Consider the following 49,368-nt stretch of genomic DNA (forward strand, 5'->3'; position numbering starts at 1 on the left):
GCCATGCAGACCGTCAGTTCTTCCGTCGCGAGGTTGGATTTCGTCACGCCGATCGCCGACAGGCAGCCCTTCGGGGTGCGCATCACCCGGGCGGGCGCCGCGGGACGGGTCTCGGAGGCGCTTTCGATCACCGGCGCCTTCGCGGTCGGCGGGGTGGAAGGGCTCTGGGTGGAAGGGCTCTGGGCGGAAGTGCCCGGAGTGGACGTGCCCGGAGTGGACGTGCCCGCGGGGGCGATGTCGAGGCGCGGGCCCTTGGCGGCGCGGTTGACCACGGGGGCGGCCGCGAAATTGCGCTGGAGGCTGCCTTCGATCGCCACCGGCTGGGGCGAGAGGCGGGAGACCGCGCCGGCCCCGAGCGCGCCGGCGGTGAGCGGCACCATCAGGGCGATGCCCGTCGCCGCGCCGAGAATATAGGCCGAGCCCTTGAAGGCGGCATTGCCGAAACCAGCCATGACGTTCCCCTTTCGTCGTTCCCTTTCGCCGTGTCCTGCCCATCGATGCCCGCGAAAGGCCAATAGATGCGGGAAAAAGGCCTTGGCCCGCCGGAGAGACAGCGCATGCCGCCTCCGCCGCCGGACATCTTCCGCGCGCGCATGTTCCTTCGAAAAAGGACGGTCCGGCACGGCGTGCCGGCGTCTTATGGTTAACGCTTCGGGAGGTTACGGGTTCCCGTCCGGGTTTTTCCGCGCGCGATCACGTTTTCGCGCGCGGCAGGATGCCGGATGAGCCCGGGAGCGGACCTGCGCGCCTATCGCTCGGCGGTCAGGTGGTGCTCGGGAACGCTGACATTGCAGATCAGGCCGCCGGGGGCGAATTCCAGCTGCACCTCGCCGTCGAGGGCGCGCGCGAGGTTGCGCTCGATCACCAGCGAGCCGAAGCCGCGTCCCGTCGGCGTGGTGACGGGCGGGCCGCCCCTCTCGCGCCAGGAGAGCTCGAAGCCGCCGCCGGCCTCCGCCATGCGCCGCGCCCAGATGATGTCGACATGCCCCGTCGGCACCGACAGCGCGCCGTATTTGGCGGCGTTGGTGGAGAGCTCGTGCAGGGCGAGGCCGATGTTCTGCGCCGCCTCGGGCTTGAGGAAGATGTTCGGCCCCTTGATGGTGACCTGGCTGTTCTCGCGGTCGATGTGATGGCCGAGCTGCGAGCGCACCATGTCGTTCAGCGAGGCGCCGTGCCAGCTCTCCTGCACCAGCAGGTCGTGCGAGCGCGAGAGCGCCTGCAGGCGGGCGCTGAAGATCTCGACGAACTCGTCGATCGAGCCGGCATGGCGCGCGGTCTGGCGGGCCATGGCCTGGATGACGGCGAGCAGGTTCTTCGAGCGGTGCGTCAGCTCCCGCATCAGCAGGCGCAGATGCTGCTCGTTCTCCTTGCGCTCGGTCACGTCCACCGCCGCGCCGGTCAGCCCGACGATGGTGCCGGCGAGGTCGCGCAGCGGCTCCACATGGATGTCGTACCAGCGCTTGCTGCCGTTCTCCTCCATCTCCGTCTCGCCCTTGCGGGCGGCGGCGGCGGCGAAGCAGTCGCGCTTGAGCAGGTTCAGCGGGCGGGCGCGGGCCTCGCCCAGCAGCTCGGTATCGGTCGAGCCCAGCACCTGGTCGACCGGCGCGCCGAACAGCGGCTTGCTGACCGAGGTGTAGCGCAGCGCCCGGTCCTGGGTGAAGATCGCCACGTTGGAGCCGCGCAGCGCCATCTCGTAGCGTTGCAGCGCGGTGGCCAGTTCGAGCGTCAGGCGGCGCTGCTCGCTGGCGACATGGCCGGGCGAGGGCAGGCTCGCCAGCGCCCTGAAATTGGTCCACAGCGCGACGGCGCCGATGGCGTTGAGGGTGGCGATGCCGATACGCACGGCGCTTCGCAGCCACGGCATCCCGCTGCCGTCGAACATGACGAGCAGCGACAGCAGGCCGAACATCAGCACCTGCGCGATGAGCAGCGAGGCCAGCAGCCGCGAGCGGCCGGAGAGATTCTGGCGCACGTGCAGCAGGCGCAGCAGTCCCACCGCGATGGCGAAGGAGGAGAGGACCGTTACCCAGCGCGCGGCGTTGTCGAGGTTGTCGAAGGGAAGGAACGGCATCGCGGACGCCATCACACGGGGCTCAGGCGGTGGCGCGCTGCTCCCGTGGGCGCGCCCGTCGCTCGAAGAACAGCGCCTGGCTGATCACGGCGGCGACGGTGGAGGGTTGGAAGGGCTTCGCGATGAGGAAGGCCGGCTCCGGCCGCACGCCGGTGAGGAAGCGCTCGGGATAGGCGGTGATGAAGATCACCGGCACCTCGACCTGCGCGATCAGGTCGTTCACCGCGTCGAGGCCGGAGGAGCCGTCGGCGAGCTGGATGTCGGCGAGGATCAGGCCGGGTGCCTTGCGCCGCGCCAGCTCCACCGCCTCGGTGCGGGTGCGCGCGATGCCGGTCACGCGGTGGCCGAGGCTTTCCACCAGCCCCTCGAGGTCGAGGGCGATGAAGGGCTCGTCCTCGATGATGAGGACGTCGGTGGCGATCTCTTCCGCCAGTTCGCGGCCGGCATCCTCGACCAGATTGCGCAGGGTCGGCACATCGATATCGAGCACGGCGGCGGCATCCTCCTCGTTGAAGCCTTCGAGCGAGACGAGCAGGAAGGCCTGCCGCACGACGGGGGTGATATGGCTCAGGCGCCGCTCGCCCTGCACCGGGGCGGGCGCCTGTTCGGTCTCCGCGTTGAGCGTCACCGAATCCCACAGCCGGGTGAGAAGGCGGTAGAGCGCGACGCGCGGATCGATGTCGGGAGCGAGGGTGCCGGGGTCGGCGATGAGGGTTTCGAGAAGGGCCGTGACATAGGCGTCGCCCGCGGCTTGGCTGCCGCTGAGCGCGCGCGCATAGCGGCGCAGGAACGGCAGGTGCTGCGCGACCAGTTGAGAAGTGCTCACTCGCGTCTCCCCGATGCTGCAAAGGTGAAGCGCTCATTAACGCGCCATGAAGCTTCGGGTTCCACTATGGAATGAAAACCGGGGAATTGCGCTCCGGTTCTGGAACCGTCCTGCCGCTGGCCCGTTATGGATGGGCATGAAGCGACGGAGCCGTCCTCCCTCTTGACGTATTCGGGGGCTCAATGTCGGGAAAGAAGACTATGAACGACGATCAGTCCGAGGGCCAGCCCGCGAACATGGATACCCTCATGCCCGAAGCGGGGCGGGGTTCCGGCGGCGCTCTCGGGGGCGATATCCAGGCGAAGATCGGCCAGCATCTGCGCGCCATGTATGACGACGTGGTGCGCCAGGGCGTGCCGGACCGGTTCATGGATCTGCTGGCGCAGCTGGACCGGCCCAAGGCGGGCACTTCCGACGAGAGCGGAGGCGCGCGGTGAGCCAGGTCGACCCGGCGCTGCGCGACGAGATCATCGCCGCGATACCCAATCTGCGGGCCTTCGCCATCTCGCTCAGCGGCAGCGTCGATCGCGCCGACGATCTGGTGCAGGAGACGCTGCTGCGGGCCTTTGCCAATATTGCGAGCTTCCGGCCCGGCACCAACCTGCCGGCCTGGCTGTTCACCATCCTGCGCAACCTGTTCCGCTCGGAATACCGCAAGCGGCGGCGGGAGGTGCCGGATTCGGACGGCGCCTTCGCCGCCACGCTGACCAGCAATCCCGACCAGACTACGCATCTGGATTTCGAGGATTTCCGCGCCGCGCTCGAAAAGCTGCCGCCCGACCAGCGCGAGGCGCTGGTTCTGGTGGGGGCGTCCGGCTTCTCCTATGAGGAGGCCGCCGACATCTGCCAGTGCGCCGTCGGCACCATCAAGAGCCGCGTCAACCGCGCCCGCAAGCGCCTGGGCGAATTGCTGGCCATCGAGGATGGCGAGGATTTCGGTCCCGACCGGACCACCCGCGCCGCGCTCGCCGCCGAGCGCGCCTGAGGCCGGCGCGCCTTCCCCCGCCATCCCTCCCGAAACCGGTGTCTGAAAGCGGGGACGCCCCCGGGCGTGCCCGGGGGCGTCCCTTTGATCGCCGCCATGCGGCGAGGTCCGGGTTCAGGGAACCCGGCCGGAGCGGCCGCGCAGCAAGCCGACGACGGCCGATACGACAAACAGGATGATGGCGACCACGAAGATGATCTTGGCGATCTCGATGGCGGTGCCGGCAATGCCGCCGAAACCCAGCACCGCGGCGATCAGCGCGATCACGAGGAAGGTGAGCGCCCAGCCGAGCATGAATGCCTCCACTGCTACGGTGCGGCGCGCCGGAGCGCGCCCGCGTCGCCGGAACAACCGCCGAGCCGGCAGAGGGTTCCCGCCCGGCGCGTGGAGACGCCGGCGCGCGGCTACATCCGCTCCGACAGCGCCGGCGCGATCGCCCGGGCCTCGGCCAGCAGCGCGGTGACGATGGGCGTCATCGGCTCGCGGTCGAGCACCACGAGGCCCATCTGGTGCTCCACCTCCGGCCCCTCGATCGGGATCGAGCGGATGCTGGCGGGGAAGGCGAACACGTCGGCCAGCGTGTTGGCGACGACGCTCGCCCATTTGCCGGTGCGCACATGCGAGAGCAGCGCGATGGTGGAGTTGGCCTCCAGCATCGGCGTGATGCTGTGGCCGGCCTCGGCGAGCTGCTTGTCGACGATGCGGCGGTTCTGCATGTCGGGGGTGAGCAGGCACAACGGCACCCGCCCGACCTCCTGCCACGTCACCTTGGCGCGGTTGCCCAGCGGCGCGTCGGCGGAGGTGAGGAAGCGGTAGCCCTCCTTGTAGAGCGGCACCGTCTTCACCCGGCCGAGCGGGTCGTTGTCGAGATAGGTGACGCCGGCGTCGGCCTCGAGGTTCTCGATGAGCCGCAGCACCTCGTTGGAGCTCGCCGAGATCAGCGTGAAGCGCACGTCGCCGTGCTTCTCGTGGAAGGGCGTCGTCAGCTCGGAGAGCATCGGCATGGCGGTGGGGATGGCGGCGATGCGCAGATGGCCGCTGAGGCCCTTGCGCATGCCGGCGATCTCCTGGCGCATGGCGCGCACGTCGCCGATCACCCGGCGCGCCCATTGCAGCGCCCGCTCGCCCTCCGGCGTGAAGCCGATGAAGCGCGAGCCGCGCTCGACCAGGCGCACGCCGAGCTGCTCCTCGAGCTGCTTCAGGCCGGCGGAAAGGGTGGGCTGGGTGACGCCGCAGGCTTCCGCCGCGCGGCCGAAATGACGCTCCTTGGCGAGCGCGAGCAGAAGTTCGAAACGGTCGATCACGCGGGACGCTTCCTGATGCGAGCACGATAGAAAGATTCTATCAGACTATCAGAGCGCGCCGCGCCTGCGAATTGGAGCGATGAAAATCAGCCGGCGCTATTCCGCCGCGCCGCGCAGGCCGAGCAGGGGCAGCGTGTCCGGCAGATCCGGCTCGCCGGCCGGTATCGCCTCGCCCTCGAATTCGAGCTGCTCGATGCGCGCCCCGCGCTTGGCGATCTTGTCGGCGGAGGTCAGCGCCTGCGCCACGTCCTCGTTCACCTGCCCGAAGTGCTTCTGCAGGTTGCCGACCCGGTCGCGCAGCCGCACGACATCGGCGACCAGCCTGCCGCATTCGGCGCGGATGAGGTCCGCCTGCTCGCGCATGCGCGCATCCTTGCAGATCGCCTGCACCACCTGCACGGCGAGCATCAGCAGCGAAGGCGAGACGATCACCACGCGGGCGCGGAACGCCTGCTGGATCACCTCGTCGAAATGCTCGTGCAGCTCGGCATAGACCGATTCCGAGGGCACGAACATCAACGCGATGTCCTGCGTCTCGCCGCTGACGAGGTAGCGCTCGGCGATGTCCTTCACATGCTTGCCGACATCGCCCTTCAGCCGGGTCTGGGCCTGCCGGCGGCTCTCCTCGGTCTGCGCCTCGCGGAAGGCGGTCACCGCTTCCAGCGGGAACTTCGAATCGACGAGCAGCGGGCGCTTGTCGCCGGGCAGGAAGATCGCGCAGTCGGCGCGCCGCCCGTTGGCCAGCGTGTGCTGGAAGGCGAAGCTGTCGCGCGGCAGGCCGTCGGCGATGATCGCCTGCAGCCGTCCCTCGCCGAAGGCGCCGCGCGCCTGCTTGTTGGAGAGCGTCTCGCGCAGGCTCATCACCTGCCCGGACAGTTCCCCGAGCGAGAGCCGCGCCTGATCGACCAGCGCGAGGCGCTCGTTCAGCTTGGCGAGGTTCTCATGCGTCGCCTCGGCCGAGCGCGCCAGGCTCTCGCCCATGCGGTGGGTGGTGGCGTCCAGCCGTTCGGCGACGGCGCGGGCCAGCTCGCCCTGCCGCTGGGCCAGCACCTCGGCCATGGACTGCACGCGGCCGATGGTTTCCGCCTGCGTCCGGGAGAGCGCGGCGAGCTGTTCCTCCAGCTCGTCGGCGCGGCGGGCCTGCTCGTCGGCCTCGGCGGCGTTCTGCCGGGCGCTGCGCGAGATCGCCCGCAGCACGGCGACGAGCAGCAGGAAGCCGAGCGCCCCCGCGCCGGCGAGCACCTGCGCCAGCGTCACCGGGTGCGTGCCGAGGACGAACAGAACCTGATCCATCGCGTCCTTCTAGCAGATTCGGCCGGGTGAGCGAACGGAAAGTGAACATCGGCGCGGCGCGCCGCCGCGCCTCCGTTGACCGCGGGCGGGCCAGCGCTTATCTGAACGGCATGTCGATACGCCCTCTCGTTATCCTTCCCGATTCCCGCCTGCGGCTGATTTCCGATCCCGTGGTGCGGGTCGATGCGCGCGTGCGCGCCATCGTCGAGGACATGTTCGAGACCATGTATGACGCGCCGGGCATCGGCCTGGCCGCGATCCAGGTCGGCGTGCCCGAGCGCATCGTCACCATCGATGTCGGCCCGCGCGAGGCCGAGGACCGGGAGGAGGGCGACGAGCGCGAGGTCGAGAAGCGTCCGCTGGCGCTGATCAACCCGGAGGTCGTCTCCGCCTCGGAGGAGCTTTCGGTCTACGCGGAAGGCTGCCTGTCGATCCCGGAATATTATGCGGACGTGGAGCGTCCCGCCCGCGTGCGGGTGCGCTACATGGACCTCAACGGCGAGACGCGGGAGATCGACGCCGACGGGCTGCTCGCCACCTGCGTGCAGCACGAGATCGACCATCTCAACGGCGTGCTGTTCATCGACCACATCTCCAAGCTCAAGCGCGACCGGGTGATGACCAAGTTCACCAAGCTCGCCAAGAAGGAGCGCGACGGGGTCTGATCCCGCCGCCGGCCGCCCCCTTCCGCACCGACCGGGAGTCCTCATGCGCATCGTCTTCATGGGCACGCCCGATTTCGCGGTGCCGACGCTGGTCGAGATCGTCGGCAGCGGCCACGAGGTGGTCGCCGCCTATACGCGCGCTCCCGCGCAGGCGGGCCGGCGCGGGCTGGAGCTGGTGCCCTCGCCGGTGCACCGCGCGGCCGAACGGCTCGGCATTCCCGTTTTCACCCCCGCGACGCTGAAGGGCGAGGAGGCGGTCGACGCCTTCGCCGCGCTTGAGGCGGACGCCGCCGTGGTGGTGGCCTATGGGCGCATCCTGCCGCAGGCCATCCTCGATCTGCCGAAGCTCGGCTGCCTCAATTTGCACGCCTCGCTGCTGCCGCGCTGGCGCGGCGCCGCGCCGATCCAGCGCGCCATCATGGCCGGCGACGCGGAGACCGGCGTCGCGGTGATGAAGATGGAGGCCGGGCTCGACACCGGCCCGGTCGGCCTCGTCGAGCGCGTGCCCATCGGCGCGGACATGACCGCCGGCGAGCTGCACGACCGGCTGATGGTGGTGGGCGGGGATCTGATGGCGCGGGCGCTCGCGGCGCTGGAGCGCGGCGGCCTGTCCTTCACCCCGCAGCCGCAGGCGGGCGTCACCTACGCCGCCAAGATCGAGAAGGGCGAGACCCGCATCGACTGGGCGCAGCCGGCGAAGGCGGTGCACGACCATATTCGCGGCCTCTCGCCGTTCCCCGGCGCGTGGTTCGAACTCGCCGGCACCCGCGTGAAGGTGCTGCGCTCGACGCGGGCGGAGGGCGCCGGCCGGCCGGGCGAGTTGCTGGACGACCGGCTCACCGTCGCCTGCGCGTCGGGCGCGGTGCGGCTGGTGGAGGTGCAGAAGGCGGGCAGCCGGGCGATGGCGGCGCCGGATTTCCTGCGCGGCAGCGATCTGGAAAAGGGCACGGTGCTGGAATGAACGCGACGCCGACGAGCACCATCCGCGCCCTGGCGCCGGCGGACCACGCGCTCTGGCTGCCGCTCTGGCAGGCCTATCTCACCTTCTACGAGGCGGAACTGCCCGACGCGGTGAGCGAGACCACCTGGCGGCGCCTGATCGACCCCGCCGAGCCGGTGCACGGCGCCCTCGCCCTCGACGCGCAGGGGCGGGCGGTGGGGCTGGCCCACTGGCTCTTCCACCGCTCGACCTGGGCGGTCGGCGACGTGTGCGACCTCAACGACCTGTTCGTCGATGCCGGCCAGCGCGGCCAGGGCCTCGGCCGCCGGCTGATCGAGCACGTCCACGCGGCCGCCGCCGCGCAGGGGGCGCCCAAGGTCTACTGGCTGACCCACGAGACCAACGCCACCGCGCAGCGCCTCTACAACGCCGTCGCCGAGCGCACCGGCTTCATCCAGTACCGCAAGCCGACCGGCCGCTGAGGCGCTGGAAGCGAGGGCCTCGCGAAGGAAGCGGGGCCTCGGGGCGAAGCCGTGTCAGAGACGAAGCCCGGGGAGAGGCGAAGGCCCTGTCCCCCCTCGCGCCGTCATGGCCGGGCTTGACCCGGCCATCCACGTCTTTCCCGCCACCGACGTCATGGATCCCCGGGCCAAGCCCGGGGATGACGGTGTTCTTGAGCCAGCCGTCATCCCGGACGGCCTTTGACAGAGAACATCGTCATGGCCGGACTTGATCCGGCCATCCACGCCTTTGGCTGTCGAAGAAGTCGTGGATCCCCGGGGGCGACCCCGGGGATGACGCTGTCATGCGGGAGTGCGCCGCCGGGCTTCTGGAGCCAGCCGCTCACTTCCCCGGCTGGGCGACGATGCGCAGATAGGGCTTCAGCGTCTTCCATCCCTGCGGGAACTTCTCCTTCGCCGCCTCGTCGCTGACCGAGGGGACGATGATCACGTCGTCGCCGTCCTTCCAGTTCGCCGGGGTGGCGACGGCGTGCGTGGCGGTGAGCTGGAGCGAGTCGATCACCCGCAGGATCTCGTCGAAATTGCGCCCGGCGCTCGCGGGATAGGTGAGGGAGAGCTTCAGCTTCTTGTCCGGCCCGACGACGAACACCGAGCGCACCGTCAGCGTGTCGGAGGCGTTGGGGTGGATCATGTCGTAGAGGTCAGAGACCTTGCGCTCGGGGTCGGCGATGAGCGGGAAGTTCGGCGCGTAGCCCTGCGTCTCGGCGATGTCGTCCGACCATTTGGCATGCGCGTCGAGCGGGTCGACGGACAGGCCGATCACCTTCACGTTGCGGCGGTCGAATTCCGGCTTCAGCCGCGCGACCTGCCCCAGCTCGGTGGTGCAGACCGGCGTGAAGTTCTTCGGGTGGGAGAACAGCACGCCCCACGAATCCCCGAGCCACTCATGGAAGCGGATGGGGCCTTCGGTGGTCTCGGCGTCGAAATCAGGGACGACATCCCCAAGGCGGATGGTCATGGCAGTCTCCAGACGGAATAAAATTCTACTGTTTTTGTATTATACTTCGCGCTAGCGCGATAGGAAGCGCAATTCCACGCATGTGCGGTAATATCGGAACCGGAGGCGGCCGGCGACGTTTACGCTGTCGGACGCTATTGCGCCGGTCGGGCCCCTCCCGCCGGCGTGCCCACGGGTCGCGGGGGCGGGTGCCGCGACAGATCTGGAGAGGAAGTCATGCGTAAGATCGTTGCCATTTCCGTCGTCGCGCTCAGCCTCGCGGCCTGCACCACCACGCAGCAGCGTACGGCCGGCGGCGCGCTCATCGGCGGCGGCACGGGCGCGGTCATCGGCGGCATCGCCGGCGGCGGCCGGGGAGCGGCGATCGGTGCGGCGGTCGGCGCCGGCACGGGCGCGGTGATCGGCGCGGCGACCTCGCCGGGCGACTGCTACGCCCGTGACTATTACGGCCGCATGGTGCCGGTGCGCTGCTGACGCGCCGGAGAACGGGAACGGGCGGCCCCGTCGTGGGCCGTCCGCGCATCCGGGGCCGGCGGCTCCGCAGGCGTCACTGGCTCGCCCACAGCACGCGGGCGATCCAGGCGATCTCGCCCTCCTGCAGCAGCCGGTCGGGATGTTCGGGGTTGAGCGAGCGCAGCTCCACCGTCCGGGCGGTGCGGCGCTTCAGCTCCTTGGCCAGCACCTCCCCCTCGCGGGTCTTCACCACCACGCGGTCGCCGCGCCGCACCGGCGCGGCCGGTGAGACCACCACCACGTCGCCGTCGCGGTAGAGCGGCAGCATGGAATCGCCGGCGATCTCCAGCGCATAGGCGTGCTCGTCGCCGACATTGGGGAAGACGATCTCGTCCCACGAGCCGCCGACCGGAAAGCCCGCATCGTCGAAATAGCCGCCGCCGCCCGCCTGCGCGAAGCCGATCAGCGGGATGGAGCGCCGCGCCGTGCCGGTGCCGTCGATCAGCGCCATGAAATCGTCGAGGCCGGTGCCGGTGGCGGCGAGGATCTTGGCGATGCTCTCGGTGGAGGGCCAGCGCGCCCGCCCGTCCGGCGCCTCGCGCTTGGAGCGGTTGAAGGTGGTGGCGTCGAGACCGGCGCGCTTGGCGAGCGCGGAGACGCTCAGGCCGTGCTGCTCGGCCAGCCGGTCGACGGCCCGCCAGATCTGGGCATGGGTCAGCATGGGGCGCCTGAAAAGCGGATTTTTGTCGGAAACATAGGAATTATACCCTAATCCGATCGAAGTCCAGCCGCGATCGGGGCCCCGGCCCGCGCCGGCCGCCCGCCATCTCCACAGCTCTTCCGCCGCCCTTGCGCACACCCCCTTGTGGTCATCTGGACAGCGCGGCGGCGGTGCCTAGGATGGCCGCCCATCGAACAGGGGGCGCGAATGCCGGAGCACGAGGAGAGGCAGGACGAGGTCGAGGCGCTGCTGATGCGCGCCGCGCGGCACGCCGCCGCCTACCGCACCGCGCCGCCCGCGCCGCAGTCCGCCTCAACCTATGCCGAGGCGGTCCGCGCCTTCGACGGCGTGCTGCCGGAGGAGGGCGAGGGCGGCCCCGGCGTGATCGAGGATCTGGTGCGCTGCGCCGGCCCCGGCCTTCACGCCACCACCGGCCCGCGCTTCTTCGGCTGGGTCATCGGCGGCTCGCACCCGGTCGGCCTCGCCGCCGACTGGCTCACCGCCGCCTGGGGGCAGAACACCGCGAACCATGTGGCGGCCCCCGCCGCCGCGGCGTCGGAGACGGTCGCCGCCCGCTGGCTGCTCGACGTGCTGCGCCTGCCGCCGGAATCCTCCGTCGGCTTCGTCACCGGCGCGACCATGGCGAGCTTCGTCGGCCTGGCGGCGGCGCGCGGCGCGGTGCTGCGCCGGGTCGGCTGGGACGTCGAGGCGAAGGGCCTGTTCGGCGCCCCGCCGGTGCGCGTGGTCATCGGCGACGAGGCCCATGCCAGCGTGTTCTCCGCCCTGCAATATCTCGGCTTCGGCGCGGCGAGCCTGCTGCGCGTGGCGACCGATGCGCAGGGCGTCATGCGCCCCGAGGCCTTCGACGCGGCCCTGTCCTCCGACGCCGCCGGCGACGGCCCGCTGATCGTCGTCACCCAGGCCGGGCAGATCAACACCGGCGCCTTCGATCCGCACGCCCACATCGTCGGGCGCGCCCATGCGCGCGGCGCCTGGGTGCATGTGGACGGCGCCTTCGGCCTGTGGGCGCGCGCCTGTCCCTCCCGCGCGGGGCTGGCGGACGGCGTGGAACGCGCCGATTCCTGGGCGACGGACGGCCACAAATGGCTGCAGACGCCCTTCGACTGCGGCTACGCCATCGTGCGCGACGCCGAGGCGCACCGCCGGGCCATGACCATCGCGGCGAGCTACCTGCCGCCGGCGGGCGGCACCGAGCGCGACCCCTCCCATTACGTGCCGGAGCTGTCGCGCCGCGCGCGCGGCTTCGCCACCTGGGCCTTGCTGCGCCATTTCGGCCGCGCCGGCATCGCCGCGATGGTCGAGCGCCATTGCGTGCAGGCGCGGCTGCTGGCGGAGCTGCTCGAGGGCGAGCCCGGCATCGCCGTGATCAACGAGGTGGTGCTCAACCAGGTGCTGGTGCGCTTCGGCGCGGACAGGCCGGAGGAGGAGGGCGACGCGCTCACCCTCGCCGCCATCGCCGCCGTCCAGGCGGACGGCACCTGCTTCGCCGGCGGGGCGAAATGGCGGGGCCGCTGGGCGATGCGGGTCTCCATCATCGGCTATGCGACGGGAGAGGACGACATCCGTGCCTCGGCGGAAGCGATCCGGCGCTGCTGGCGCTCCGTCGCCTGCGCCGCTGTGGGCCGCTAGCGCCTTGTCCCTTCGGACGGTTTCCTCCGGACGGAAAGGGCTCTAAGACACGCCGGCTGTCGGGGGATACGGGCGCGTGCGGGCGCGGCCGGGCGCAGAGGGGGCGACATGACGACGGGAGAGACGGGCCTCATCTACAAGATCGCGCCGCGCGCGCTCTGGCAGGCGGCGGAAGCCGCCGGCCGCTTCGCGGGCGCGCCGGTCGACGTGCGGGACGGCTTCATCCACTTCTCCACGAGCGCCCAGGTCGCCGAGACCGCCGCGAAGCATTTCGCCGGGCAGGACGACCTGCTGCTGGTCGCCATCCGCACCGCGCGCCTCGATCCCGCGCGGCTGCGCTGGGAGCCCTCGCGCGGCGGCGCGCTGTTCCCCCATCTCTACGGCCCGCTCGCCCTCGATGCGGTGGCGTGGGTACGCCCGCTGCCGCTGGCGCCGGATGGGCGGCATCTCTTCCCGGCGCTGGAGGACTGAAGGCGATGAGCACGCTTCTCGATCTCGCCTTGCCGGTCGCCCGCCTGCTCGACCCGGAGACCGCCCACGGCCTCGCCATCCGCGCGCTGTCCGCGCTGCCCGCGCGCCCCGTGCCGGTGGACGACCCGCGCCTCGCGGTGGAGGCGTTCGGCATGCGCTTTCCCAATCCGGTGGGGCTGGCGGCGGGCTTCGACAAGGAGGCCGAGGTGCCCGACGCCATGCTCGGCGCCGGCTTCGGCTTCGTCGAGGTCGGCACCATCACCCCGCGCCCGCAGCCGGGCAATGCGCGCCCGCGCAATTTCCGCCTCGCCGAGGATCGGGGGGTGATCAACCGCTACGGCTTCAACAGCGGCGGCCATGCGCCGGCCGCCGCGCGCCTCGCCGGCCGCAAGGGCCATGGCCGTCCGTGCGCCGGCATCGTCGGCGTCAATGTCGGGGCCAACAAGGATTCGGTCGATCGCGCGGCGGATTATGTCGCCGGCATCTCCGCCTTCGCCGGCCTCGCCTGCTACTTCACCGCCAACGTCTCCTCGCCCAATACGCCAGGGCTGCGCGACCTGCAGGAGGAGCACGCGCTCGACGACCTGCTGGCGCGGGTGATGGAGGCGCGCGACCGCGTCGCCCCGCAGGTGCCGCTGCTCCTGAAGATCGCGCCCGATCTCGCGCTGGCCCATCTCGACGGCGTGGTGGAAGTGGCGCGCCGGCGCCGCATCGACGGGCTGATCGTCTCCAACACCACCATCGCCCGCCCGGCCACGCTGCGCTCGCCTTTCAAGGCGGAGACCGGCGGGCTTTCCGGCCGCCCGCTGTTCCCGCTGTCCACCCGCATGCTGGCCGAGGTCTATGTGCGCGCCGAGGGTGCCTTCCCGCTGGTCGGCGTCGGCGGCATCGACAGCCCCGAGACGGCGATCGCCAAGCTGGAAGCCGGCGCGAGCCTGATCCAGCTCTATTCGGCGCTGGTCTATGAGGGGCTGGGGCTGGTGCCGCGCATCAAGCAGGGGCTGCTGGACCGCCTCGTCGAGGAAGGCGTGGCGCTGCCCGCGCTCACCGGGCGGCGCGCGCGCGATCTGGTCGCCTCGCCGTTCCCCGCCTAGAGCCTTTTCGAGCGAAGCGGGCACCGGTTCGCGTGAAGAAATGCGACAACTCAAAAATCCAGAGCGTTTCAATGGTTCCGCTAAACCATGAAACGCTCCGGCGCCTTCATGGCGCGTGCGGGGCGGTGAAGGGCTTTTAGCCCATGCAGGCGTTTTCCGTGGCGCTGTAGCCGGCCGGTCGCGGCGCGCTCTTCTGCGGCGGGCCCCGGCCGAGGGCGCCGTCCGAGCGCGCCCGCAGATAGATGAAGATGGCCTCGACATAGCACATGACGTTCGGGTTCACCCCGAAGGCCGGCATCACCAGCTCCTGGCTCGTGTTCACCGTTTTCTTGCCGTTGGTCACGGTGTCGAGGAACCGCTCGTAGCCCAGCGTCTGCAAGGCGTCGACGAGCGAGGGGGCGAAGCTCGAGCCGAGCCCGTCCGGGCCGTGACACTGCATGCAGTTCGCGGTGTAGCGGAGGTAGCCGACCGAGGTGTACCAGTCGACGGTGCCGTCCTTGTCGATCTTGTAGGTCGGGTTGCCCTGCCGGTCGCTGTACTCGCCGCCGGAGGAACTGGCGGGCGCCGGATCGCCCGATCCGTCCGCCCCCACCGGCGACGGCGCGAATGGCAGAAGCGCGAGAAGAAGCGCGACAAGAAGCGTGGCGTTGGCCCCGTTGCGCATGGTCATGGCGTTCCCCGGCGCTCCGGCTTCTCGTTCCATGGCGTCGTGGCGGGCCGGGGCACGGGCGATCCTCCCGCTGGAGGCCGGGCCGGTCAAGCCGGCGCCCGGCATGGCCGGGACGCCGACCCGGTGCCTTCAGGCGAAGGTGCGCCGTTCCAGCGCCGGCAGCCGCAGCGCCAGGAACAGGCCGCGCCCGGCCATGAAGATGAGATAGGCGAGCCACAGCCCGGTATTGCCGAGCGGCAGGGTCAGCCACCAGGCGAGGAAGAACAGCGCCACCGCCGGGAACATCAGGTTGCGCATGTCGCGCGCCCAGGTGGAGCCGGCATAGATGCCGTCATAGGCGAAGGCGGCGACGCCGAGCAGCGGCGTCAGCGCCGCGAGCGGCAGGAACTCCCGGCCGACCCGGCGCACGTCCTCGTTGGCGGAAAGCAGGTCGATGACGCCGCCGCCGCCGGCCATCAGGAGCAGCGTCGCCGGCGCGGCGAAACCGAAGCCCCAGAACAGCACCATGCGCACGGCGCGGCGGAAGCCGGGCCCGTCCTTGGCGCCCACGCTCTGGCCGCAGATCTGCTCGGCGGCGGTGGCGAAGCCGTCGAGGAAGAAGGCCGTCACCATTACGATGTTGTAGAGCACGGCGTTGGCCGCCAGCGTCGCGTCGTCCTGGCGGGCGCCCTGCGCGGTGAAGAACAGCAGCACGCTCATGATCAGCGCCGTGCGGATCATGATGTCGCTGTTCACCGCCACGGTCTCGATCAGCCGCGCCCGGTCGAGCACGGCGCGCCAGGGCATCCGCCAGTCGCGTCCGATCAGCCGGGCGGCGGCGCCGAGGCCGAACAGCGTGCCGACCGCCTCCGCCAGCACATTGGCCGCCGCCGCGCCGGCGATGCCGAAATCCCAGTGCAGCACCAGCAGCACCGTGGCGGCGGCGTTCACCGCGGCGATGAGGATCTGCAGGCCGAGGCCGATATCGGTGCGGGCGATGCCGACCAGCCAGCCGAGGATGGCGAAGTTGCCGATGGCGAAGGGGGCGGAGAGGATGCGCACCGAGAAATAGAGCGCCGCCGCCACGTGCACTTCCTCGCTGGCGCCCATCGCCAGGAAGGCGAGGGAGGAGAGCGGGGCGTGCACGAGGATCAGCACCAGCCCGATGGCGGCGGCGATCAGCAGCGCGCGCACCAGCACGGCGCGCAGCTCCATCGTCTCGCGCCGGCCGAGCGCCTGCGCGGTCAGCCCGGCCGTGCCCATGCGGATCGAGCCGAAGATCCAGAACACGAAGTCGAACAGCAGCGCCCCGACCGCCACCGCGCCGAGCAGCGCCGCGTCGCCCAGCCGGCCGATGGCGCCGGTGGCGACGAGGCCGAGCAGCGGCGTCGTCATCTGCGCCAGCGTCGCCGGCAGCGCGATGGTCAGGAAGCGCCGGGAGGAGACCTCGACCCGGCCGGCGGCGGCGAGGCTCACGGCATCAGGCTCACGGCATCAGCGTCCGCGCCCGGCGACGCGGGTGATCAGCCAGAGCGGGATGACGATGACGGCGCCCAGCAGGAAATAGCGCCACAGCCGCTCCACCGTGTCGAAGCCGAAATTGAACAGGTGCCGGACCAGGCTCTCCAGGCTCGACAGGATGTTCAGCGGGTCGAGCCCGAGCGCGGAGAGGATGACGCCGACCACCACCGACAGCAGCACGAGGCGGACCAGCACCCAGAAGGGCGAACCGCCCATCCAGCGGGCGACGTTGTTGTCGGACATGAATCACGCTCCTCCGATGGGCGATTTCGCCTTCCCTAGCACGCCCGAAGGCCGGCGGGGAGCGTGGCCTTCCTCCCCGATCATCCGCTCCAGCGTCGCCAGCCGGTCGGCCTCGCCCGGCGGCTTGTCCCAGCGCAGGCGGGCGATGCGGGGGAAGCGCATGGCGAGGCCCGAGCGGTGGCGGGCGGAGCGCGCCAGCCCCTCGAACGCCACCTCCAGCACCAGCCCCTCGGCGGCCGTGTGCACGACCTCGCGCACCGGCCCGAAGCGGTTGACGGTGTGGCGGCGCACGAAGCGGTCGATCTCCATCAGCTCGGCGTCGGTGAAGCCGAAATAGGCCTTGCCCACCGGCACCAGCTCGCCCTCGCCGGAGCGCTCGCCGGTCCACACCCCGAACGTGTAGTCCGAGTAGTAGGAAGAGCGCTTGCCGTGCCCGCGCTGGGCGTACATCAGCACGGCGTCGACGCTGTGCGGGTCGCGCTTCCACTTCCACCACGGTCCCTTGGGCCGGCCGGGCAGGTAGAAGCTGTCGGCGCGCTTCAGCATCACCCCTTCCACCGCCTCGGCGTCGGCGCCCGCGCCGTGGGAGGCCGGGTCGGCCCGCGCCTGCGCGAGTTCGTCCCACGTCGCGAACGGCACCAGCGGCGAGAGGTCGATCCGCCCGTCGCGCGGATGGGCGGCGACCAGCGCCTCCAGCCGCGCCCGCCGCGCGTCGAAGGGCAGGTCGCGCAGGTCCTCGCCCGCCTCCACCAGCAGGTCGTAGGCGCGGATATGGGCGGGGAATTCCGTGAGCAGCTTCGGCGAGACCACCTTCCGGTTCAGCCGCTGCTGCAGCACGTTGAAGGACTGCACCCGCCCCTCGCGCAGGATCAGCAATTCGCCGTCTACCGCACCGTCGAAGGCCAGCGCGCCGGCAAGGTCCGGGAAGGCGGTGGAGACGTCCTCGCCGGTGCGGCTGTAGAGCCGCGTCACGTGCCGCCCGTCGGCGCCGGCCGCCCGCACCGCCTGCACGCGAATTCCGTCCCATTTCCATTCGGCGCGGAAATCGGCGGGGTCGAGGCTCCCGAAATCCCCGTCCTCCACCGGATGGGAGAGCATCACCGGGCGGAACGGCGCGGGGTCGTCGGTCTGCGGGCGCGCGCCGCGCCCTTCCGCCCAGGCGAAGAGCGCCTCATAGGGCGGCTTCAGCCCCGGCCACACCAGCTCGATCTCGTCCGGCGTGCGCTCCCCCAGCGCCGCCACCGCCGTCTTGGCGAGGCGGGCGGAGACGCCGATGCGCAGCCCGCCGGTGATCAGCTTCAGGAGCGCCCAGCGGCCGGTCTCGTCGAGCCGGTCGAGCAGGCTCGCGAGCACCGCCGGCAGCTCGGCGCGGCCCATATGGGTGAGGGCGTGCACAATGGCGGATAGGGGGACGTCCTCTTCACCTCTCCCCGCGGGGAGAGGGCTGGGTGAGGGGTCGCCCGGCGTCGGCATCGCCCGTGGCGGGGCCGGCCACATCAGCGCCACCGTCTCCGAGAGATCGCCGACATAGTCGTAGGAGAGCGCGAACAGCACCGGGTCGGTGCGCTCGGAGATGAGCTGGCGGATCAGCCCCGGCTTGGCGTTGCGGAAGGAGAGCGCGCCGGTGAGCGCCGCCAGCGCCCAGCCGCGCTCGGGGTCGGGCGTGTGGGCGAAATAATCGGCGATGAGCGCGATCTTGCCGTTGCGGCGCGGCTCGTAGGCGAGCCGGTCGAGCAGCGCGGCGAAGCGGTTCACGGCTGCGTCTCCGGGCTTTCCGGGGCGGGCGTGTCAGGGGCGGCCGTGTCAGGGGCGGCCGTGTCCGGGGCGGCCGTGTCCGGGGCGGCGGTCGTCTCCGCCTCCTCCTCGCCATAGCCCACCATGTGCAGCGGGCGCGCCCTCAGCCCGGCGAGCCCCGCCCAGTGCACCAGCGCGTCCTCCTGGCCGTGCGTCACCCACAGCTCCTCGCAGCCGGTGGCGAGGATCGAGGCCTGGAGGTCGTCCCAGTCGGCATGGTCGGAGATGATCAGCGGCAGTTCCACGCCGTTCTGCCGGGCGCGGATGCGCATCCAGCCCGAGGCGAAGGCGGTGACCGGATCGGGGAAGCGGCGCGACCACAGGTCGGTCATCGCGCCGGGCGGGCAGATGACCACCGCGCCCGCCAGCTCCGCCGGCGCCGCGTCGCGGGCGAGGTGGACCGCGCCGAGCGCGATGCCCTCGGAGCGGTAATAGTCGGTCAGCCGCTCCATCGCGCCGTGGATCAGGATGGGGCGCTCGTGCCCGGCGGCGCGCAGCAGCGCCATCACCCGCTGCGCCTTGCCCAGCGCATAGGCGCCGACGAGATGCGCCCGCTCGGGAAACAGCGCCAGCGAGGCGGTCAGCTTCGCCGTCTCCTGTGCCGGATCGGGATGGCGGAACACCGGCAGGCCGAAGGTCGCCTCGGAAATGAAGACGTGGCAGGGCACCGGCTCGAACGGTTCGGCCGTCGGGTCGGCTCCCGGCTTGTAGTCGCCGGAGGCGACGATGGTGCAGCCCTGCCGGTCCAGCGCGATCTGCGCCGAGCCGAGGATATGCCCGGCCGGGTGGAAGGTGATGCCGACCCCGTTCACCTCCAGCCGCTCGCCATAGGCGGCCGCCTGCGTCGTCCCGGCGAAGCCCTCGCCGTAGCGGATCGCCATGATGTCGAGCGTCCGGCGCGTCGCCATCACCGCGCCGTGGCCGGCGCGCGCATGGTCGGAATGGCCATGGGTGATGAGCGCGCGGGCCACGGGCCGCGTCGGGTCGATGAAGAAGTCGCCGGCGGGCGAGTAAAGTCCCTGTGGCGTGGAATGGAGAAGCTCTTCCGGGCGCATCGCGGAAGATATATAGGGCGGCGCGCCCGATTTCCGCGAGACGCCTCGCGGAGGCCCATCGTCAGAGAACCACCCGCATGAGTGCAGGCAGGCTCATCCGTTCGTCCGGCGACCCGCTTGTCGATCGCCGGATCGACTGGGCGCGCGCGCTGATGCAGGAGGGAAACGCGGCGGACGCCGCCGAGCTTCTGGCCGAAGCGGTGGCCCGCGCCGGCCATTACGCCCCCGGCTGGTTCCTGCTCGGCGAGGCGCGGGAAGCGGCGGGCGACGCCGCGCAGGCGCGCGAGGCCTTCGGGCAGGCGCTTGCCCTCGATCCCGGGGACACGTTCGGCGCGGCGCTGCGCCTCGCCCGGCTCGAAGGCGAGGTGGCGAGCATGAGCGAGGCCTATGTGCGCGTCCTGTTCGACCAGTATGCGGACCGTTTCGACGTCGCCCTCGCCCGGCTGGACTATCGCGGCCCGGAGCTGATCGACCGCGCGCTGGAGGCCGCCTGCGCCGCGTTGGAGCGGCCCTATGCCTTCGCCCGCGGGCTCGATCTCGGCTGCGGCACGGGGCTGGTCGGGGCGCGGCTGGTCCAGCGCATCGGCTTCATGGAGGGCGTCGACATCTCGCCCAACATGGTCGCCCACGCCCGGCGCCGGAAGATCTACGACGCGCTGGCCGTGGGCGAGATGGTGGCCTTCCTGAAGGAGCGGCCGGCGCGCGAGGCCGATCTCATCTTCGCGGGCGACGCCTTCTGCTATCTCGACGGGCTGGGCCCGGTGCTGGCGGAAGCGCGCCGCGTGCTGGAGCCGGGCGGGCTGCTCGCCTTCACCACCGAGACGCATGGCGGGGAGGGCGTCCTGCTGCGCGACACGCTGCGCTTCGCCCATGCGGAAGCCTATGTCCGCGCCGCGCTCGCCGAGGCCGGTCTGGCCCTGCGGCTTCTCACGGACGAATGGGTGCGCAAGGAAAAGGGCGAGCCGGTGCCGGGGCTGGTGGTGGTGGGGATGCGCGAAAGCTGACCGCTTGGCCGCCAAATGGGCGGACCCACCCGGCCCATCCGCGCCGTCATGGCCGGGCTCGGCCCGATCCTCCCCGTTCTCTCACCGTCATGGCCGGGCTTGTCCCGGCCATCCACGCCTTCCTGCCCGCGCCCCGGCCCAAGTCGTGGATGCCCGGGCCAAGCCCGGGCATGACGGCGCTCCTTGTCCCAAAGCCCCCGTCATGCGGAGGTGCCGGCGTCAGGCCGGCCTCGAAGCACGCAGGCCGGCAAAGGCGCCCGACATGCCGCCCTCGGCCCTCTCCACCTTCCCGCCGCCATGCCCGGGACAAGCCCGGGCATGGCGGCGCAAGGGCTGAAACCCTGCTGTCCCTCCAAACTCTCCCCCGCCCGCGGGGGAGGTGGTCCGCGAAGCGGGTCGGAGGGGTGGCATCCGCGCGCGCCCCCTCGCATTTCCGCGCGCAGGCATTAGCTTCTCGCCGTGCCGATCATGGACAGCGTACCCGACGACCTCCTCCCCGAGCCCTTCCGCCGCTGGTTCGCCGGCCGGGGATGGGCGCCGCGCGCCCATCAGCTCGCGCTGCTGGCGAAGGCGCGGGCCGGGCGCTCCACCCTGCTGATCGCGCCCACCGGCGCGGGCAAGACGCTGGCCGGCTTCCTGCCGACCCTCGTCGAGCTCGCCGGGCGCCCGAAGCCGCGCAACAGCGCCCGGCCGCCGGGCCTGCACACGCTCTACATCTCGCCGCTGAAGGCGCTGGCGGTCGACGTGGCGCGCAATCTGGAGCGGCCGGCGGCGGAGATGGCGCTGCCCATCCGCATCGAGACCCGCACCGGCGACACGCCCGCCGCGCGCCGTCAGCGCCAGCGGCGCGACCCGCCGGACATCCTGCTCACCACGCCCGAGCAGATCGCCCTGCTGCTCGCCTCGGCGGACGCCGAGCACCTGTTCGCCGACCTCAAGCGCATCGTGCTGGACGAGCTGCACGCGCTCGCCGGCTCCAAGCGCGGCGACCTGCTCGCGCTCGGGCTCGCCCGGCTGCGGCGCCTCGCGCCCGCTGCGCAGACGGTCGGTCTGTCGGCGACCGTGGCCGATCCCGACACGCTGCGCCGCTGGCTGGTGCCGCAGGACGGGAAGGGCGCGATGGGCGATATGGTGGTCGCCGAGGCGGGGGCGGCGCCCGACCTTTCCATGCTGGAAAGCGTCGCCCACGTGCCCTGGGCGGGGCACACGGCGCGCCATGCCCTCGCGGAGATCTACGGGCTGATCGCGGCCAACACGACGACGCTCGTCTTCGTCAACACCCGCATGCAGGCCGAGCTGCTGTTCCAGGAGCTGTGGCGCATCAACGACGCCAACCTGCCCATCGCGCTGCATCATGGTTCGCTCGACGTCGCCCAGCGCCGCAAGGTCGAGGCGGCGATGGGCGAGGGGCGGCTGAAGGGCGTGGTGTGCACCTCCTCGCTGGATCTGGGCATCGACTGGGGCGCGGTCGATCTGGTGATCAACGTGGGCGCGCCAAAGGGCTCCTCGCGCCTGATGCAGCGCATCGGCCGCGCCAATCACCGGCTGGACGAGCCCTCGCGCGCCGTGCTCGTGCCGGCCAACCGCTTCGAGGTTCTGGAGTGCCGGGCGGCGCTGGAGGCGGTGCGGGCGGGGGCGCAGGACGGCGCGGTGATCCGCACCGGCGCGCTCGACGTGCTGGCCCAGCACGTGCTCGGCATGGCCTGCGCCGCGCCCTTCACGGCGGACGAGCTGTTCGCGGAAGTGACCTCCGCCGAGCCCTATGCCGACCTCTCCCGCGCCGATTTCGACGACGTGATCGATTTCGTCGCCACCGGCGGCTACGCGCTGCGCGCCTATGAGCGCTTCGCCCGCATCCGCCGGATGAAGGACGGCCGCTGGCGCGTGGCCAACCCGCAGGTGGCGCAGCAGTACCGGCTGAACGTCGGCACCATCGTCGAGGCGACCATGCTGAAAGTGCGCCTCGCCGGCGCGAAATCCCGCTATGGCGGGCGGGTGCTCGGCGAGGTGGAGGAGTATTTCGCCGAGCAGCTCAGCCCCGGCGACACCTTCGTCTTCGCCGGCGAGGTGCTGGAATTCCTCACCATCGTCGAGAACGAGGTGCGCGCCGCCCGCACCAGCGCCACCGAGCCGAAGGTGCCGTCCTACGAAGGCGGCAAGTTCCCGCTCTCCACCTTCCTCGCCGCCGGGGTGCGCGCGCTGCTGGCGACGCCCGCCCGCTGGCCCGCCTTGCCGGGACAGGTGCACGAATGGCTCGACCTGCAGCGGCGCCGCTCGCGCCTGCCGGGCCGCGAGGACCTGCTGGTCGAGACCTTCCCGCGCGGCGGGCGGCATTATCTGGTGGCGTATCCCTTCGAGGGACGCCTCGCCCACCGCACGCTCGGCATGCTGCTGACCCGCCGCCTCGACCGCGCCGGCCTCCACCCGCTCGGCTTCATGGCCAACGACTACGCCCTCGCCATCTACGGCCTGTCCGACCTCTCGGCGGCGGTCGGCGGCGGTCGGCTCTCCCTCGACGGCCTGTTCGACGCCGACATGCTGGGCGACGACCTCGAGGCCTGGCTCGCCGAGACCTCGCTGATGAAGCGCACCTTCCGCCAGTGCGCGGTCATCGCCGGGCTGATCGAGCGCCGCTTCCCCGGCAAGGAGAAGAACTCCCGCCAGGTGACGATGTCGACCGATCTCGTCTATGACGTGCTGCGCCGCCACGAGCCGGGCCACCTGCTGCTGCGCGCCGCCCGCGCCGATGCGGCGACGGGGCTGCTGGACATTCGCCGCCTCTCCGACATGCTCACCCGCATCAGGGGGCGAATCGACCATGTCGCCCTGCCGCGCGTCTCCCCGCTCGCCGTGCCGGTGATGCTGGAGATCGGGCGCGAGATGGTGGCGGGCGCGGCGAACGAGGCGCTGCTCGCCGAGGCCGAGGACGAGCTGATCCGGGAGGCGATGAATGGCGCGGCCTGACGGGGCACCGGCGGACCAGACGCTGGCGGAGGGCGACGCGGCGCGGGTTCCCGCCCAGGATTCCGCCGACGACGGCATCCTGCTCGCCGGCGTGCACCTGCTGCTCGATCCCGCCGGCGCCCTCTACTGGCCGGAGGAGCGCCTGCTGGTCGTCGCCGACCTGCATCTGGAGAAGGGCTCGGCCTTCGCCGCCCGCGGCGTGCCGCTGCCGCCCTATGATTCCCGCGCCACGCTCGCCTTGCTGGAGCGCATCGCCGCCCGCTGGCAGCCGCGCGCCATCGTCGCGCTGGGCGACAGCTTCCACGACCGCGGCGCCGCCGCGCGGCTGGGCAGCGACGAGCACGCCAGCCTCGCCGCGCTGGGGCGCGGGCGCGAGATGATCTGGATCGCCGGCAATCACGATCCCGATCCCGCCCCGGGCCTCGGCGGCAACCATCTCGATTTGCTGCGCCTCGGGCCGCTGACGCTGCGCCACGAGCCGGCGCCCGGCTTCGTGCGGGGCGAGATCGTCGGGCATTTCCATCCGGTGGCGCGCCTCGTGCAGCGCGGACGCAGCCTGCGGCGCCGCTGCTTCGCCACCGACGGGTCGCGGCTCGTCATGCCGGCGCTGGGCGCCTATGCGGGCGGGCTGAACATTCGCGACGCCGCGCTGGCCGGGCTGTTCGTGCGCGATTACGCCGCCCATCTCGTCGGCGCCGCCCGCACCTACCGCATCGCCCATCACGCCTGCCTGCCGGATCGCGCGGGCTGAAAAAGCCCAAGGGAACCACGTCATGCCCGGTCCCGGACCGGGCATCTACGAGTTCTCCCGGTCCAGAGACGTGGAGGGCCGGGACAGGCCCGGCCATGACGTCGTTCGGGTGGATGGGCGTCGAGGTTCAGCGCGAGGCGGTCTCCGCGCGCGGCCATCTCCGCGCGCGGCCGTCTCAGCGCGAGGCGGTCTTGCGCGGCATGCCGTCGTTCCAGCCGGTGGCCGAGCTGTCATTGGCCAGCGCGTCGACCACCTGCGGCGTCCAGCCCTCCACCTCCTGCCGGACCGCCGCGAGCGTGCGCGGGTCGAGCCGGTCGCCGATCTCGTCGCGCTTGGCGGCGGCCTCGCCGTCGCCGCCGGCGGCGGCGAGCGCGAACCAGCGCCAGGCCTCGGGCGGGTTCATCGCCACGCCGAAGCCGCGGGCGTAGAGCACGGCGAGATTGTACTGGCTGTCGCGCACCCCGTGCTCGGCGGCGCGGGTGAACCAGGCGGCGGCGTTGCGGTAGTCCGGCGGGTTGTCGACGCCGGAGGCCAGCAGCACGCCGAGATTGTGCATGGCCGAGACGTTGCCGGCGTCAGCCGCCTGCACATAGAGCTGGCGCGCCTTGGCGACGTCGCGCGGCACGCCGTCCATGCCCTTCTCGTAGATCATGCCGAGCCGGTAGGTCGCGGGCACCGAGCCGTTGGCCGAGGCGTAGGCGTACCATTCGGCGGCGCGGGCGGCGCTGGGCGCCACGCCTTCGCCGTCCATGAAGCGCCGGGCGATCTCGAAGGCCGCGCCGGGGTCGCCGCCCAGCGCGGCGGCGCGCAGCGCCTGGCTGGCGATGCCGCCGGGCAGCTCGGTCGGCAGCGACATGCTGGAGGGGCCGATCGGCGCCACCGGGGCGGCGGGCCCGACGGGAGCGCCCTGCGGGTTGGCCGGCAGCCCGGCCGGCGGCTGGGGACGTGGCGCGGCCTTGCCGATCGAGCCGGTGACATCGTCCGGCGTCGGTGCCGGGCGGGCCGCCGGAGGCAGCGTCGCGGTGGCCGAGGAGGTCGGCGCGAAGGCGCGCAGCTGGCCGTCGCGCAGCTGCGTCAGCAGGTGCCAGGAGCCATAGGCCAGCGCCGAGCCGCACAGGCCGATCAGCAGCATGGCGCGGATGCGCGCCAGCCAGCGGGTGGGCTGGCGGCGATGGCGGTCGGCGATATGGCTGCGCAGTTCCGGCGGAATGGTGCCGGCCGGCTGGGCGGCGCGGCGGGCCTGGGCGATGAAGGCGGCGCGGCTGGGCGCGCCCGTCGCCGCCGCCGGGGCCTCGCCCGGCACGATGCCGCGCGCGGCAGCCTGTGCGTCGAGGTCGACCGGGCGGAAGTCGAACTCGTCCTCCAGTGCGCGGGCGAGCAGCGAGGCTTCGTCGCGGCGGTGGTCGAGCGCGGCCGGCTCGTCCGAATGCGGCGTGTCGGCGGTTTCGATGTCGGCGGTGTCGGTGGTCTCGATCTCGGCGGACGGGACCGAGGCCGGCGCCCCTGCCGCGACCGGACCGGCGCCGAGCGCGGCCGCCGCCCCGGCGGAACGGTTCAGTTCCTCCAGCGCGGCCCGCATGAGCTGGGGCTCGAAAGGCTTGGGGATCGAGGCCGGCGGCGGCGTGAAGCTGGCCTCGACCACGGGCTCGGCCGGAGACGTCGCCACGGCCTCGGCGGCCGGGGCGGGCGCCGCCGATACGGCCGGCATCGCGGCCATCGGAGCAGCGGCCACCGGGGCCGTCTGGGCAGAAGCGGTCGGGGCAGAAGCCGTCGGAGCCTTCGCCTCGACGGCGGCGATCTCGCGCCGGATCCGCGCGCCGCCGTTCGGGTTGCCGCCATTGCCCGGCGGACGGGGGTGCGAGCCCGCGAGGAAGGTGGCGCGGGTCTCTTCCATCTGGATGAAGAGGTCGTTGACGCCGCGCTCGATGCTGGAAAGCTGGCCGGCGATCTCGGCGCCGGCGACCGCCTTCTCGATCCTCTGGGTGAGCTCGCCGATCTGCCGGCTGAGATCGTCGAGGCGCGGCCCGTTGTCGGGGATGGAAATCGGGCGCTCGATCCGTTCGATGCGCTCGGACAGGCCCTTGATCATCGTCTCCATGCCGGCCGGCAGTTCGCGGCGGGCGCTGGCGAGGCTGGTCTGGATGGCGTCGAGCCGGCCGACGAGGTCGTCGAGCGGGATGACCGGCGCCGGCTGGTTGCCGATCTTGTCGGCCAGCGTGTCGAGGCGCCGCTCCAGCGAGCCGACCGCCGTGCGGAAGGCGCGGTCCTCGTTGGCGGCCATGTCGGAGACCTTGGTCGCCAGCATGGATACCTGCTCGGCGAGCAGGCGCACCGAATCCGAGGAGAGGGTGCGGGCCAGCAATTCGCGGATCTCGCCGGCCTGCGCCTGAAGGCGGGCGACGGTGGCGCCGTCCACCATCTTGGCGTTGACGATGTCGAGCTTGCGCTCCAGCGCGTCGATGCGCCCGAGCAGCAGCGCCGGGTGTTCGGGCAGCTTCAGCCCGCCGATCATGTCGCGCAGGGCGACCAGCGTGCTGCGCAGGTCCTCGTCGCGCGAGCCGGAGCGCTCCACCCGGTCGGCAAGCTGCTGCACCACGCGCTGCAATTCGTCGACCGCGCGGCGCGGGGCCAGCGTGGCGAGCGACTGGCGCATGCCGCCGAGCTCGCCCTGCAGCACCGAGAGCGCGTCGCCGACGGCCGTCTGTACGGCCGCCGAGGACATGGCCGGTGCCGCCGGTGCGAGAGCCGGTGTGGGCGTCGATGCGGCGCGGGGCGGGAAGCCGCCGGCGGCGAAGGGATCGCGGACAAAGCGCTCGCTGATCGCGTCGCGGGGCGCGCTCTCCCGGCGGGCGGGCGCCGGGCGCGGCTCGCGGGCGGGATTTTCGCGGCCAAGGTTTTCGCGGCCAAGATTTTCGCGACTAACGCTCTCGCGGCCAACGTTCTCGCCGGAGTAGGGCCCGCGTGAAACCGGCTCGCGGGAATAGGGCTCGCGCGGGGCCGGCTCGCGGGCCGGCGCTTCGGCGGTCCGGCGGCGGGGGGCGCTGTCGAGTTCGTTCTGGCGCGCGGCGATCTCGGCCACGGCGGCCTCGATGGCGTTCGCCGTGACCGGGCCGCTCGGCGGCGCCGTCCGGGGCGTCTCCGTGCGCGGCGGGATGAGGTGCATGGACGCCAGCCGCTGGTCGATCTCGTGGATCGCCTCCTGGAGCCGCTGGTCGGCATAGGCGGAGCCGGTCGAAGCCGGGCGCGCGGGAGGCGCCGCGACCGGCGCGGGCTCTTCCGGCGCGTAGGCGCTGGCCGCCATCGGCGCGTAGGCGCCTGCCGCCATGGCGGGGCGGGTCATCCCGGCATGGGCCGTCCCGGCGTTCGCCGCGCCGGCATGCGGCGTATAGGGCGCGTCGGCGTAGCCCGTCGCGGCGTGAGCCGCGTGCGCATCGTCGGTGTTGGAAGGCAGCGTATCGGGATGGACCATGTTTCCGAGCCGGCCGACCTCGCTGGTCAGCTGCTCGATCCGGCGCTGCAATTCGGCGACGCCGCCCGCCGCCTCGGCGGGAGCGGGCGCGGCGGTTCCGGCGGCGGTGGTTCCGAGGAGCTGTCCCCGCAGCCACTGGTCGAGCGGCATGCCCGCGCGCTCGGCGGCTTCGCTCATGGCTTTCCAGGCTTCGGGGGCGATTTGCCCGGCCGTCGAAGGGGCCCCTTGCCTCACCTTTTTCTCCGTCGCGTCCGGCGCCATGAGCGGCGGGAATCGCCGCGGCGGCTCTGGCGGCTGCCGGACGCAACTGTTTCGAAACTTGGTAAATGGCGCGTTAATGATACCGCCGATTAACCATGCCGGCGCGGGAACGTGACGCGAAGGCCGACGCCGGCTCGCGATCGCGCGGCACGACCGGCCGGTGGCCGCCCCGCGCGGAAGGGATACGGCAGAAGCGATACGGCAGGCGGACCGGCGTGCCGACGGGGAGATCCGCGCCGGTATCCAGGTATGTCGTGCGCGACTCTTCCATCGCTACTCCGGCGCGATGCTACGCCCCCTGCTACTCAACGCTACGCATTTCGCTACCCTGCCGGCTACGCCCGGCCGGAGTTGCGCATTCCGCGATTAGTGACGCAAAATCAACGACTTGATTTCGCATTTAACAGTAAGTTGCCCTAACGTAGGGTGTGACTTTCTCCCCTTGCGGCAACCGGTCTGCGAAAGTTGCGACAACACCCCTGACGTGTTGCCATTTCCCAGCCGGAGTTGCCGACATGGATTTCACCTCCTTCGAGGCCGAACGTACGGCCGATGCTCACTCTTCCCGTTCCGGGGAGAGCGCCTTCTTCACCATCGGCGACCTCGCCCGCGAGTTCGGCGTGACGCTGCGCGCCCTGCGTTTCTACGAGGACAAGGGCCTCCTCGCCCCCCGCCGCGAGGGTCTGACCCGTCTCTACAGCGCCGCCGAGCGCGACCGGCTTGCTATCATCCTGAAAGGCAAAAAACTCGGCTTCACCCTCGCGGAGATCAAGGCGATGGTGGCGTTGCGCGAGGGTAGCGCCGTGCCGGCTGGCGGTCTCGCGCTGACCAGGGAGAAGTGCGCCGAGCAGCTTGCCCTGCTCGAGCAGCAGAAGGTTGAGATCGAGGAAGCCATCGGCGAGTTGCGCCAGATGGTTGCCGCCTTCGCTGCCCGCCCGGCGGCCTGACCCTCGTCAGAATTACTCTTCTCTCCAAGATCCTCCAGGACCAAGGTTGGCGGCGCCCTTCGTGGGCGCCGTCGGCATTTTGCGGGGACATTGGCGCATTAATAAAGGCGCGATCCGGTTTCACAGAGCCGGAAAGGGCACTAGCGTACGGGCCGTGGTCGGATCGCCCTGTAGATTCGGCACCCTGGATACGCGTGCGAAGTGGCCCTCATGTCTCGTTCCATCGACTACTATTTCTCCATCGTCAGCCCCTGGGCCTTCATCGGCCATGCTCCCTTTCTCGATGTGGCGCGGCGCCACGGCGCACGGGTCAATTTCCGTCCTGTGTTTCTCGGTGAGCTCTTCGCCGATACGGGCGGCCTGCCTCTCCCTCGTCGCCACCCGGCCCGCCAGCGCTACCGGCTGGTGGAGTTGAAGCGCTGGCGCGAGGCGCGGGGGATCGATTTCCATGTGAGCCCCGCGCACTGGCCGTTGGATGCCAAGCATGGCGACCGGCTCGTCATCGCCGCACAGATCGCCGGTCACGACGCGGCGCCGCTCATCGCGCGTCTGATCTCGGGCGTCTGGCAGCGCGAGGAGGATATGGCCGACCCCGCGACGCTGGCGGAGGTGCTGGCGGAACTCGGCCTGCCGGCGGAGCTGCTGGAAATGGCTGCCGCTGACCGCACTGCCGTCATCTACCAGGCGAACCACGACGCGGCGGTGGAGGCCGACGTGTTCGGCTCACCAGCCTATGTTCTCGACGGCGAGGTGTTCTGGGGGCAGGATCGGATCGACCTGCTCGACCGCGCGTTGTCGAGCGGGCGCGCGCCGTTCACGCCGTGAGCCGGCGCGTCGCGTGAGGGGAGGGCCGGATATGCGGCTGATCACCATCGGAACCGGGGCAGCGCTGGTGCTGGCCTTGGCGGGTTTCCATACGGCTCTGGCGCAGGCACCGTCGGCGACAGGCGAGAGCGCGCGCTTCACCATGCAGCCCGTCGAGGGCGGGCTGATCAAGCTCGACACGACGAATGGCGCCATGTCGTTCTGCTCGATGAAATCCGGCGCCTGGGTCTGCGAGGCCGTTCCGGAGGACCGTGCAGCGCTGGAGGGCGAGATCGCCCGGCTGCAGGCACGCCTTGCCGAGCTGGAAAAGGGACGCGCCGGCGCGGGCACGGGTGGCGTGCCGGACATCATGGCGCCGCCGGAGCCTGCCCGTCCGGGCGAGCCTCCTTCCGCAAAGCCTGTTCCGCCGGCCGACGATCCCGAACTGTCCGAGGACGCGCGCAAGCGTCTCGATCAGGCGATGGACATGGCGGAGCATGTGTTCCGCCGCTTCTTCGAGATGGTCGACCGTCTGCGCGGCGCGGCCCCGCAACAGCAGGGCCAGAGCCTTTAGTTCGTCCTAGCAGGCCGAGATGAAGGCATGCGAGCGGGCGAGCGCCTGGTCGGCCAGGCTGCCGGGGAAGCCGATGAAGACATGGCAGCCGCCGGGATAGACGGCGAGTTCCGCCGGGTTGCCGGCGGCGAGCCACCGCGGCGCCATGAACAGCGTGTCGTCCAGAAGCGCGTCGCGTGTGCCGATGGTGAAGAGCGCCGGCGGCAGGCCCCTCAGGTCGGCGTGCAGCGGTGAGATGTCCGGGATGGCGATGTCGCCTCCCTCGCGCAGATAGTGGCCGACGAAGACGTTGATGTCGCGCGTGTTGAGCACGAGCGGCTCTTCGCCCCATTGCCGGGCGCTGGGCGTCAGGCCGAGATCGTAGCACCCGGCGTTGAGGTTGGCGGCGCGGAAGGGGGGTAGGTCGTGCCGGTCGCGTAGTCGCAACAGGGTAGCGACCGAGAGATTCGCACCGGCGGATTCGCCGCCGATGGCAAAGCGATCGGTGCCGAAACGCGCCGGCCCCTCGCGCAGAAGCCACAGGGCGGCGGCTTCGCAGTCGTCCGGGGCCGCGGGATAGGGCGCTTCCGGGGCCAGCCGGTAGTCGACCGAGACCACGGCGAAGCCGGTGCGCTCGACGAGGCGGTGGTTGAGTCCGTCATTCTCGCGCGCCGAGCCGAGGCACCAGCCGCCGCCATGAATGTGCAGATAGACGCCGCGCGCCGGCTCCGGCGGGGTGAGGATGCGCAGCGGCACCGGGCCGTGCGGCCCATCGATCTCGATCACCTCGGCATAGGGGCTCTCGGGCGACAGCGGGAAAGGACCCTTGCCCTCCAGACGCAGCTTGCGCAGCATCGCCATGGGAAATACCCAGCGATCCGGCACCGCGCCGAGCGCCTTGACGATGGCGGCGTTCACCGCCCGCGTGTCCGGGGCGACGGCGGCAGGATCGAACAGGGCGGGGTCGACGACGAGCGCGGAGGAGGACCGGGACGGGCGGTCGGGCAGCGGAGAAGACATGAGGCGGGGACGCTCCGGCGATAGCGTTGGGGAGGGCCTGTCATCAGGGGCTGATCCGTCCTATCCAAACCCAGCCGGGTCCGTTCGTCCAGCGCTGACCCGAGGGCAAGGAGGCGTCCATGGCGAAGATCCGGCAGGGCGAGGTGCGGGAAAGCGCGGTAACGCGGCGCTTTTCGACGGTGCTCGCGGTCGATACGGACGGGTGCGGATTTGTCGAGATCACGCGGGCGGTGGCGGCGTTTCTCGAAAGCGTGGGCGCGCGGGAGGGAGACGTGTCGGTGTTCTGCCGCCACACCTCGGCCTCGCTCGCCATCCAGGAAAACGCCGATCCGGACGTGCGGATCGACCTGCTCACGGCGCTCGACCGGCTGGCGCCGGAGCAGGCCGGCTGGGTGCACGATCTCGAAGGGCCGGACGATATGCCTGCCCATATCAAATCGGTGCTGACCGGCGTCAGCCTGGCCGTGCCGGTGAGCGAGGGACGCATGGCGCTCGGCACCTGGCAGGGGCTCTATCTCGTCGAGCATCGCGCACGCCCGCACCGGCGCGAATTGGTTGTAGCCTTTGTCGGCGAGGCCCACTAAAGGTCGTTGTGATTACCTTGCGAAGGGGTCGTGCCGGACAAGGCCGCCATGCGGCTTGCGGCGACGGTTTCGGCGCACCATGATCGCGGCGCGGACTTGCGGCGAGCGCATGTCCGCGTGGGGAGAGGGCCGCTGCGCGTGGATACGACGACGAGTTTCCGTTTGGTGATCGCGGACGACCATCCGCTTTTCAGGGGTGCACTGCGCGAGGCGATGTCGCGCCAGTTTCCGGCGGCGGAACTGTTCGAGGCCGGCGGCTTCGAGGAGCTTCAGGCGCTGCTGGAGCGCGAGAGCGATCTCGACCTCATCCTGCTCGACCTGACCATGCCGGGCGTGCGCGGCTTCTCGGGGCTCATGTATCTGCGCGCGCAATATCCCGGTATCCCGGTGGTGGTCGTCTCCGCCAACGAGGAGGCCGGCGTCATCCGCAACTGCATGGAGTTCGGCGCCTCCGGCTTCATCCCCAAGACCAGCGCGGTCGAGACCATGCGCGAGGCGATCGCCGCCGTGCTGGAGGGGCGGACCTGGACGCCGCCCGACGTCGACCTGTCCGGCGGCTCCGACAAGGAGACGCAGGCCCTCGTCGCCCGCCTCGCCACGCTGACCCCGCAGCAGGTGCGGGTGCTGATGATGCTGTCCGAGGGGCTGCTGAACAAGCAGATCGCCTATGAGCTCGGGGTTTCCGAGGCGACCGTGAAGGCGCATGTCTCGGCCATCCTTCAGAAGCTCGGCGTGGAAAGCCGCACCCAGGCGGTGATCGCCGCCTCGAAGATCGAGGGCGGCACCTGGGCACAGGCGGCGGGGTGATTTCCCTTAGTATCCTCATCGCCGGGTCAGGCCCGGGGATGAGGACGTGTCCGGTGGGCCGGCTTGTCCGTGATCGACAGCGATCCCGGATCGGGCCTCTGGCTCATCTGGGATGAAGGGTTCATCCCAGATGGCCGTCATTCCCGGGCTCGGCCCGGGAATCCACGTCTTTCTTACTGATCCAAAGGCATGGATGGCCGGGCCAAACCCGGCCATGACGTCGTTCTTGTGGTGAGCCTCGTCTACTCCGCCGCCGCGCGGGTGGCGCGGTACTGGGCGAGCAAGGCGCGCAGGGCGGCCGGTCGCACCGGCTTGTTGAGCACGGCCATCTCCGTGGCGCGGGCGCCGTCGCGCACGCGCTTCGAGCGGTCGGCGGTGATCAGCACCGCCGGCAGCGACTGGCCGAGCTTCCAGCGCAGCTGCTTGGCGGCATCGATGCCGTCGCCCTTGTCGAGGTGGTAGTCGATCAGCAGCACGTCCGGCACGGCGCGGCGCTCGCGCAGCACGGCGAGGGCCTCGCTGATGCCCGGCGCCTTGATCACATGGCAGCCCCAGCCCGAGACCAGCGTCTCCATGCCGTCGAGGATCGCCGGATCGTTGTCGATGCACAGCACGTTGAGGCCCTGAAGCGTCGCCACCGGCGCGGCCGGGCGGGGCGAGGGCTCCTCCATGGCGGGCATCGGCGGGGCGGAGGGCACCTCGATGGTGAACACGCTGCCTCTGCCGGGGATGGAGGTGAGCGAGATCGGATGGTCGAGCACGCGCGCGATGCGCTCCACGATGGAGAGGCCGAGCCCCAGTCCGCGGGCGGCCTTGGCGCCCTCGTCGAGCCGCTGGAACTCCTTGAAGATGAGCTTCTGCTTGCCCGACGGCACGCCGACGCCGGTATCGAGCACCTGCACGCGCAGCCGGCCGTGGTGGTGGCGCACGCCGATCAGCACGCGGCCGCGCGGCGTGTACTTGATGGCGTTGGAGACGAGATTCTGCAGCAGGCGGCGCAGCAGCCGGCGATCCGAGCGAACCGCCGCCGTGCTCGGCACGAAGGTAAGGCGCAATCCTTTTTCCTTCGCCATGGGGGCGAATTCGAGCTCGAGCTGCCGGAAGATCTCGTCGAGCCGCAACGGGGCGATGTCCGGCTTGAGTGCGCCGGCGTCGAGCCGCGAGATGTCGAGCAGGGCACCGAGGATCTCCTCCACCGCCTCCAGGGAGGCATCGACATTGCGCGCCAGCCGGGTTTCCTCGCCGGCCTCGGCCCGCTCGACGAGGCTCGTGGCGTAGAGCCGCGCGGCGTTGAGCGGCTGCAGGATGTCGTGGCTGGCGGCGGCGAGGAAGCGGGTCTTGGAGATGTTGGCCTCGTCCGCCTCGGACTTCGCCTGGGCGAGCTGCGTGTTGAGCTTCTCCAGCGCCTTGGTGCGCTCGCGCACGCGCCGCTCCAGCGTCTCGTTGGCGCGCTCCAGCGCCTCGGCGGCCTCCACCGTCGGGGTGATGTCGGTAAAGGTCACCACCACCCCGCCATCCGGCATGGTGTTGACGCGCACTTCCATGACCACGCCGCGGGGGGCGAGGCGCTCCTGGAACGCGACGTTCCGGCGGGCGTAGCGGGAGAGCTTCTCGCGTACGATCTCCTCGACCGGGCCGGGGCCGAACTGGCCGTTGGCGGCGTTGAAGCGGATGATCTGGTCGATGCCGACGCCGATGCGCAGGATTTCCGGCGGCAGGTCCAGCATCTCGCCGAACTGGCGGTTCCAGGTGACGAGCCTGAGGTCGCGGTCGAACACCGCGATACCCTGGCGGACATGGTCGAGCGCGGTCTGCAGGATCTCGCGGTTGTACTGGATGGCGGCCGAGGCATCGTCCAGCAGCTTGAGCGCCGCCTTGGTCGAGACGGTGCGCTTGCGCAGCATCAGCGACAGCACGAGGCGGGAGGAGGCCGCGCCGATGGCCGAGGCGAGCAGGTGCTCGGCGTAGCGGATGAGCTGGAAATCGGCCTCGCGGTTCGGCTCCAGCGAGACGCCGCGCATCGCCGAGACGCTCTCGAAGGAGGCGCGGGTGCGATCCTCGCCGAGATAGCGCGAGACGGTGGCGATGAGCTCGCCGACGGTGACGGGCGAGCGCCAGAGCCGGAAGCTCGGCGCCGAGGGGGCGTGCTCGCTCTGCACGAAGACGCTGGCCTGCAGCCGCTCGATCGGCGTCGGCTGGCGCATCAGCGAGACGGCGAAGAACACCAGCACATTGACGCTGAGGCTCCACAGAACGCCATGCACGAGCGGGCTGGCCTGCACCCCGAACAGCGCCTGCGGGCGCAGCATGGCGAGATCGAACGGGCCCCGCTCGAGCAGGGTGGTGGCGAACAGCCCGGCATCGACGAGATTGGGCAGCATCAGCGTGTAGGCCCACAGCGCGATGCCCGCGGCGATGCCGGCCAATGCGCCGCGCGCGGTGCCGCGCCGCCAGACCAGCCCGATCAGCAGGGCGGGGCCGAACTGGGCGACGGCGGCGAAGGAGAGCAGGCCGATCTGGGCAAGCTGCGCCTCGCCGGTGACGCGGTAGTAGAGATAGGCCAGCAGCAGGATGGCGACGATGGCGATGCGGCGCACCGTCAGCAGCCGGTGGCCCATGTCGACGGCGTCGGGCTGAGCGCTGGCGCGGCCCGCCTCCTCGGCCTCGCGCAGGCGCCGGCCGCGCACCATCAGCGGCATGAAGATGTCGTTCGACACCATCACCGCCAGCGCGACCGTCTCGACGATGACCATCGCGGTCGCCGCCGACAGGCCGCCGACGAAGGCGACGAGCGCCATGGCGTGTGCGCCGACCGAAAGCGGCAGGGTGACGACGTACATGTCGCCGTCGATGAAGCCCGGCGGGAAGGCGACGAGGCCGGCGACCGCGATGGGGATGACGAAGATGTTGATGAGGACGAGGTAGAGCGGGAACAGCCAGCTCGCCTTGCGGATCTCCTGTTCGGAGGTGTTCTCCACCACCGCGACATGGAACTGGCGCGGCAGCAGCAGGATGGCGAGGGCCGACAGCAGCGTCATCGCGGCCCAGCTGCCGACCGAGGAGCCTTCCGTCAGCGTCGGCAGCACGCCCTTTGCCGCGGCCTGCTCGAACAGGTCGAAAGGCCCGGAGAACATGCCGAAGACGACGAACAGGCCGACCATCAGGAAGCTGACCAGCTTGACGATGGATTCGGTCGCCACCGCCAGCATCAGCCCTTCCTGGTGCTCGGTCGCGTCGATGTGGCGGGTGCCGAACAGCACGGCGAAGACCGCCATCGCCACGGCGATGGTCAGCGCGAGGTCGCCGACCATCGGGTAATGCAACCCGAGCCCCTCGAAGTCGCCGAGCATGGCGAGCAGGGACGCCGAGACGGCCTTGAGCTGCAGGGCGATGTAGGGCAGCGAGCCGACGATGGCGACGCACGCCACAAGCGCCGCCACGCCCTGGCTCTTGCCGTAGCGAGCGGCGACGAAATCGGCGATCGACGTGATGTTCTGCGCCTTGGCGAGACGCACGATGCGCAGCAGGAACGGCGTGCCGAGCGCGAAGACGAGGATCGGCCCGACATAGATGGTGAGGAAGTTCACGCCCTGCGTGGTGGCGAGGCCGACCGAGCCGAAGAACGTCCAGGAGGTGCAGTAGACGGCGAGCGACAGGGCGTAGATGTAGGGGCGGCCCTCACGTCCCCGGCGCGGGAGGCGCCGGTCGCCAAAGCTCGCTACGGCAAAGAGGAAGCCGATATAGACGAGCGCGACGACGATGATGGTCCATGCCTGAAGCATGCGTCTCCGGGCCTGTTGCTCCGCCTGCCAGCGCAGGGCCCTCGCGGGAAGGCCCCTAGGGCATCCCTTTATGCGCCGCGCCGGCGCGGATCGGCAAGCGGCGCGCAAGATGAGCGCCGTTCGCCGAACGGCAAGGGTTGCCGCTTCGCGCGGAGCGTATCAAAGTGAACGAACAGGCTGGTGAATCGGGGGACCGACGTGGGGAAGATGCTGACGGAATTCCGCGAATTTGCGGTGAAGGGAAATGTGGTCGATCTCGCCATCGGCGTGATCATCGGCGCCGCCTTCGGGCGGATCGTCGAATCGATCGTCTCCGACCTGTTCATGCCGATCGTCGGTGCCATCCTCGGTGGCCTCGATTTCTCGAACTACTTCGTCGGCCTGTCGTCCAACGTCACGGCGACCAGCCTTGCCGCCGCGCGCGAGCAGGGCGCGGTGCTCGCCTACGGCAACTTCCTCACCATCGTCATCAACTTCCTCATCATCGCCTGGATCCTGTTCATGGTGGTGAAGGGAATCAACCGGTTGCGCCGCAACGCGGCGAACGAGCCGCCGGCGCCGGCGGCCCCAACCAAGGAGGAGGTCCTCCTTACGGAAATTCGCGATATTCTCGCCAAAAAGGCGTGAACCGGCCTGAAATAGCCGGGAGTGCCACGCTGTGTGTGCAGTGCGGCAAAGAGGGCTGGGACAGGGGCGCAAAACCGGTTAGAAGCCTTTCAATCTAACCGAGCGTATATCCATGGTTGCCTTCACACGCCTTTCGATCCCCGATGTCGTCCTCATCCAGCCGGTACGGCACGGCGATGATCGGGGCTATTTCTGCGAGACCTACAAGAAGTCCGCCTTCGACGATTTCGGCATCGACCTCACCTTCGTGCAGGACAACGAATCGCTCTCCCGCGAGGTGGGCGTCGTGCGCGGCCTGCACTTCCAGGCGCCGCCGATGGCACAGGCGAAACTGGTGCGCGCGGTGCGCGGCGCGATCTTCGATGTCGCGGTCGATATCCGCAAGGGATCGCCGAGCTACGGAAAGTGGGTCGGTGCGACGCTGACGGCGGAAAAGGGCGAGCAATTGCTCGTACCGCACGGTTTCGCGCACGGCTTCTGCACGTTGGAGCCCGATACCATCGTCGCCTATAAGGTGGACGCGCCCTATTCCCGCCCGCACGATGCCGGAATCCTGTGGGACGACCCGGATATCGGCATCGACTGGCCGGTGGGCGCGGACAGGGTGGTCCTGTCGGACAAGGACCGCCAGGCGCCACGGCTGCGTGACTACGCGACGCCCTTCGTCCTGTGATTCTTCCTGCGGAACAAGAGCCTACATGACAAGCATCGTCTCCAGCACAACCCCCGGTGTGGCCCAGCGTGTCCTCGTCACCGGAGGTGCCGGTTTCATCGGCTCGGCCGTCGTGCGCCGCCTGGTGCGCCAGGGCCGCCAGGTGCTGACCTATGACAAGCTCACCTATGCCGGGAACCTTGCCTCCCTGGGCGAGGTACACAATCTGCCGGGGCACAGCTTCCTTCAGGCCGACGTCTGCGACGGGCAGGCCTTCCGTGCGGCCCTGCACGAGTTCCGCCCCGACCTCGTCATGCATCTCGCCGCCGAATCGCATGTCGACCGTTCGATCGACGGGCCGGGTGACTTCATCCGCACCAATATTGTCGGCACCTACACGCTGCTCGACGAATCGCTGGGCTACTGGCGTTCCCTCGACGGTGCCGCGCAGAAGCGCTTCCGCTTCCACCACATCTCGACCGACGAGGTGTACGGTACGCTCGGCGACGAGGGGCTGTTCCGCGAGGATACGCCCTACCAGCCGAACTCCCCCTACTCGGCGTCGAAGGCTTCCTCCGACCATCTCGTGCGGGCCTGGTTCCATACCTATGGCCTGCCGGTGGTGATGTCGAACTGCTCGAACAATTATGGGCCGTACCACTTCCCGGAAAAGCTGATCCCGCTGACCATCCTCAACGCGCTCGACGGCGCGCCGCTGCCGATCTACGGCAAGGGCGAGAACGTGCGCGACTGGCTGTATGTCGACGATCACGCCGCCGCGCTGGACCTGATCGCCACGCGCGGGCGGCTCGGCGAGAGCTACAATGTCGGCGGCAACAACGAGCGGCGGAACATCGATGTGGTGCGCACCATCTGCACCATCATGGACCGCATCGTTCCCGACGCCCGGATCGGTTCGCGCGAGAAGCTCATCACCTTCGTCACTGACCGTCCCGGCCATGACGCGCGCTATGCCATCGACGCGACGAAGCTGAAGACCGAGCTCGGCTGGGTGCCGGACGAGACCTTCGAGAGCGGCATCGAGAAGACCGTGCGCTGGTATCTCGACAACACCGCCTGGTGGGAGCCGCTGAAGGCGCGCTACGACCGCCAGCGCATCGGGCTTTCCAAATGACGCGGGTGCTGCTGCTGGGGGCCGGTGGGCAGGTCGGGCGCGAGATCGCCGGGCTTGCGGCCGGGCGCGTCGCCGAGCTGGTGGCGCTGGACCATGCCGGGCTCGACATCACCGACGCGGCGGCGATCGACGTCGCGCTGACGGCGCACCGGCCGGACATCGTGATCAACGCCGCCGCTTATACGGCCGTCGACAAGGCCGAGAGCGAGCCGGAGAAGGCGCATCTGCTCAACGCCACGGCACCGGGGCTGGTGGCCGCCGCCTGCGCGCGGCACGGTGCCGGGCTGATCCATATCTCTACCGACTATGTGTTCGACGGCACCAAGGCCGGCGCCTATGTGGAGAGCGATCCCGTGGCGCCGCTGGGCGTCTACGGCGTCTCCAAGGAGGCCGGCGAGCGGGCGGTGCGCGCGGGCGTGGAGCGCCACCTCATCGTGCGCACCTCCTGGGTCTATGGCGTTCACGGCGCGAACTTCCTCAAGACCATGCTGCGGCTCGCGGGCGAGCGCGACAGGCTGACCATCGTCGCCGACCAGAGGGGCTGCCCGACCGCCACGCAGGACATTGCCGAAGGGCTGCTTGCCGCCGCCCGGGCTTTGGCCGGCGGCGACATGGCTCCGGGCACCTATCACCTCGCCGGCACCGGCGCGACGACGTGGTTCGACTTCGCCCGCGCCATCATCGAGCGCGGCGCGGTTCATACCGGCCGCCGGCCCGAGGTGGTGCCGATCACGACAGCCGATTATCCCACGCCGGCCCGTCGACCCGCCAATTCCGAACTCGCCAGCGACCGGCTCGCCCATGCCATCGGCTTCCGCGCCGCACCCTGGCAGCAGCGGGCCGCCGAGGTGGTGGACCAGCTTCTCGCCTCTCCGGCGTCCTAGATCGAGATCCGACATGAAGGGCATCATCCTCGCCGGGGGCTCCGGCACCCGGCTTCACCCGATCACGCTGGCGGTCTCCAAGCAGCTGCTGCCGGTCTACGACAAGCCGATGATCTACTACCCGCTCTCCACGCTGATGATGGCGGGGATCCGGGACATACTGATCATCACCACGCCGCACGACAGCGCGCTGTTCCGGCACCTGCTGGGCGACGGATCGCCCTTCGGCATTTCCCTGAGCTACGCTGTGCAGGACAGTCCGCGCGGGCTCGCCGACGCCTTTATCGTCGGGCGCGACTTCATCGGCGACGAGCGTGTGGCGCTGGTGCTGGGCGACAACCTCTTCTTCGGCCACGGCCTGCCGGAACTGCTGAAGGAGGCGGTGGCGCGCGAGACCGGCGCCACCGTGTTCGGCTATCCCGTGCACGACCCCGAGCGCTACGGCGTCGCCGAGATGGGCCCGGACGGGCGGGTGATCTCGCTGGAGGAGAAGCCGCTCAAGCCGAAGTCCAACCTCGCGGTGACGGGGCTCTATTTCTACGACAACCGGGTCGTGGAGATCGCCGCCGCGCTGAAGCCGTCGCCGCGCGGCGAGATCGAGATCACCGACGTGAACCGCGCCTATCTGGAGCGGGGCGAGCTCAACGTCTCGATGATGGGCCGCGGCTTCGCCTGGCTCGACACCGGCACGCCGGACTCGCTGATCGAGGCGGCGCAGTTCGTCCAGGTCATCCAGACCCGCCAGGGCCTGCGCATCGCCGCCCCGGAGGAAATCGCCTTCCGCGCCGGCTTCATCGACGCCGCCCAGCTGCGCAAGCTGGGCGAGGCGCGGAAGAAGTCGGACTACGGGAAGTACCTCGTCCGGCTGGCGGACGAGGTGGAGTGAGGAGAAGCCGAAGATTTCCTGTCACGGCGCTCCGGCTGGGACGGGCTCGACTTGGCTCCAATACGACCAGTCCCATGAACAGGCCTGTCGGCAATCTGTCCGGACATCGACTTTCGCTGTTCCTGCCGGGAGCGCGACGTGAGCTTTCTGCGTGTGACGGTCGGCGGGGTTGTTGAGCGGATCGAGGCAGCGCTCGAACAGAATATCGCCCGACACGCTGTCGCGGATGGAGAAGCAGACACCATCCGTGGCATTGCCGTTCTGCCATGCTCCATCTCTGATGCCGAACTCCAGTTCCAGCGCCGCAGCGTTTGGAACCGCAAGCGAGATGCTCGCGGGGGCGTGAGCGAAGACGCCTTCTGGGGAGGGCGTCAGGGCAGGGGGATTGGGCGTCAGAGCGGAGATGAGTGAACCTATCTTCTTCATTCGCTGTCCAAGCATTGAATCCGCCGCCGGCGGACGATAGCTGGCCCGCAACGCGGAAATATCGATGCTGGCAATGGAGACGCCGATCTCGCGCGCATAGGCCCGAGGGCCCCAACGATCTGCAACGACCGTGAACGAGACAGGCTTGCGCAACAGCGAGATGTCCCCCTTCGCAAGAGCCAGATAGTCGTCGGGTGCGGTCGTGACGGTAGGCGACAGAATCATGCCTTCGCTGGCCATTGCCGGAATCAGGCGATAAGGCTCGGAGCTGCCGTCACTGTATGTGACAACCAGAAAAACGGGTGGAGGCTTGAAGAAGAAGTTCAAGAGCCTGCCATACAGTGTCTTGCGGATATCCAAAGAGACGAAAAGCGGCCTGTCGCCGGGCGGCAGTGGGACGGCTGCGTTGAAGCGCGCTTCGGAGCGCTCCGGTGGGGACAGAATGTTCTCCAGTGGAACAGGGCGTTGCCGCAAGAGCAGCATGCCCGAGAGGGAGTCGACGACTTCGTATTTGGCAAGGAATAACGGCCAAAGCGAGCCTTCGGCCGAGGCCGGGTGTCGGCCATCGATCGATCCCGGAGCCATATAGAGATACTTTGGGGCGCGATCGCTGAGGAAGAAGTCGCGATCTTTCCCAATTAGATAGGGCGAGTAGGCGCCGTGTTCCTGGACCGTCGGGCGCGGCACAAAATGCTGCCCCGAAGCGATGATAATTGCCTGTCGGTTAGGGATAATATCAACAGTACCATCTATATTCGGAAGAGGAGAGTTTTCTCGTATTCTAGCTGCTGCAATTTTCCAATTGGCATGGTTGTTTGAAATAAATTTATCGTAATCAGTTATTATTTGATATAGTATCGTCATCTGGTGGTATCCAGATGAAATCTTTTCGGTAATTATCGAGTGAGGAGCCATCTTTATTGCTGAAAAATGTCCCACCAAGAGCGTAAGTGCTAGAAGTAGAAGGGAGATCATGGTTGCGACGCGCGATCTGAGCGCGTGGTCGCACATGAATAACCACGCGAGAAGCAACGACAGCGCGCTCCATGCGATCATGGAGTGGGCATCGTGCCGCACAAAGCCGTGCTTCAGGGAAAGAAACAGCGCGGCACCGACGACAAGTAATTCTGCGCTTTCGTCGACGAAATTTTCGCCTTTCTGAATGGATCGGAATTTATACCATATAAGAAGACAGCCGGTCGCGATTGCGAGGGACGTCCATGCTAAAAGATCCCATGCTGGGCCGGTTATACTCATTGCCTCGGAATAAAATCGGGTTACCTCAAATCCGCTTTGTAGATAGTCGGGGAGATTCGACAGATTTTGTCCTGTCAAAATCCATATCAGGATGAAAAGAAATACATAGGATGCCGTTGCGACGGGTAATCGCTTATTGTTCACTAAAACGATATCGAGAAGCAATAGCGTGGGAATAACTATAGAAATTGTAGAAAATTTTGCAGACGTCATGGCGGAAAGTGATAGAGAAAATAGTAATGTGATAAGGTATACTGATGTTCTTTGAACAAAGATTCGGCAAGTCATAAAAAATGCCACCGCTAATACGACAAGCGTTGCGTCGGATGACTGAATTGATAGGTATAATGTAAGCAAAAATACAATAATTCGCCAATTTGATGTTGTTGAAAATGCAAATATTGTGGTTGCTGTGAGGCTAATGATAAGTATTGTTGGTGAAAGTATATATAGAGCGTTGATTCCTGGATAAAAATATCGGTATATAAGTGTCATTAGTGGTCCGACGGTGAAGGTGATGTCGGTTCCGAAGTTGTGCCCTTGTTGTTGGCCGGCGGCTATCGTTGCAACCCAAGAGGGATCAAGGGCATCGACAATGGGCCATAGCGAAAATTTCAAAGCATCTGCATAAATTAGCAGGGCGCATATTGAGCAAAAAACAAGTATAATTGTCCGAATGAAGGATGAAGGAAGCGTTTGTTGTGGGTATTTATATTCCATTTCAGCCTCGATTTTTAAGTCGATTTTCATGATGTATGAATATAGCTTCTACCTAAAAGTGAAATTTTTATGCAAAATATAACTTGTGAAGGATAGGGTGAATAGGCCGATTATATGGGCTGTTGTTTCGTTGTGAAACTGAATCGCGAGAGATGGAAATATATGTCTCGCTAATAAAACTGAAATTGCACTAACCTGGGCTAGGCCGACGATATTTACTAAAATAAATCGTGATAGTTCGGCTGCGGCGTAGCCTTTTGATCTTTTAAATACAAAAATTCTATTGAGGGTCCAAGCAGTGAGTATGCCTATTATATAGGATACAATGATCGATGTAAGGTAGCCAACGTAGGGTGCAATGGCGATCCGACTTGTGACGTTGACAATGACAGATATGCCGCTGGCGGTAAGAAAACGGAAGAAACGTGAGCTAATGATTCGAGTCAATAATGGGGCTGATGCCATCATAGCTGCTTCGCCATTCGCCGTCCAAGGCGCACGCTTTCGGCGATCCCGCGATCCTCGGGATAGTAGTAGCAGGTATCCGCGATCTGAAGGCCGGCGATTGCCGTGCGGACCGGCGGGATCTTGTCGTAGAAGTTCGGCTCGCACACCGGCTGCGCATGACGCAGGCGGCCGACCTTGGCGTCCAGCAGGTCGTCGTCGGTGATCGCCGGGTTGATCTTCCTGATGTAGCCGAACGCCTCGCGGATGAAGGCGTCGTCATCCCACGCCCATTTCGGCTGCGTCACCGGCATGTAGTAAGGCACGTAGACGACCGTCTGCGGCGTGGGGCGCAGGTTGGAGAACTCGATGATGCCGGGGATCTCGATGTCCGGCTCCACGATGTTCACCCAGAAATGCGGCGTCACCGACTTCTTCAGCTTGAACAGCAGGCAGACCACGCCGATGTTATTGATCGCGTCGTAGCGGGCCTTGTCTGCATCGGGGAGGGCGGGGACCAGCCGGCTGATCAGCGGGGTCGGTACGGTGCAGATCACGGCGTCGGCAGGAAATTCGCGCCCGCCGGCCCGGACGCCGGTCACACGTCCGTCCGTCACCAGCACCTCCTGCGCCGGCGTGCCGAGATGGAGCCGCCCGCCGGCCGCCGCGAATCCGTCCACGAGCGCGTCGACCAGCGTCTGCGAGCCGCCGTCGATATAGCCGAGCTGTTCCCGGAAGATGTTCTTGCGCGACGTGCCGATGCGGCGCACCCGGGTGGCGATCCAGGAGGCGGAGACGTGGTCGGCATATTCATAGAACTTCAGCTCCTGCAGCCGCTTCCAGAGCTTGTTGTAGACGGTCTTGCCCGAGCCGGCCTCGATCCACTGGCGGGAGGTGAGAGGCTCGATCTTGCGGAAGTTCCGCGCCCGCGTGGCGAGGAACATTTGCAGGCCCGTGCGGAACTTGTCGATCAGCCCGAGGTGGGGAAAGGTCAGCAGGGAGATCGGATCGCCCCATTTATGCAGGCTGCCGCCGATGCGATACGCCATCGAGGTGTCGCGCCAGCGCATCCTGTCGCCGATGCCGAGCTCCCGCATCAGCTCGAATGTCGGCGCGTCCGACTTGCAGACGAAATGGTAGAAGCGCTCGATCGACAGGCCGGAGAAGTCGAAATGCGCGGCCATGCCGCCGGCCTGGCTGTCGGCCTCGACGAGGTCAACGCTGTGGCCGAGCCGAGCGGCCTGCCACGCGGCTGCGAGCCCCATGGCGCCGGCACCGATCACCACGACGCGCATCTTGCCGGTCTCTCCCTGGCCTGCCATGCGGCGCTTCCTTCTAGAATTCGAGAACGATCCGGCCATAGGCCGGGTCGAGGAAGGTTTCGTCCGGCGCCTGCCGGAGCGGCGTGCGGGGCACGCCGAAGGTGCCCGGCCAGTCAACGACGGGAAACACTTCCGGAATGACCAGTGCCTCGAGCTGGCTGGTCGTGAAGGGCGGCTTGGCGTTGAAGCGTGCATAGAGCCAGAGCAGCCCCCAGAACACATGGTAGGGGATGTGCACCAGCCGGGCGCGGGGCTTCACGATGTCATGGATCGTCGCGATCAGCTCGCCATAGGCGATCTTGTCGTGGCCCGAAATGTCGTGGACGCCGGTGGCGCGCGTGTCGAGGCTGGCGGCGATCACCGAGACGAAGTCGCCGACATAGAGCGGTTGGCGCGGATAATTCCCGTCGCCCGGAATGGGGAAGACCGGCGTGCGGTCCATGAAGCGGCGCAGCCAGCCCAGATGCTTGCGGTCGAACCACCCGAACATGAGTGTGGGACGCAGCACGACATGGGGAATGCCGCTTTCGACGAAGAGCTGCTCCTGCGCGGTCTTGGAGCGGGTGTAGAAGTCATCCGCGAGCGAATTCACCACCGACGAGGAGATGCCGACGAAATAGCCGATGCCGTGCCGGCGCATGGCGTCGAGGATCACTTCCGTGGCGCGCACGTTGTTGGCCGTGAACTCGTCTTCGACCAGGCCGCCGATCTGCGCCTGATTGATCACCACGGCATCCGCACCCGCGAGGCTGTCGGTCCACGGGCCGGGTTGCGAGACGTCGGCCTCGATGATGGTGACATCCGGATGCACCTTCCGGAACAGCGCGACATTGGCCGCGTGCTTGTCGATGCCGACGAGTTCGATGTCCGGGCGGCCTTTCAGGCGGGCGACGAGGTTCTGGCCGACGAGGCCGGCGGCCCCGGTGACGACGATCTTTCGGGCGGTCATAGGTTCATCTTGTTGAAGATGGCGGACGGGATCAGTCTGACGATCAGCATGACGAGGCGCCAGCGGGCGGACGCATACTGGACAGGGCCGCCCTTGTCCGCCGCACGGCGGACGACCACGGCGACCTGCTCGGCCGTCGCCCAGAGCGGGCCGCCCTTTTTCATGCCGGCGGTCATCGGGGTGTCGGTCGGGCCGGGCTTGACGACGACCGCCCGCGGCCCCTTGCCGGCGAAACGATGGGCGATGCCCTCGATCAGCGCGGCGATGCCGGCCTTGGCGGCGCCATAGACATAATTGGCCCGGCGTCCGCGATCGCCGGCCACCGAGCCGAGGACGACCAGCGAGCCGCTGCCGCGCCGCTCGAAATCTTCCGCCACGGCGAGAGACCACTGGGCCGGCGAGGTGAAGTTCGCCGCCATGATGCTCTCGGCCGCAGCCGAATCCTGTTCGGCGGTCGGCTGGTCGCCCAGCACGCCATAGGCGATGAGCACATGATCGAACGCGCCGTGCGTGGCAAGAAGGCCCAGCCAGGCCTGCCGGGCGTCGTCGCGGACGAAATCAATCTGCGCGATATCGACGGCGGAGGCGCCGCGCAGCCGGAGATCGGCGGCGATCGCCTGCAGCCGTGCCGCGTTGCGCCCGGCCAGCACGAGCCGCGCGCCTTCGGCCGCGTACAGCCGGGCCGTGGCTTCGGCGATGCCGGAGGTGGCTCCCAGAATGAGCACACGGAGGGGGGAGTGGGACATATCCGCTTCTATCCGTTCAGCTCTGCATCCGTCGCCAGAAGGAAGACGAGATGCCGGGATCGACATGTTGCGCGAACCGCTCCGCTGCCGGATAGCCGGCATGGAACAGATCCGGCGGAAGGCGTCCGTCCTTGGCCGGATAGAGACGTCCCTTCGCCTCGCGGACGATGGCGTCCAGTCGCGACAATAGGGCGAGTGTTTCAGGCCCACGGTTCGGAAAATCAAGGGCGAGCGTCGTGCCTTCCCGCGGAAAGGACAGGAGGCCGGGCGAGGCGACAGCGCCGAAGGTCTTCAACACCGCGAGGAAGGAGCCCGTTCCGGCGCGGGCGATCGTCCGCAGCATCTCGCGTGTCGCCTCCGGAGCGGCCTCGGGAGGCACCACGCTCTGGTACTGGTACATGCCCCGGCGCCCATAGAGCCGGTTCCAGTTCCGGATGGCGTCGAGCGGATAGAAATAGGGATCGTAGGAGACGACGCGGCGACCCGCCTTGGCCGCTCCAGCATAATGGTAAAGCCGGTTGAAGGCGGCGATCGAGTAGCGGTTGAGGGCGATTTCCGGAAAGTCGAACGGGATGGACGGCCCCTGGCGGCCGGCTACCTCGAGAGGTCCCTCCGCCGCGTGGTCGGCGAGGGTCAACAGGCCACGGCCGAGATCGCCGCCGCTGGCGAGACAGTCGATCCAGGCGACGGAATAGGCATGCGCGGCATCGCTGTCCCGCGCGAGGCGGAAGAACTCGCCGAGATTGGCAAAGGGGATGGTTTCGGTCACCATGTGCGAGCTCGAGATCGGCTGCAACTCGACCGTCACCGTGGCGATGACGCCGGTAAGGCCGAGACCGCCGATCGTCGCGGCGAAAAGGCCGCTTTCATCCTCCGGCGTCAGCTCGCGGTTCGAGCCGTCCGAACGCAGGAGAGTGAGCGCGCGGACCCATCGTCCGAAGGTGCCGGCGCCATGATGGTTCTTGCCGTGGACGTCGTTGGCCACGGCCCCGCCCAGCGTCACGAACTTGGTTCCGGGAGTCACCGGCAGGAAGAGGCCTCGCGGAATGGCGAAAGCGAGGACCTGTGCGAGCGAGACGCCGGCTTCCGCCGTCAGGAGGCGCGTGGCCGGATCGAAAGCGATGAACCGGTCGAGCGCGGAGACGTCGATGAGGGCGCCGTCCGCGTTCAGGCAGCTGTCGCCATAGGACCGCCGCAGGCCGCCCGCCAGCACCTTGCCTGTCGAGGCGGCACCGGTGTGAAGCAGAGCGGGCAGCTCGTCGAGAAAGGCCGGCCGCGCAAGATCGTGCCGTGCGCGGAGCACGCGCCCCCACGAGACCAGCTGGTCGGTGTCGACGAAGCCGGTCACAGCGCGATCAGGAAGAAAAGGGCGACGAAGACGGCGAGGCCGCGGCTCGGCCAGTCGCGCAGGGCGAAGCTGACGGGGTCGTCGAGCATCTTGCCGCGATGGGTCAGCAGCCAGATGCGGCCGAGCCAGATCGCCACCATCAGCGCGATGGCCCAGAGATATTGGGGCCGGCTGTAGCCGACGATGCGGAACGCCTCCTCGACCATGTACAGCACGAGGATGATGAGCGAGCCGAGGCCGGCGCCGATACCGAAGGCAAGTGTAAGCGGCCAGTCGTCGACTTCGTAGCCACGTGCCTTGAGCACGCCGCCCTTGAACTGGCGGGCCTGCACGATCTCCGTATGCCGCTTGGCCGTGGCGAGGGAGAAGAAGAAGAACATCGAGAAGGTCAGCAGCCAGATCGGCGCGGAGACGCCGAGCAGCGCGATCCCCATGACCAGCCGCAGCGTGAAAAGCGCCGCAATGATGAAGGTGTCGAGCAGCGGAATCCGCTTCAGCCCGAAGGAATAGGCGAGCGTGATGGCGAGATAGGCCACGAGCGTTGCCGCGAAGGCCGGGCTCAGCAGGGTTGCCGCAAGCAGAACCAGCGGAATGAGCACGATGGGAACGACCATCGCGTGCATCAACGGAATCGCTCCGCTGGCGATGGGGCGAAAGCGCTTGGTCGGGTGCCGCCGGTCGGCGTCGAGATCGGCGAGATCGTTGATGAGATAGCTTGACGACGTCATCAGCAGCAGGAGGCAGAAGCCGGCCAGCGTCTGGAGGATGAGTCCGACATTCCCCCAGTCGTGCCCCAGGATCAGGGGTACGAACATCAGCACGTTCTTCGACCAGTGATGCACGCGCAGGGCACGCGGCCATGTGCGCAGCGGGCTCGGCCGCTCCGCGTGCGGGCGGAACTCGGCGATGACCGGCTTGCCGAGCTTGCGCGCCCGGCGTGCGACCTGCGCGCTCGCGCCGGCGAGGACGATGCCGTCGGCCAGCGCCCAGACGGACAGGTCCGCTGCATGGTCGCCGGCATAGATGAAACCGTCCGGGAAGCGCTGGGCAAGAAGCCGCGCTTTCGCGTCGCCCTTCAGATTGATGCCGTCATGGGTGGCGATCACCTCGTCGAAGATGCCGAGGTGATCGGCGACGCTTTGCGCGATGCGCCGGTCGGCCGCCGTGCAGAGCACGATATGGCTGCCGCGCTCCGCCTCGTCATGGAGAAAGCCGAGAATGTCCGCACAGGTGTGCAGGTTCTCCGGATCGAGCACGATATGGTCGGCACAGAACGCCTTGAAGGCCGCCTTTCCTTGGAAAAGGGCCAAGGCGAGCTGCGGCAGGAGCTTGGGCTTGCGGAAAACGAAACGCGCCAGCTGCTCGTGCAGGGAGTCGGACTTGATCAGCGTGTGGTCGAGGTCGACCACGATCACCCTGCGCGAAGCAACGGTGCTTGCCGCGACGGTGCTCATCCGCCTCTCCCTAAAATACCGCTCCGAAGACTGACAGCCTTCCGCGCGCGGGGGTCATATCGCTAACGACTCTCAACCCGGACGACCTTTTCCTCGGGCGTGTTCATTGCCCAGGGCCTCAAGCGCCTCGGCGGAAAGGCCAGTCTGAGTTCAGCGGTATAATTGGTGAAGTTGGGGTTGTGGAAGGGGTCGTTGACGAGAAGTTCGCCCCACCGCCGGCGCATGTAGCGGGCCTCGCCGTTGAAGCGCTCGACCTTGTCGGGGGCGCTGTCGGGGCCGCGCGATACCGATTCGTAATGATGGAGCTCGGCGAAGGGGGTCCAGACGACACGGTAGCCGGCCTCCCGTACGCGCAGGC

The 49,368-nt window shown here is 68.9% G+C and carries 46 protein-coding genes (1 of these 46 only partly in view); 22 read left to right on the plus strand and 24 right to left on the minus strand.

What is annotated here, in order from left to right; all coding sequences use genetic code 11:
• The 3 genes from STARVERO_RS21360 to STARVERO_RS21370 form a co-directional block, all read right to left on the minus strand.
• Positions 1 to 452 carry the 5' portion of a hypothetical protein gene (locus tag STARVERO_RS21360; protein ID WP_159601425.1) on the minus strand. Its footprint begins 31 nt before the window's first position, so only the first 452 of its 483 coding nucleotides appear in the window; the start codon lies at positions 450 to 452; its stop codon lies beyond the left edge, outside the window.
• A gap of 296 nt (positions 453 to 748) precedes the next feature.
• Positions 749 to 2,071, minus strand: a complete 1,323-nt coding sequence (locus STARVERO_RS21365; RefSeq protein ID WP_144341806.1) for a sensor histidine kinase — start codon at positions 2,069 to 2,071, stop codon at positions 749 to 751.
• Positions 2,072 to 2,093: 22 nt separating this feature from the next.
• Positions 2,094 to 2,897 (minus strand): response regulator, encoded by an 804-nt coding sequence (locus tag STARVERO_RS21370; protein WP_144341807.1) that lies wholly within the window; start codon positions 2,895 to 2,897, stop codon positions 2,094 to 2,096.
• A 236-nt stretch (positions 2,898 to 3,133) separates the two neighbouring features.
• Between STARVERO_RS21370 and STARVERO_RS21375 the strand changes: the two genes are divergently transcribed.
• Both STARVERO_RS21375 and STARVERO_RS21380 read left to right on the plus strand, forming a co-directional pair.
• The gene (locus tag STARVERO_RS21375) at positions 3,134 to 3,334 is read left to right on the plus strand and encodes a NepR family anti-sigma factor (protein WP_244616961.1); all 201 of its coding nucleotides are present in this window, start codon (positions 3,134 to 3,136) and stop codon (positions 3,332 to 3,334) included.
• Entirely contained in the window at positions 3,331 to 3,882 is a 552-nt protein-coding gene (locus STARVERO_RS21380; RefSeq protein WP_186291839.1) for a sigma-70 family RNA polymerase sigma factor, read from the plus strand. The genes STARVERO_RS21375 and STARVERO_RS21380 overlap by 4 nt, the downstream gene beginning before the upstream one ends.
• Positions 3,883 to 3,996: 114 nt before the next feature.
• On the opposite strand, the gene STARVERO_RS21385 is transcribed toward STARVERO_RS21380, so the two are convergent.
• The 3 genes from STARVERO_RS21385 to STARVERO_RS21395 all read right to left on the minus strand — a co-directional run bounded on the left by STARVERO_RS21385 (position 3,997) and on the right by STARVERO_RS21395 (position 6,479).
• A complete protein-coding gene (locus tag STARVERO_RS21385) occupies positions 3,997 to 4,176 on the minus strand; it encodes a DUF1328 domain-containing protein (RefSeq protein WP_144341809.1) in 180 nt (59 codons plus the stop codon).
• Between the two features lie 110 nt (positions 4,177 to 4,286).
• Positions 4,287 to 5,186 carry a LysR family transcriptional regulator gene (locus STARVERO_RS21390; protein ID WP_144341810.1) on the minus strand — a complete coding sequence of 300 codons (900 nt, stop codon included), beginning with the start codon at positions 5,184 to 5,186 and terminating at the stop codon, positions 4,287 to 4,289.
• A 96-nt stretch (positions 5,187 to 5,282) separates the two neighbouring features.
• Positions 5,283 to 6,479, minus strand: coding sequence for a DNA recombination protein RmuC (locus tag STARVERO_RS21395; RefSeq protein ID WP_159601427.1), 1,197 nt, complete (start codon positions 6,477 to 6,479; stop codon positions 5,283 to 5,285).
• A gap of 110 nt (positions 6,480 to 6,589) precedes the next feature.
• On the opposite strand from STARVERO_RS21395, the gene def reads away from it, so the two are divergent.
• Genes def through STARVERO_RS21410 form a run of 3 tightly spaced genes read left to right on the plus strand, consistent with a single transcriptional unit; the run spans position 6,590 to position 8,566 of the window.
• Positions 6,590 to 7,144 (plus strand): peptide deformylase, encoded by a 555-nt coding sequence (def, locus tag STARVERO_RS21400; protein WP_159601982.1) that lies wholly within the window; start codon positions 6,590 to 6,592, stop codon positions 7,142 to 7,144.
• A gap of 43 nt (positions 7,145 to 7,187) precedes the next feature.
• A complete protein-coding gene (gene fmt / locus STARVERO_RS21405; RefSeq protein ID WP_144341813.1) occupies positions 7,188 to 8,105 on the plus strand; it encodes a methionyl-tRNA formyltransferase in 918 nt (305 codons plus the stop codon).
• Complete coding sequence (locus STARVERO_RS21410; protein ID WP_159601429.1) at positions 8,102 to 8,566, plus strand: GNAT family N-acetyltransferase; 465 nt, start codon at positions 8,102 to 8,104, stop codon at positions 8,564 to 8,566. The genes fmt and STARVERO_RS21410 overlap by 4 nt, the downstream gene beginning before the upstream one ends.
• A gap of 361 nt (positions 8,567 to 8,927) precedes the next feature.
• Here the strand turns inward: STARVERO_RS21410 and STARVERO_RS21415 are convergent, their stop codons facing one another.
• Positions 8,928 to 9,563, minus strand: coding sequence for a peroxiredoxin (locus STARVERO_RS21415; RefSeq protein ID WP_144341815.1), 636 nt, complete (start codon positions 9,561 to 9,563; stop codon positions 8,928 to 8,930).
• Positions 9,564 to 9,779: 216 nt separating this feature from the next.
• On the opposite strand from STARVERO_RS21415, the gene STARVERO_RS21420 reads away from it, so the two are divergent.
• Positions 9,780 to 10,037, plus strand: coding sequence for a YMGG-like glycine zipper-containing protein (locus STARVERO_RS21420; RefSeq protein WP_144341816.1), 258 nt, complete (start codon positions 9,780 to 9,782; stop codon positions 10,035 to 10,037).
• Between the two features lie 73 nt (positions 10,038 to 10,110).
• Here STARVERO_RS21420 and STARVERO_RS21425 read toward each other — a convergent pair whose 3' ends face one another.
• Positions 10,111 to 10,737, minus strand: a complete 627-nt coding sequence (locus STARVERO_RS21425) for a S24 family peptidase (RefSeq protein WP_159601431.1) — start codon at positions 10,735 to 10,737, stop codon at positions 10,111 to 10,113.
• A gap of 207 nt (positions 10,738 to 10,944) precedes the next feature.
• On the opposite strand from STARVERO_RS21425, the gene STARVERO_RS21430 reads away from it, so the two are divergent.
• The 3 genes from STARVERO_RS21430 to STARVERO_RS21440 all read left to right on the plus strand — a co-directional run bounded on the left by STARVERO_RS21430 (position 10,945) and on the right by STARVERO_RS21440 (position 13,952).
• Complete coding sequence (locus STARVERO_RS21430; protein WP_159601433.1) at positions 10,945 to 12,387, plus strand: pyridoxal phosphate-dependent decarboxylase family protein; 1,443 nt, start codon at positions 10,945 to 10,947, stop codon at positions 12,385 to 12,387.
• Positions 12,388 to 12,495: 108 nt separating this feature from the next.
• The gene (locus tag STARVERO_RS21435; RefSeq protein ID WP_159601435.1) at positions 12,496 to 12,858 is read left to right on the plus strand and encodes a DUF952 domain-containing protein; all 363 of its coding nucleotides are present in this window, start codon (positions 12,496 to 12,498) and stop codon (positions 12,856 to 12,858) included.
• Positions 12,859 to 12,863: 5 nt separating this feature from the next.
• Positions 12,864 to 13,952: a quinone-dependent dihydroorotate dehydrogenase gene (locus STARVERO_RS21440; RefSeq protein ID WP_159601437.1), complete on the plus strand. Its 1,089-nt coding sequence runs from the start codon at positions 12,864 to 12,866 to the stop codon at positions 13,950 to 13,952.
• A 136-nt stretch (positions 13,953 to 14,088) separates the two neighbouring features.
• Here the strand turns inward: STARVERO_RS21440 and STARVERO_RS21445 are convergent, their stop codons facing one another.
• From STARVERO_RS21445 to STARVERO_RS21465, 5 genes are all read right to left on the minus strand, one after another.
• Entirely contained in the window at positions 14,089 to 14,622 is a 534-nt protein-coding gene (locus STARVERO_RS21445; RefSeq protein ID WP_422802165.1) for a c-type cytochrome, methanol metabolism-related, read from the minus strand.
• Between the two features lie 129 nt (positions 14,623 to 14,751).
• Complete coding sequence (locus tag STARVERO_RS21450) at positions 14,752 to 16,077, minus strand: MATE family efflux transporter (RefSeq protein WP_159601439.1); 1,326 nt, start codon at positions 16,075 to 16,077, stop codon at positions 14,752 to 14,754.
• 18 nt (positions 16,078 to 16,095) lie between these two features.
• On the minus strand, positions 16,096 to 16,365 hold the full coding sequence (locus tag STARVERO_RS21455; protein ID WP_144341821.1) for a DUF6460 domain-containing protein: 270 nt from the start codon (positions 16,363 to 16,365) through the stop codon (positions 16,096 to 16,098).
• Between the two features lie 3 nt (positions 16,366 to 16,368).
• Positions 16,369 to 18,120, minus strand: coding sequence for a cisplatin damage response ATP-dependent DNA ligase (locus STARVERO_RS21460; RefSeq protein WP_159601441.1), 1,752 nt, complete (start codon positions 18,118 to 18,120; stop codon positions 16,369 to 16,371).
• Positions 18,117 to 19,214: a ligase-associated DNA damage response exonuclease gene (locus STARVERO_RS21465; protein ID WP_159601443.1), complete on the minus strand. Its 1,098-nt coding sequence runs from the start codon at positions 19,212 to 19,214 to the stop codon at positions 18,117 to 18,119. Before STARVERO_RS21465 ends, STARVERO_RS21460 begins: the two co-directional genes overlap by 4 nt.
• Positions 19,215 to 19,291: 77 nt before the next feature.
• On the opposite strand from STARVERO_RS21465, the gene STARVERO_RS21470 reads away from it, so the two are divergent.
• The 3 genes from STARVERO_RS21470 to pdeM all read left to right on the plus strand — a co-directional run bounded on the left by STARVERO_RS21470 (position 19,292) and on the right by pdeM (position 23,933).
• The gene (locus tag STARVERO_RS21470; RefSeq protein ID WP_159601445.1) at positions 19,292 to 20,218 is read left to right on the plus strand and encodes a methyltransferase domain-containing protein; all 927 of its coding nucleotides are present in this window, start codon (positions 19,292 to 19,294) and stop codon (positions 20,216 to 20,218) included.
• Positions 20,219 to 20,686: 468 nt separating this feature from the next.
• Positions 20,687 to 23,182, plus strand: coding sequence for a ligase-associated DNA damage response DEXH box helicase (locus STARVERO_RS21475; protein WP_200837886.1), 2,496 nt, complete (start codon positions 20,687 to 20,689; stop codon positions 23,180 to 23,182).
• Positions 23,169 to 23,933 carry a ligase-associated DNA damage response endonuclease PdeM gene (gene pdeM / locus STARVERO_RS21480; protein ID WP_159601449.1) on the plus strand — a complete coding sequence of 255 codons (765 nt, stop codon included), beginning with the start codon at positions 23,169 to 23,171 and terminating at the stop codon, positions 23,931 to 23,933. Before STARVERO_RS21475 ends, pdeM begins: the two co-directional genes overlap by 14 nt.
• A gap of 175 nt (positions 23,934 to 24,108) precedes the next feature.
• On the opposite strand, the gene STARVERO_RS21485 is transcribed toward pdeM, so the two are convergent.
• Positions 24,109 to 27,579, minus strand: coding sequence for an SEL1-like repeat protein (locus tag STARVERO_RS21485; RefSeq protein WP_159601451.1), 3,471 nt, complete (start codon positions 27,577 to 27,579; stop codon positions 24,109 to 24,111).
• 599 nt (positions 27,580 to 28,178) lie between these two features.
• On the opposite strand from STARVERO_RS21485, the gene STARVERO_RS21490 reads away from it, so the two are divergent.
• The 3 genes from STARVERO_RS21490 (at position 28,179) to STARVERO_RS21500 (ending at position 29,988) form a co-directional block, all read left to right on the plus strand.
• Positions 28,179 to 28,610 (plus strand): MerR family transcriptional regulator, encoded by a 432-nt coding sequence (locus tag STARVERO_RS21490; protein ID WP_159601453.1) that lies wholly within the window; start codon positions 28,179 to 28,181, stop codon positions 28,608 to 28,610.
• Positions 28,611 to 28,820: 210 nt separating this feature from the next.
• Complete coding sequence (locus STARVERO_RS21495; protein ID WP_159601455.1) at positions 28,821 to 29,435, plus strand: 2-hydroxychromene-2-carboxylate isomerase; 615 nt, start codon at positions 28,821 to 28,823, stop codon at positions 29,433 to 29,435.
• Positions 29,436 to 29,466: 31 nt separating this feature from the next.
• The gene (locus tag STARVERO_RS21500) at positions 29,467 to 29,988 is read left to right on the plus strand and encodes a class I SAM-dependent methyltransferase (RefSeq protein WP_159601457.1); all 522 of its coding nucleotides are present in this window, start codon (positions 29,467 to 29,469) and stop codon (positions 29,986 to 29,988) included.
• Positions 29,989 to 29,994: 6 nt separating this feature from the next.
• On the opposite strand, the gene STARVERO_RS21505 is transcribed toward STARVERO_RS21500, so the two are convergent.
• Positions 29,995 to 30,987: an alpha/beta hydrolase gene (locus tag STARVERO_RS21505; RefSeq protein ID WP_159601459.1), complete on the minus strand. Its 993-nt coding sequence runs from the start codon at positions 30,985 to 30,987 to the stop codon at positions 29,995 to 29,997.
• Between the two features lie 119 nt (positions 30,988 to 31,106).
• Between STARVERO_RS21505 and STARVERO_RS21510 the strand changes: the two genes are divergently transcribed.
• Both STARVERO_RS21510 and STARVERO_RS21515 read left to right on the plus strand, forming a co-directional pair.
• Complete coding sequence (locus STARVERO_RS21510; RefSeq protein ID WP_159601461.1) at positions 31,107 to 31,571, plus strand: secondary thiamine-phosphate synthase enzyme YjbQ; 465 nt, start codon at positions 31,107 to 31,109, stop codon at positions 31,569 to 31,571.
• A 138-nt stretch (positions 31,572 to 31,709) separates the two neighbouring features.
• On the plus strand, positions 31,710 to 32,378 hold the full coding sequence (locus tag STARVERO_RS21515) for a response regulator transcription factor (RefSeq protein ID WP_144341833.1): 669 nt from the start codon (positions 31,710 to 31,712) through the stop codon (positions 32,376 to 32,378).
• 242 nt (positions 32,379 to 32,620) lie between these two features.
• Here the strand turns inward: STARVERO_RS21515 and STARVERO_RS21520 are convergent, their stop codons facing one another.
• Positions 32,621 to 36,160, minus strand: a complete 3,540-nt coding sequence (locus STARVERO_RS21520; RefSeq protein ID WP_159601463.1) for a PAS domain-containing hybrid sensor histidine kinase/response regulator — start codon at positions 36,158 to 36,160, stop codon at positions 32,621 to 32,623.
• A 207-nt stretch (positions 36,161 to 36,367) separates the two neighbouring features.
• Here STARVERO_RS21520 and mscL point away from each other — a divergent pair, with 207 nt between their 5' ends.
• The 5 genes from mscL to rfbA all read left to right on the plus strand — a co-directional run bounded on the left by mscL (position 36,368) and on the right by rfbA (position 40,344).
• Positions 36,368 to 36,787 carry a large conductance mechanosensitive channel protein MscL gene (gene mscL, locus STARVERO_RS21525; RefSeq protein ID WP_159601465.1) on the plus strand — a complete coding sequence of 140 codons (420 nt, stop codon included), beginning with the start codon at positions 36,368 to 36,370 and terminating at the stop codon, positions 36,785 to 36,787.
• Positions 36,788 to 36,899: 112 nt separating this feature from the next.
• The gene (gene rfbC, locus STARVERO_RS21530; protein WP_159601467.1) at positions 36,900 to 37,460 is read left to right on the plus strand and encodes a dTDP-4-dehydrorhamnose 3,5-epimerase; all 561 of its coding nucleotides are present in this window, start codon (positions 36,900 to 36,902) and stop codon (positions 37,458 to 37,460) included.
• 25 nt (positions 37,461 to 37,485) lie between these two features.
• Positions 37,486 to 38,574: a dTDP-glucose 4,6-dehydratase gene (rfbB, locus tag STARVERO_RS21535; protein WP_159601469.1), complete on the plus strand. Its 1,089-nt coding sequence runs from the start codon at positions 37,486 to 37,488 to the stop codon at positions 38,572 to 38,574.
• Positions 38,571 to 39,458: a dTDP-4-dehydrorhamnose reductase gene (gene rfbD / locus STARVERO_RS21540; RefSeq protein WP_144341838.1), complete on the plus strand. Its 888-nt coding sequence runs from the start codon at positions 38,571 to 38,573 to the stop codon at positions 39,456 to 39,458. Before rfbB ends, rfbD begins: the two co-directional genes overlap by 4 nt.
• Before the next feature lie 13 nt (positions 39,459 to 39,471).
• On the plus strand, positions 39,472 to 40,344 hold the full coding sequence (gene rfbA, locus STARVERO_RS21545) for a glucose-1-phosphate thymidylyltransferase RfbA (RefSeq protein WP_159601471.1): 873 nt from the start codon (positions 39,472 to 39,474) through the stop codon (positions 40,342 to 40,344).
• Between the two features lie 21 nt (positions 40,345 to 40,365).
• On the opposite strand, the gene STARVERO_RS21550 is transcribed toward rfbA, so the two are convergent.
• From STARVERO_RS21550 to STARVERO_RS21585, 8 genes are all read right to left on the minus strand, one after another.
• On the minus strand, positions 40,366 to 42,777 hold the full coding sequence (locus tag STARVERO_RS21550) for a hypothetical protein (RefSeq protein ID WP_159601473.1): 2,412 nt from the start codon (positions 42,775 to 42,777) through the stop codon (positions 40,366 to 40,368).
• 18 nt (positions 42,778 to 42,795) lie between these two features.
• A complete protein-coding gene (locus STARVERO_RS23875; RefSeq protein ID WP_159601475.1) occupies positions 42,796 to 43,215 on the minus strand; it encodes a GtrA family protein in 420 nt (139 codons plus the stop codon).
• Positions 43,212 to 44,513, minus strand: coding sequence for an NAD(P)/FAD-dependent oxidoreductase (locus tag STARVERO_RS21560; RefSeq protein WP_244616866.1), 1,302 nt, complete (start codon positions 44,511 to 44,513; stop codon positions 43,212 to 43,214). Before STARVERO_RS21560 ends, STARVERO_RS23875 begins: the two co-directional genes overlap by 4 nt.
• Before the next feature lie 13 nt (positions 44,514 to 44,526).
• A complete protein-coding gene (locus STARVERO_RS21565) occupies positions 44,527 to 45,462 on the minus strand; it encodes an NAD-dependent epimerase/dehydratase family protein (RefSeq protein ID WP_159601477.1) in 936 nt (311 codons plus the stop codon).
• The gene (locus STARVERO_RS21570) at positions 45,459 to 46,208 is read right to left on the minus strand and encodes an SDR family NAD(P)-dependent oxidoreductase (protein WP_159601479.1); all 750 of its coding nucleotides are present in this window, start codon (positions 46,206 to 46,208) and stop codon (positions 45,459 to 45,461) included. The genes STARVERO_RS21565 and STARVERO_RS21570 overlap by 4 nt, the downstream gene beginning before the upstream one ends.
• Before the next feature lie 16 nt (positions 46,209 to 46,224).
• Positions 46,225 to 47,556, minus strand: a complete 1,332-nt coding sequence (locus STARVERO_RS21575) for an FAD-binding oxidoreductase (RefSeq protein WP_159601481.1) — start codon at positions 47,554 to 47,556, stop codon at positions 46,225 to 46,227.
• Positions 47,553 to 49,010: a UbiA family prenyltransferase gene (locus STARVERO_RS21580; RefSeq protein WP_144341845.1), complete on the minus strand. Its 1,458-nt coding sequence runs from the start codon at positions 49,008 to 49,010 to the stop codon at positions 47,553 to 47,555. The genes STARVERO_RS21575 and STARVERO_RS21580 overlap by 4 nt, the downstream gene beginning before the upstream one ends.
• Before the next feature lie 62 nt (positions 49,011 to 49,072).
• A partial coding sequence (locus tag STARVERO_RS21585; protein WP_422802166.1) for a glycosyltransferase family 2 protein occupies positions 49,073 to 49,368 on the minus strand: 296 nt, incomplete at its 5' end.

The sequence above is a fragment of the Starkeya nomas genome (genome assembly GCF_902703545.1).
Classification (GTDB): domain Bacteria; phylum Pseudomonadota; class Alphaproteobacteria; order Rhizobiales; family Xanthobacteraceae; genus Ancylobacter; species Ancylobacter moscoviensis.

What these genes read in the sequence shown, in the direction of transcription:
- STARVERO_RS21365 (WP_144341806.1), bottom strand. Translation starts at nt 2,071, where the DNA reads ATGCCGTTCCTTCCCTTCGACAACCTCGACAACGCCGCGCGCTGGGTA.
- STARVERO_RS21375 (WP_244616961.1), top strand. Translation starts at nt 3,134, where the DNA reads ATGGATACCCTCATGCCCGAAGCGGGGCGGGGTTCCGGCGGCGCTCTC.
- STARVERO_RS21385 (WP_144341809.1), bottom strand. Translation starts at nt 4,176, where the DNA reads ATGCTCGGCTGGGCGCTCACCTTCCTCGTGATCGCGCTGATCGCCGCG.
- STARVERO_RS21395 (WP_159601427.1), bottom strand. Translation starts at nt 6,479, where the DNA reads ATGGATCAGGTTCTGTTCGTCCTCGGCACGCACCCGGTGACGCTGGCG.
- def (WP_159601982.1), top strand. Translation starts at nt 6,590, where the DNA reads ATGTCGATACGCCCTCTCGTTATCCTTCCCGATTCCCGCCTGCGGCTG.
- fmt (WP_144341813.1), top strand. Translation starts at nt 7,188, where the DNA reads ATGCGCATCGTCTTCATGGGCACGCCCGATTTCGCGGTGCCGACGCTG.
- STARVERO_RS21410 (WP_159601429.1), top strand. Translation starts at nt 8,102, where the DNA reads ATGAACGCGACGCCGACGAGCACCATCCGCGCCCTGGCGCCGGCGGAC.
- STARVERO_RS21415 (WP_144341815.1), bottom strand. Translation starts at nt 9,563, where the DNA reads ATGACCATCCGCCTTGGGGATGTCGTCCCTGATTTCGACGCCGAGACC.
- STARVERO_RS21420 (WP_144341816.1), top strand. Translation starts at nt 9,780, where the DNA reads ATGCGTAAGATCGTTGCCATTTCCGTCGTCGCGCTCAGCCTCGCGGCC.
- STARVERO_RS21425 (WP_159601431.1), bottom strand. Translation starts at nt 10,737, where the DNA reads ATGCTGACCCATGCCCAGATCTGGCGGGCCGTCGACCGGCTGGCCGAG.
- STARVERO_RS21430 (WP_159601433.1), top strand. Translation starts at nt 10,945, where the DNA reads ATGCCGGAGCACGAGGAGAGGCAGGACGAGGTCGAGGCGCTGCTGATG.
- STARVERO_RS21435 (WP_159601435.1), top strand. Translation starts at nt 12,496, where the DNA reads ATGACGACGGGAGAGACGGGCCTCATCTACAAGATCGCGCCGCGCGCG.
- STARVERO_RS21440 (WP_159601437.1), top strand. Translation starts at nt 12,864, where the DNA reads ATGAGCACGCTTCTCGATCTCGCCTTGCCGGTCGCCCGCCTGCTCGAC.
- STARVERO_RS21445 (WP_422802165.1), bottom strand. Translation starts at nt 14,622, where the DNA reads ATGACCATGCGCAACGGGGCCAACGCCACGCTTCTTGTCGCGCTTCTT.
- STARVERO_RS21455 (WP_144341821.1), bottom strand. Translation starts at nt 16,365, where the DNA reads ATGTCCGACAACAACGTCGCCCGCTGGATGGGCGGTTCGCCCTTCTGG.
- STARVERO_RS21465 (WP_159601443.1), bottom strand. Translation starts at nt 19,214, where the DNA reads ATGCGCCCGGAAGAGCTTCTCCATTCCACGCCACAGGGACTTTACTCG.
- STARVERO_RS21470 (WP_159601445.1), top strand. Translation starts at nt 19,292, where the DNA reads ATGAGTGCAGGCAGGCTCATCCGTTCGTCCGGCGACCCGCTTGTCGAT.
- STARVERO_RS21475 (WP_200837886.1), top strand. Translation starts at nt 20,687, where the DNA reads ATGGACAGCGTACCCGACGACCTCCTCCCCGAGCCCTTCCGCCGCTGG.
- pdeM (WP_159601449.1), top strand. Translation starts at nt 23,169, where the DNA reads ATGGCGCGGCCTGACGGGGCACCGGCGGACCAGACGCTGGCGGAGGGC.
- STARVERO_RS21485 (WP_159601451.1), bottom strand. Translation starts at nt 27,579, where the DNA reads ATGAGCGAAGCCGCCGAGCGCGCGGGCATGCCGCTCGACCAGTGGCTG.
- STARVERO_RS21490 (WP_159601453.1), top strand. Translation starts at nt 28,179, where the DNA reads ATGGATTTCACCTCCTTCGAGGCCGAACGTACGGCCGATGCTCACTCT.
- STARVERO_RS21495 (WP_159601455.1), top strand. Translation starts at nt 28,821, where the DNA reads ATGTCTCGTTCCATCGACTACTATTTCTCCATCGTCAGCCCCTGGGCC.
- STARVERO_RS21500 (WP_159601457.1), top strand. Translation starts at nt 29,467, where the DNA reads ATGCGGCTGATCACCATCGGAACCGGGGCAGCGCTGGTGCTGGCCTTG.
- STARVERO_RS21505 (WP_159601459.1), bottom strand. Translation starts at nt 30,987, where the DNA reads ATGTCTTCTCCGCTGCCCGACCGCCCGTCCCGGTCCTCCTCCGCGCTC.
- STARVERO_RS21510 (WP_159601461.1), top strand. Translation starts at nt 31,107, where the DNA reads ATGGCGAAGATCCGGCAGGGCGAGGTGCGGGAAAGCGCGGTAACGCGG.
- STARVERO_RS21520 (WP_159601463.1), bottom strand. Translation starts at nt 36,160, where the DNA reads ATGCTTCAGGCATGGACCATCATCGTCGTCGCGCTCGTCTATATCGGC.
- mscL (WP_159601465.1), top strand. Translation starts at nt 36,368, where the DNA reads ATGCTGACGGAATTCCGCGAATTTGCGGTGAAGGGAAATGTGGTCGAT.
- rfbC (WP_159601467.1), top strand. Translation starts at nt 36,900, where the DNA reads ATGGTTGCCTTCACACGCCTTTCGATCCCCGATGTCGTCCTCATCCAG.
- rfbB (WP_159601469.1), top strand. Translation starts at nt 37,486, where the DNA reads ATGACAAGCATCGTCTCCAGCACAACCCCCGGTGTGGCCCAGCGTGTC.
- rfbD (WP_144341838.1), top strand. Translation starts at nt 38,571, where the DNA reads ATGACGCGGGTGCTGCTGCTGGGGGCCGGTGGGCAGGTCGGGCGCGAG.
- rfbA (WP_159601471.1), top strand. Translation starts at nt 39,472, where the DNA reads ATGAAGGGCATCATCCTCGCCGGGGGCTCCGGCACCCGGCTTCACCCG.
- STARVERO_RS21550 (WP_159601473.1), bottom strand. Translation starts at nt 42,777, where the DNA reads ATGAAAATCGACTTAAAAATCGAGGCTGAAATGGAATATAAATACCCA.
- STARVERO_RS23875 (WP_159601475.1), bottom strand. Translation starts at nt 43,215, where the DNA reads ATGATGGCATCAGCCCCATTATTGACTCGAATCATTAGCTCACGTTTC.
- STARVERO_RS21560 (WP_244616866.1), bottom strand. Translation starts at nt 44,513, where the DNA reads ATGGCAGGCCAGGGAGAGACCGGCAAGATGCGCGTCGTGGTGATCGGT.
- STARVERO_RS21565 (WP_159601477.1), bottom strand. Translation starts at nt 45,462, where the DNA reads ATGACCGCCCGAAAGATCGTCGTCACCGGGGCCGCCGGCCTCGTCGGC.
- STARVERO_RS21570 (WP_159601479.1), bottom strand. Translation starts at nt 46,208, where the DNA reads ATGTCCCACTCCCCCCTCCGTGTGCTCATTCTGGGAGCCACCTCCGGC.
- STARVERO_RS21580 (WP_144341845.1), bottom strand. Translation starts at nt 49,010, where the DNA reads ATGAGCACCGTCGCGGCAAGCACCGTTGCTTCGCGCAGGGTGATCGTG.